Genomic DNA, 57,671 nt, shown 5'->3' on the forward strand with positions numbered 1-57,671 from the left:
AGCAGTTTTAGCACCTCTCCAAAAACGTGCGCCTTTAATATCTATTCCAATATAATTTTTGTTCTTATCTCTACGAGCTAAACCTACAGTATATTCTCCTTTACCACAGCCTAATTCTAAAACTATAGGATTGGTATTACCAAAATGTTTACTCCAATTTCCTTTATAAGAAAAAGAACTATCTACAATTTCTTCTCTAGTTGGTTGTATAACATTAGAAAAGGTTTCGTTTTCTTTAAATCTTTTTAGTTTGTTTTTGCTTCCCACAGAAGTAGTATTTTTTGTGTGGCAAAGCTAAGAAATTGAATCGCTTAAGCAATTAAACAATTGTATCTATTTCATTAATACTCTTTTCTAAGGTAAAAGAAAACTCAGAACCTACATCTTCTACGCTTTCTACATAGATTTTTTCTTCGTGTGCTTCTATAATATGTTTTACAATAGAAAGTCCAAGTCCGGAACCACCAACAGCCCTATTTCCACTTTTATCTACTCTGTAAAAGCGCTCAAATAATCTCGGAATATGTTGTTTTGCTATACCTTCACCGTTATCTGTTACACGAATAATAACTTTATTTTTAATTAAATTTTCTACACTTACTTCTGTAGTACCATTCTCATGCCCATACTTTATGGAGTTTACCAATAAGTTAGTTACTACTTGTTGTATTTTTTCTTGATCTGCGTATACTTGAATTGGTTCTGGATAATCCATATCAAAAGTTAACGTAATCTTTTTTTTAAGGGCTTTCATTTCTAAAAGATCAAAAACATTTTGAATAAGCTCTATAATATTAAAAGATGTCATTTCAAGATTTAAATCTCCAACTTCCAATTTGGTAATTAAATCTAAGTCTTTAACAATATAAATTAAACGGTCTACTCCTTTTGCTGCTCTTTGAAGGTATTTTTTTCTAATATTAGAGTCATTCATTGCACCATCTAAAAGGGTTAAAATATACCCTTGAACAGTAAATAACGGCGTTTTTAATTCGTGAGAAACATTTCCTAAAAAATCTTTTCTATACTCTTCTCTAATTTTTAGAGTGTCTATCTCTATTTTTTTGTCTTTGGCAAATTTTTCTATCTCTGCAGTTAGGGTTCGCATATCTGTAGTAATAGGATCCACAGCTAAAGAAGAAGATTCTAAAAGAGCAACATCATCATATATTTTTTTTATTCTTCTATAGATGAATTTTTCTATTCTTACTTGTAATACTATAAATGAAAATCCAAATAAAAATAGAGCAACTATTATTAAAATATAAAAATTTACTGTATTAAAATATTTTTGCAAAAAAAATAAAAAAAAGGCAGCAGTAAGGGCTATAGTAATAGAGGACCTTAATGCAAATCTATATGACCTTTTTAATTTTATTGACATTATAATACAAACTTATACCCCACTCCTTTTACAGTTTTAAAATGATCGTCTCCTATTTTTTCTCTTAACTTACGAATATGAACATCTATAGTACGGCCGCCAACAACAACCTCATTACCCCAAACTTTATCTAATATTACCTCTCTTTTAAAAACCTTACTTGGTTTAGAAGTTAGTAATGCAAGAAGTTCAAACTCTTTTCTTGGTAAAATAATTTCCTTTCCGTCATTAATTATTTTATACTCTTCTCTATTAATTACAATATTACCAACCTTTACAATATCTTCCGATGCAGCATTTTCTTCTTTTAACCTTCTTAGTAATGCTTTAACCTTACTAACTAAAACTTTTGGCTTTATTGGTTTAGTAATATAATCATCTGCACCTGCATCAAAACCTGCAACTTGGGAGTAATCTTCTCCTCTGGCGGTTAAAAAAGTAATGATTGTATTCTCTAACCCTTTTGTACCTCTAATTATTTCACAAGCTTCAATACCATCCATTTCTGGCATCATAACATCTAAAATAATTAAATGTGGCGTTTTCTTTTTAGCCATTGCTACCGCTTCAACTCCATTCTTTGCCGTATAAACTTGATAGCCTTCAGAAGACAAATTATAACTAACTATCTCTAGAATATCTGGCTCATCATCTACTAATAAAATCTTAATATCTTTTTTTTTCATCGGTCATCAAAATTGGTTAATCCGCCAAATGTAAAGATAATACTATTACACTAAATAGCTCTTAACGTTGATTTAATATAGTAACAATAAAGTAACACTAAGGCAATAAATGTTTAACATGGGGGTAACCCGACTTTTACACCCTAGAACTTTCTTTGCGCCATAATAGAACAAACTAAATTTTTTAATGAGAAAATTACTTACGTGTCTTTTAATATTTAGCGTAGCGCTACTACAGGCACAGGAAACAGGGAGTATTGTTGGTACTCTTACAGACAAAGAAGTTAATAATGAACCTTTGGCATTTGCTAATGTTCTAATTAAAGGCACTACTAAAGGTGCTACTTCAGATTTTGATGGTTTATACGAAATAGCTAATGTAGAGCCAGGAACTTATACTGTTGTATTTAGTTACTTAGGGTACGAAACTGTAGAAATTCCTAACGTAATCGTAGAGAGTGGAAAAGTAACCACTATAAATGCACCAATGAGTGCTTCTGAAGGAATGTCTTTAGATGAAGTTGTTGTAACTACAACAGCCAGAAAAGATTCTGAAGCTGCTTTATTACTAGATCAGAAGAAGGCTCTTGTTATTAAAGAAAGTATCGGTTCAGAACGTCTTTCAAAAATTGGTGTATCTAATGCATCTGCTGCAACCACAAAAATTGCAGGTGTTTCTAAAAGTGAAGGGTCAGGAGACATATACATTAGAGGTTTAGGTGACAGGTATTTATCTACCACTATGAATGGTTTGCCAATACCTTCTGATGATGTTAATAATAAAAATATTAATCTAAATTTATTTTCTACTAACATTATTGAAAATGTTGGTATTAGTAAAACCTATTCCACTTCTAGCTATGCCGACCAGACTTCTGGTAATGTAGATATTTCTTCTAAAAGTTATTCTAAAAAAGCATTATCTGTAGGTCTAAGCTCAGGATACAACACTAATGTTCTAGGTTTAGATGGTGATTTTAAAAGAAGTATTGCTACTGAAGATGTAACTTTAGGTTTTCATAAAAAACAATATGCTCTTGTAGATTTAATTACAAGACAAGGATGGGATCCTTTAAAACAAAAAAATACTGGCAATTATGATATATCTCTTTCTGGTGCTGAAAAATTTGAGATATTCGGAAAAGAATTAAAAGTATTTGTTGCTGGTTCTCACTCTAAATCATACCAATACCAAGAAGGTGTTTTTAGAAGCTACCGTTCTAATGTTTTAGATAACGAATTCACAGACGCGGAGTCATTTAGCTCTAGAACAAACACTACAGGGTATTTAAATTTAGGTTTAAAATTAAGTGATAATCATAGGCTTAAAATTAGCAGTTTAGCGGTTAATACAAGTAATGATAATGTTTATGAGCAAGGTAGAAACGGTGAGGGCTACGTTTTTGACCAGGATCCACAAGAAGATGGTGCATTTGTAAGAGACCAAAACTTTAAGCAAACTATTTTATTAGTAAATCAAATAGAAGGTGTTCATAACATTAAAGAGAACAACAAATTAACTTGGGCTGGCGGTTATAACTATGTATTAGCACAAGAGCCTAATAGAATTAGAAACGAAGCAAATATACTAGACCCAAATACAGTACAATATGCACACGTTGGAGATTTTCAACAAAGAAAATCTAGTCAAAAAATTGAGGATACTGAATACAACGCATATATTAATGATGCAATTTCTTTTGGAGCCTTAGATGAATATGACATCCATAAATTTAAACTAAACATTGGTGTAAATTTTCGTCAAAAAGACAGAGTATTTAGTTCCTTATTTGCTGGTGTTAGAGCAAGAGACTTTCAAGTACCTACAGTAGATCAATTTTCCGAAACTTTTACTGCAGATAACTTTGATAATGGCTTAGTATTAAGAGAAAGAGAAGCGGATAGATACGATGCAGATTTAAATGTTATAGCAGGTTATGCTAACTTAGACTTTCATTTTGGCGAAAAACTTTCTGGTAATGCTGGTGTAAGATTTGAGCGCGATGAAATAAATGTTCTTTGGGATGTTGCTAACTTTGTTGGAAGAGTAGGTTCTATTAAAAAGGAATACACAGAAATATATCCAAGTTTAAATTTAAAATATGCTTTAAACGAAAAAAATGCTATACGTTTTGCATCAAGTCTAACACAAACCTTACCAGAATTTAAAGAGCTAGCTCCTTTTGAATATGTATCCCCAACTGGTCGTGTTACTAGCGGTGATCCGAATTTAGAAAAATCTGATGTTTTAAATATAGACTTAAAGTATGAATTTTTCCCTAGTAGAGGTCAATTACTATCTGCTACTGGTTTTTATAAAAACATTAAAAACCCTATAAACTTAGCACAAACAAGAGGTTCTTCAGGAAACTTTCAATATGCTAACACTGGTGAAAAAGCTACCATTTATGGTTTAGAAATAGAAGCTAGATTAGGTCTTCTTAAAAACGAAGATGAAGAAAGCATTTTAGATTTTAATACAAACATTACTAAAATGTGGTTTAACCAAGATTTATCAGAGTTTTTTCAATACAAAAACAAAACAGAATCTGATTTACAAGGCGCGTCAGACTTAATATTAAATGGTTCGTTAAGCTATAATAGCAAAACCGAAAAAGAGTTTAATGCTACTTTAACAGGAAATTATTCTTCAGATAAAGTTTATGTTCTTGGTTCTCCAGAAGATTTTAACAATAGTGATGTTCTGTATAATGATGAAATAATTGAAAAAGGCTTTTTTACCCTAGATTTAGTTTTAAGCAAAATGCTAACTAAAAAACTACAACTTAAATTAGTAGGAAGAAATTTACTTAATCCAGATATACAACAAACCCAATTAATACAAGATCTTAATACAGGTGTTGAATCTGACAAAGTAGTTTTATCCTATAAAAAAGGCGCTCAATTAAACCTAAGTTTAAAATATAATTTTTAATCCCAAATAAGTTTAAGGTAAAAATTACAATCCTTATCACAAGGGTTCTAATATAAAATAAAAGGGTTAAAATACGATTAACACTAGCTTAACGTAAGCACTCATTTACCTAAACAAAGGTAACTTATGCTTAATATTTAGTTAAACACAAAGCAACAGAAATCCACTTATTTTGCACAGATAATAAGAATATTTAACCAAATTCTAAATTGAAAATTGAAATGAAAAATTTATTTGTAAAACTTTTAAGTATAACCGCAGTTTTTTCAGCTATTATACTAACGAGCTGTAGCTCTGATGATCCAGCGCCAATAGGAAAAGAAGCAACAGAAGTTATCGCTAACTTAGAAGCAGGTATTTTAAAAGGAACATTAAAAGAAGATTACACTCTTACTGCTAGTACTTCTTACAATTTAACTGGTCAATTTATTATTGACGAAGGTGCTACATTGAATATTCCTGCTGGAACAAAAATTCTTGCAGATAATGGTGGTACAGATGTTTATATCGCAACACTTATTGGTGGTACAATTAATATTAATGGATCTGAAGGAAATCCTGTTATTATGTCTTCTGCAGATGGTAACCCTGGTGACTGGGGAGGATTAACACTATGCGGTAAGGCAACTACAACTGCAGGTGCTAATGCAACTGCTGAAGTAGGAGGTTTTATATATGGTGGCACTGATGATTCTGATAGTTCTGGTATTATAAGATATTTACAAATATCAGGTACTGGAGCTCAAATTAACTCTGAGTCTCAATACAATGGTGTTTCTTTTTACGCTGTAGGTTCTGGAACTTTAGTTGATAACCTTGCTGTTATTAATGGTGATGATGATGGTGTTGAGTTTTTTGGTGGAACCGTAGAAGTTTCTAACCTATATTTAGAAAACAATAGTGACGATTCAATAGATTGGACAGAAGGATGGAGCGGATCTGTAACAAATGCTTATATATCTAATACAGTTGCTGGTTTCTCTACAGTTTTTGAAGGAGACAAAGATAACGGTAACCCAGAATTTAATAACATCACTGCTGTTTCTACTGTAGGTGGTACTGCATTACAATTCAAGAAAACTTCTGGTGGTACAATTGACGGTCTTTCTATAGTAGGATATGATGTTGATTTAGATATGAAAGATGCTGGTGATGTAACTAACGTAATTTTTGTTGATGGTTATACTCCTGTAGCAATGAATGAAGATGATGAAACTACTACAGATGTGGATGAAAGTAAATTAAAATACTCATTAAATACTACTGCTGTTCCTAATACAACTGCGGAGGACTTCCCATGGGTAAGCTCAGATATCTCTTTTGAAAGTAGCTTATTACAAGGTGCGGTTACAGGTGACGTAACTTTAGATGCTTCTGTAGCATATACATTAAACTCTTCTTACATAGTTCAAGAAGGTGGTAAATTAACTATCCCTGCAGGAACTAAAATTACTGCTAGAGATGGTGGTACTGGTGTTTACATTGCAGTTTTACAAGGTGGTACAATAGACATACAAGGTACTGAAGCTAACCCAGTTGTTATTGCTTCTGCTGCAGGTGAACCTGGAGATTGGGGCGGATTAACAATATGTGGTAATGCAATAACATCTGCTGGTGTTGATGCTACTGCTGAAATTGGTGGTTTTGTTTACGGTGGTACTGATGCTACTGACAATTCTGGATCTGTTAAAAACTTAGTACTTAAAGGAACAGGAGCTCAAATTAACTCTGAGTCTCAATACAACGGCGTTTCTTTATATGCTGTAGGTTCTGGAACAACTTTAGAAAACATTGCCGTAATTAATGGTGATGACGATGGTATCGAATTTTTCGGTGGAAGTGTTTCTGTAACTAATATCTACTTAGAAAATAACAGTGATGATGCTGTTGACTGGACAGAAGAGTGGAATGGATCTGTAACTAATGCTTACATTTCTCATACTGTTGCTGGTTTCTCTACAGTTTTTGAAGGAGATAAAAATAACGGTAACCCAACTTTTACTAACATAACTGCTATTTCTTCTGTAGATGGTACTGCTTTACAGTTCAAGAAAACTTCTGGTGGTACAATAACTGGTTTACATTTATCTGGTTATGCTGTAGATTTAGATATGAAAGATGCTGGAGCTCTAGCTAACGTTCAAATAGAAGGTGCGGATGCAGATGCTACTCTTATATCTGGTGAAACTAGTAAATACACATTAAATTCTGGTAAAGATGCTGCTGCTTTAGACATTTCTACTTGGACTTGGAAAGATGCTGGTTTATAGAATATATAAAACAAAATAAGGATATAAAAGCCTCGCAATTGCGAGGCTTTTTTTATTCTAAGAAAGTATTTAACTTAATGAAAGAAATGCTTTTCAAAGTCAGAAAAGGTGGACTTTATGTCATTTTTTGTGCATTTCATCGATCATTTTGCATTTCATCGATCTTTTAACAATATCTGCTCTTACAAAATTTATACAGGCATAAGAATTTATATATTTGTGGTACACTGTTTGTATACCATTACTTATGAAGCACTTTTACCTACTAATTTTCTTTTTATTCTTTTCTTTTAGCTATGCACAAAGCGCTAATAGCAAAGGAGAAATTAATGGGTTTAAATTATATCCTAACCCTGTTACAAACAGTAAAGTTTTTATTAGTACTTCTGAAAATGGTCCAAAGAAAATATTAATTTTTGATGTCTTTGGTTCTCAAATTCTTAAAACCACCATATTAGGAAAAGAGCTAGGGCTAAATAATATAGATGCTGGGGTTTATGTTCTACGCGTTTATGAAAAAGATAAAGTTGCTACTAGAAAACTTATTATTAAGTAACAAAGCTTATTTTACTTTCGTTGTTTTACCAACTTTATCGATGAAATACACTTCATAATTCATTGACATACAATTTATTGCAATTCACAACATTTTAGAATTTTACATAAAACTATAGTATACCTTTACAGTGTTGATCCCAAATCAATACTTATGAAAAAAATCTACTTGCTCCTACTTATAGTAGTAACCTACACTGTATCTGCACAAGAAGATAAAAATTCTTTTAATTACACTAGCAGTGAAATTGCAGAATTTAAGTTGTACCCTAATCCGGTATCTAACGGATTGGTTTATATTACTACAAAAAATAATAACGAAAAAGAGGTTATAATTTATGACGTCTTTGGTGAAATTGTTTTAACAAATAGGATTAATAATAAAAACTTAGATGTGTCTAGATTAGTTTCAGGGGTATATGTGGTTACCGTTATTGAAAACGAAAAATCTACTAGTAGAAAATTGGTGGTTAAATAAATATATTTAGACTACTTATATATAAATTACCTCTTGACATTTTTGGCTATTTTTGCAATAGCGAATGATAGACATAAAAGACATCTTTACCATAAATTCTAAAGCAGACTTTAATGCTTTAACATTACAAGTTTTTAAACATCAATTTAAAACAAATTTGGTGTACCAAGAATTTTGTAATCATTTAGGAAAAGATAGTTCCAATGTGTCCCAAATCCAAGATATTCCTTTTATTCCTATAGATTTTTTTAAATCTAAAACAATACTTTCTGGAAAAGAAAAAGCAAGTACAATATTTACGAGTAGTGGTACTACTGGATCTATTACCAGTAAACATTATGTTACAAACACCAAACTATATGAAGAAAGCTATTTAAAAGCTTTTAAACATTTTTATGGCTCTGTAAAGGATTATTGTGTTTTAGCATTATTACCTTCGTATTTAGAGCGTAAAGGCTCTTCTTTAATTTATATGGTAGACGATTTGATAAAAAAAAGTGAACACCCAAAAAGTGGCTTTTTTTTAAATAATACGGATACTTTACTAGAAACTTTAAAAACACTACAAAATACCAATACAAAAATACTTTTAATAGGGGTTTCTTTTGCTTTATTAGACTTAGTTGAAACCAACCAATTACATCTAAAAAACACTGTTGTAATGGAAACTGGTGGAATGAAAGGTAGACGCAAAGAAATGATCAGAGAAGAACTACATGAAACTTTAAAAAAAGGTTTTGGGCTTTCTAAAATTCATTCTGAATATGGTATGACGGAGCTCTTGTCTCAAGGGTATTCTAAAGGCGATGGTATTTTTAATTGCCCACCTTGGATGAAAGTACTAACCAGAGACACGGAAGATCCACTAACATTACAAGACTATGGAAAAACTGGTGGTGTTAATGTAATAGATTTAGCCAATATAAACTCTTGTTCTTTTATTGCAACTCAAGACCTTGGTAAGGTTTATGAAAATGGTAGTTTTGAAATTTTAGGGCGTTTTGACCATTCAGATATTAGAGGTTGCAATTTAATGGTGCTTTAATTATACTCCAGTATATCTCCTGGTTGACATTCTAAAACTTCACAAATAGCATTTAAAGTAGAAAACCGAACCGCTTTTGCTTTTCCGTTTTTCAAGATAGATATGTTAGCCATAGTAAGCCCAACACGCTCCGATAACTCTGTAACAGACATTTTTCGTTTCGCTAACATAACGTCCAAATTTACGATTATAGCCATCTTATACCGTTAGTTTATTTTCTTCCATTAATTGGTTTCCTTCTTTAAAAACCTCTGCTAAAATTATGCTTAATAACGCTAATAATAAAGGAGTAACTGAAATAGAAATACTAGTTAAACTACCCTCTTCAAAACCTATATAAACATAAAGATTAACAATAAATATGAGAAATAAATAAAATGCTAATCTTTTTAAATATAAAACGTTACTCTTCTTAAATGACTCAATGGATTTCAAGGATTCTATTACATTTTGAAACCTTTTAAAACACAAAAACACTAAAATTAATATGGCTATAGTTCTAAAATACAGGAAATAAAGAGAGCTAACTTTTATTTTATCTAATGTAAACACATCTTCGTCATTAAATATTTTCCCTTTAAATTTAGAATATTTATCAACGGAATAAAAAGTTGAATTTCCCGCAGTGCTTATTTTTAATTGCCCACCTTCTGCTTGTTTTATTCCAAGTATATCGAATTGAAAATCTTTATAACTATCTAGCCTCACTTGAACGTGAACAAAAAAAAATGTAACTATTATAAGAGATAACACATAAAGTCCCTTCAAAAATTTACAAAGTGCTATAACAATAGTTAGTATTCTATTTTTTTTTCATGCTTTATATTTTAAATACAAAGCAAACATAATTAAATTTTTTTCGATAAAAAATATTTAATTATCGTTTATCAATAAATATTTATTGTTATACATTCAAAGATTACTTTTTTAATTGCTCGTATTCCAATTCTGGGCCATCACAAGCGCTCCAAACACCTCTTAAAACACCGCCCTTTTTATAGTACAACAACTCTACTTTAGTACCCGTACAATTGGCAATTAATTCTACCCCATTTATATACTTAAGCTCCAAAAACTCTTCCCCGCCCAAGGAGTCTTTTACATATTTCCCAGAAGCCTCTATAGTTTGCCCATCTTGTACTCTAGATTTAATAAAAGTAGCATTAGAATTAAAAATATAGTATTCTTGCCACTCCATATCCTGCCCTGTAGTTTCTATACCTTTACCACTAGATATCATTTTTACAAGCTCCCATTTTTCAGAATTAACATCTAAAGTAGGTTCCTTTACATCATCCTTAGAGCTACAAGAAGTAGCTAATACCATTAATAAAACACAATGTAAAACTATAGCTCTCATAACTATTTTTTTTAAGATGTCAGTACCTTTATATAGTTGCTTTAATTTACAACTAACACAAAATAGTTCTTTTTACCACGTTGTAACAAAACAAACTTTTCATTAATTAAATCTACCTTTGTAATCTTAAAGTCTTCTTTTACTTTTTCTTTGTTTACAGAGATAGAGTTCTGTTTTAATTCTCTACGTGCTTCCCCATTAGACCCTAAAAATCCTGTTTTTGCAGCTAATGCACCAATCATATCTAAGCCTTGCTCTATTTCAGATGCAGAAATTTCTGCTTGTGGCACTCCTTCAAAAACATCTAAAAAAGTTTTTTCATCCAACTTTTTTAAATCCTCAGAAGTAGATTTTCCAAATAATATAGCACTTGCTTGCAACGCATTATCTAAGTCTTCTTTAGAGTGTACCGCTACCGTAATTTCTTCGGCTAATCTTTTCTGTAATAAACGCATATGTGGCGCTTCTTGGTGTTCTTTTACCAAAGCTTCTATCTCTTCTCTAGAAATAAAAGTGAATATTTTTATATATTTCTCTGCATCTGCATCCGAAGTATTTAACCAATATTGATAAAATTTATAAGGTGACGTTCTATTCGCATCTAACCAAACGTTACCACCTTCGGTTTTTCCAAACTTAGTACCGTCTGCTTTTGTAATTAATGGGCATGTTAATGCATAGCCTTTACCACCACCTATTCTTCTTATAAGTTCTGTTCCTGTAGTAATATTTCCCCATTGGTCGCTACCGCCCATTTGTAGGGTACAATTATGTTCTCTAAAAAGGTGTAAAAAATCATAGCCTTGCACCATTTGGTAGGTAAACTCTGTAAATGACATTCCTTCTTTAGCTTCGGAAGAAAGGCGCTTTTTTACAGAATCTTTTGCCATCATATAATTTACCGTAATATGTTTACCCACATCACGAATAAATTCTAGGAATGAAAAATCTTTCATCCAATCATAATTATTTACAAGAACAGCAGCATTATTAGCATCACTCTTAAAATCTAAAAAACGAGATAATTGTTCTTGTAATCCTGCTTGGTTATGACGCAATGTTTTTTCATCTAATAAATTACGTTCTGCAGATTTTCCAGAAGGATCCCCAATCATACCTGTAGCACCGCCAATTAAAGCATACGGTTTATGGCCTGCTAATTGAAAGTGTTTTAACATCATTACTCCTACTAAATGACCAATATGTAAAGAATCGGCAGTTGGATCAATTCCTACATAAGCAGATTGCATTCCAGATAATAAATGTTCTTCTGTTCCTGGCATTGCATCATGCAACATTCCACGCCATTTTAACTCTTCTACAAAATTGGTAGCCATTATAATTCTATTTTCAATAAGTAAGATGCAAATATAAAAGTTATTAATACATTCTCCCATCTACATAGCTAATCTTATTACTGCTAGATTCTAAAAAAATCTATTTCTAAAAATTATAAATAACATTATGCTAACTCTCCTTGCTTTTGCTACATTTGAAGTATGATTCTTGTTACTGGTGGTACTGGTTTAGTGGGCTCGCATCTTCTTCTGCAATTGGTACAGAACAAAGAACGTATTAGAGCAATTTATAGAGAAGGTAGTAATCTAAAACGTGTTGCTACTATTTTTTCTTATTATGTTGAAAACCCTCAAGAGTTATTTGATAAAATAGAATGGGTAAAAGCAGATTTATTAGATATACCGGCTCTAGAAGCTGCCTTTTTAGATATTGAATATGTTTACCATGCTGCTGCATTTATTTCTTTTAATCCCAAAAAATACCATCAATTAAAAAAAGTTAACGTCCTAGGTACTGCTAATATTGTAAACCTTTGTATTGCGCATAGCGTTAAAAAATTGGCATATGTTAGCACCATTGGCACCATTGGCAGAAGCCTTAAAAACCAAAAAACAACTGAAGAAAATGAATGGAAAGAAGACCATACCAATGTATATGCTTTAACAAAATACAAAGCAGAGATGGAGGTATGGCGAGCATCTCAAGAAAATGTTCCTGTTGTTATTATAAATCCTGGGGTAATTATTGGCCCTGGTTTTTGGGAAAGTGGTAGTGGAGCCTTTTTTACAACTGCAAACAAAGGTTACTCTTATTTTCCTCCTGGGGGAACAGGTTTTATATCTGTTATGGATGTTGTTAAAATTCTTGAGCAATTAATGATTCTCCCAATACAAAATGAACGCTTTATTACAGTGTCTAACAATCTAAGTTTTAAAGAAATTCTAAGTTTTATTGCCACTAATTTAGATAGAAATATCCCCAAAAAAGAACTTAAAATTTGGCAACTGCAAATTGGGCGTTATGCAGATTGGCTTATTTGTTTATTGACTAAAAAAGAAAGACGTATTACAAAAAACTCTATTTTTTCCTTAAAAAACAGAGAAATATATTCTAGTGAAAAAATATTAAAAACAATACCTCTAGAGTTTGAAGACATTAAAAAAACTATAAACTTTTGTTCTGTTCTTTATAAGAAAGAACGTTAATTATTAGTCTTTTTTAAACTATCATTTTTCTTTTTTAAGGCATCTTTTTCAACCCTCTTTAAACTATCTTTTTCTTTTTTTAGGGCTTGCAATCTTTCTTTATCAATATTAATCAAGGTATCTACTTCTTTATATATAGCCTCATACTCTAAAGGTATTGCTGCGTAATACTTATCGCTTAAAACAAATTGAGCACTATCTATCTTAAATTTATTAAAAACATAGGTTGTGGGGTCTATTTTATTAGACCTTAATAAATCTATATTCGTGTTTTTTGAAGCATTAATAATGGCCATTTCTTTAAGAATCATCACCATTTTATCTCTAGGAATAAGATTTTCCGGTTTTTCTACTAGTTTTTCATTACATGCAAAAAAAGTAACTAGTAAAATAAAAGCTCCAATTTTTTTCATGTTTACCTATTAAAAGTTAGCCTTTTTCCGTTTCGCTTATCCGAAAATTTTCCATTTTCATAAGCCAAATGTCCATTAACAAAAGTATGCGTGATTTTAGAGTTAAAAGTTTGCTCTTCAAAAGGAGACCAACCACATTTATACGCAATATTTTCTTTAGTTACTTTCCAAGCATCATTTGTATTTACAACAACTAAATCTGCAAAATAGCCTTCTTTTACAAATCCCCTTTTTTCTATTTCAAATAAAATAGCTGGGTTATGGCACATTTTCTGCGCTATTTTTTCTAAAGAAATAACACCCTCTTTATATTTTTGTAAGAGTGCAGGTAGCGCATGTTGTACCAAAGGCCCTCCGGAAGGTGCTTTTGTATACACATTCTTTTTTTCTTCTAAAGTATGTGGTGCATGATCTGTTGCAATAACATCTATACGATCATCTAAAAGTGCTTTCCACAATGCGTCTCTATCTGTAGCTTTTTTTACTGCCGGATTCCATTTTATAAAGGTTCCTTTGGTTGCATAATCCTCTTCTGAAAACCATAAATGATGCACACAAACCTCTGCAGTAATTTTTTTCTGTTCTAAAGGAATATCATTTTGAAACAAATCCATCTCCTTAGCAGTAGTTAAATGAAAAACATGAAACCTTGCTCCTGTTTTCTTAGCAAGTGCTATTGCTTTAGATGATGAAATATAGCAAGCCTCTGCACTTCTAATTTCTGGATGGCATTTAATAGGAATGTCATCTCCATACTTGGCTTTATATATAGCCATGTTTTCTCTTATAGTAGTTTCATCTTCACAATGGGCAGAAATTACCATTTGCGTACTATTAAAAATACTTTCTATTACTTGCTCATTGTCTACTAACATGTTTCCTGTAGAGGAACCTAAAAATAACTTTACACCAGAACATGCATTTTTATCTAAACGCTTTATTTCTTCTAGATTATCATTTGTACCACCAAACAAAAAAGAATAATTAGCATAAGAAACGTCTTTTGCCAATGCAAATTTAGCTTCTAATTTTTCTATAGTAGTTGTTTGCGGATTAGTATTAGGTTGCTCCATATACGTAGTAATACCACCAGCTACGGCAGCCCTACTCTCTGATGCTATATCTCCTTTATGTGTTAGTCCTGGCTCACGAAAATGTACTTGATCGTCTATTACTCCAGGGAAAACATAATTACCTTCTACATCTATAATTTTAGCAGTAGCATCACTAATATTATTTTCTATTTTTAGAATTATGTCATCCTGTATTAAAATGTCATTTTCAGAAATAGTATTTTCATTAACTATTTTTGCATTCTTAATGATAATTTTACCCATACTTAAAACTTATTTTTTTGAAAAAGACTTCTTAGTTTCATAACTAAAACACCCCAAATAGCTTCTTTTATAATTGACCCACTCATTTTAGATTTTCCTCTTACACGATCCCTAAAAACGATAGAAACTTCTTCTATACTATAATTTTGCACATAAGCTCTAAACTTCATTTCTATTTGAAAAGCGTAGCCAATAAAACGAACTGAATCTAAATTTACATTCTCTAAAACATACCTTCTATAACATACAAAACCAGCTGTAGGATCATGTACCCGCATCCCTGTCACCATTTTTACATAAAAAGAAGCTCCATAGGACAATAAAACCCTGTATAAAGGCCAGTCTACAACATTTACTCCTTTTTTATATCGTGACCCAACAGATACATCTGCGCCATTTATGCAAGCCCTATGTAATCTTATTAAGTCCGACGGTGTATGAGAAAAATCGGCATCCATTTCAAAAATATAATCATACTTTTTTTCTATAGCCCATTTAAATCCATGAATATATGCAGTACCTAATCCAGATTTCTCTTTCCTAACTTCTATAAAAAGACAATCCGGAAACTTTGTCTGTAATGCATATACCGCTTCAGAAGTACCATCTGGAGAATTATCATCTACAATTAAAACATGATAATCTTTCTTTAACTCAAAAACAGCATGAATTATAGCCTCAACATTTTCTATTTCGTTATATGTTGGGATTATTACTAAACTATCGGACATGGAATTCTTTTGAATTTTAACAAAAATAGTGTTTTAATGTCTCTAGAAAAATGAGATTTTAGTATTTATACTTTTTTTAAATAGAAACATAAGAAGTAGAATTCGTAATTTTGACTTAAATTAATTTTTAAAATGCTAAAAAAGCTTCCTAAATTACTAGTTATTTTATTAGCTAGCCTTCTTATTTTAAACTTATTACAGGCATATTTTACGGAGCTTATTTATGATGAAGCTTATTATTGGCACTATGCTCAAGATATGGCTTGGGGCTACTTTGACCACCCTCCAATGGTAGCTTTTCTTATTAAGATTAGTAGTTTTTTCTTTGATGGTGAGCTTGGGGTTCGTTTTATAAGTTGTATTCTCTCCATTGGTTCTATAATTATATTATGGCTTTTAATAGACAACCCTAAAAAAAGAGAATATATACTTCCTTTTTTTACATTTGCCTTTTCCCTAACACTATTAAACGCATATGGCTTTTTTACATTACCAGATACGCCACTTGTATTTTTTACTTGTGTTTTTCTTTTAATTTACAAACACTTTATAAAAGCTCCTAACTACTATATAGCTATACTTTTGGGGATTATAATAGCGGCATTAATGTATAGTAAATACCATGCTTTCTTAATTATTTTCTTTATAATTTTATCTAATATAAAACTAGCTTTAAACAAGTATGCATGGATTGCTGTAGGTATTGCTTTAGTATGTTACACACCACATTTTATATGGCTATATGAACACGATTTTGTTTCTATAAAATATCATTTGTATGAACGCCCAAATGGCGCTTATAACTTTGAAAAGTACACTGTAGGCTTCTTCATTAATTTAGTCGCTATATTAGGTTTTACTTTCCCATGGGTATATAAAGCACTGTATAAAACTAAAGCGACAGACCTTTTTACAAAGGCTTTACTTTACCTAACTTATGGCTTTATTATATTTTTCTTTATTTCTAGTTTTAACAGAAGAATACAAACCCAATGGGTTATAATAATATCTATACCTTTATTTATACTAGCATATAATTATATGCTAACTAATAAAAATGCTTTAAAATGGATTTATAGAACGGCTATCATAAATACCATTGTTTTAGTTATTCTAAGAATAGGTTTAATTTACAAACCACTTTTTCCTATCTATTATGAAACTCATGGAAATAAATTATGGGTTAATAACTTACATTCTCAAATAGGGGATACTCCAGTAGTTTTTGAAAATTCTTATAGAACTACACCTATGTATGCTTTTTATACTGGAAGTAACACCTTTTCTTTAAATAATATATATTATCGTCAAAACCAATACACAATTGATAAGACAGAAGAAACTGTTCAAAACAAGAAAGTACTTTATGTATCTAAATACTATAAAAAAGGAGGCATAAAATACAAGCGCATAGATGGCACCTTTATGTACGGTAATTTTATCGAAAATTTTGAATCTTATAGAAAACTTAAGTGCAGTATAAAAGAAGACATAGAAACACTTAACACTACCACAGAATATACTCTACAGGTATACAACCCATATAATAAAGAAGTACCTCTTAAAAAATTAAAATTTTCTTTAGTATACTTAGATAAATACAAAAAAGTAAAAGATTTAATTTCTATTACCCCAACTGCATTAAAAGAAAATATTTTAACTTTAAATACTAAAGACACTACCAACTTTAAGATAAAACTACCAAAATCTAAAATGGAAAAGCCAAGTTACTTTAAAATAAGTATCTCCGAAAATGATTTTACTCCTGGATTAAACGGCTCAAATATAAAATTACACTAATGGAGCCTATTTTTAGAACAACTGGAACTTTAGACTGGATTACTATTCTACTTTTTAGTAGTTTACTTTTTATTATTATAGCTAAAAGTCTATTTTATACTAGATTCTTAAATTATATAATTCTTCCTTTTAACAATAAATACATTTATATGTATAACAAAAAGGAAAAATTAATGAATTGGTTTAATGTCTTTTTTACACTATTTCAAATTATAAACTTTTCCCTTTTTATTTTTTTTGCTTGGTCTATTATTTCACAGCCACATCCCGATCACCAAATATTTGGTTATTTTGTAATACTAGGAACAGTAATATTATTTCAAATTATAAAATTTATCTTCCAAATTGGAAATGGCTTTATATTTAGTAATATTAAAACTTTTTCTGAATTAGTTTTTAAGAAAATCTCTTACTTAAATTATAGCGCAATACTTATGTTTATTGCCAATATAATCCTTTGCTATATTTTAAAAGAATCTAAAACAGTAGTATATATAACTGTAATTTTAATACTAATAATTAATGGTATTGGCTGGGTAACAGTACTAAAGAACCATCAAAAATTTATAACTAACAATTTTTTCTATTTTATTTTGTACCTTTGCGCACTCGAAATTGCACCCTTCGTGATTATGGGAAGCCTACTATAAAATAGTATAATGTATGAAAGTAAAAACGATTTTGGTATCTCAACCAGAGCCAAAAATGGAAAACTCTCCATATTCTAGACTTATTGATAAAGAAAAGGTTAAAGTTGACTTTAGACCTTTTATTCATGTAGAAGGAGTAAATGCCAAAAATGTACGTCAACAAAAAATAGATTTACACAAGTATTCTGCAATTATCCTTACAAGTAGAAACGCTGTAGATCATTTTTTTAGAATTGCCGAAGAAATGCGTTTTAAAGTACCAGACAGCATGAAATATTTTTGCCAGTCTGAAGCTGTTGCTTATTATTTACAAAAATATGTAGTCTATAGAAAACGTAAAATATATGTAGGTAAAAGAAATTTTGATGACTTAGTTACTTTATTTAAAAAGTATAAAGATGAAAAGTTTTTATTACCATCATCAGACGTTTTAAAGCCTATTGTTCCTGAAACATTAGATCAACTAGGTGTACAATGGACACGTGGTATATTCTACAAAACTGTAATTAGCGATTTATCAGATTTAAGGAATGTTTACTATGACATATTAGTCTTTTTTAGCCCATCTGGAATAGAGTCTTTATTACAAAATTTTCCTGACTTTGAGCAAAATGACACGCGTATAGCTGTTTTTGGTAATTCTACCGTAACCGCTGCAAATGGAGCTGGTTTACGTATAGATATTAAAGCGCCAACACCGGATACACCGTCTATGACTATGGCATTACAGAAATATATTAATGATGCCAATAAAAAATAAATTATTTTCCACTTTAGGAATCTATAAATAAATAAAAACCCTGAGAAAATTCTCAGGGCTTTTTACTTTTCTAGAATGCATACCGTTGCGGTCCACCCCGCCTTATTTCTTCACTTGCATAAGATTCGAACTTTTCAAAATTCTTTCTAAACGCATTAGATAATTTAAATGCAGTTTTATAATATTTCTCATCATCATTCCAAGTAGCTCTTGGGCTTAACACTTCTGTTGGAACTCCAGGGCAAAACCTTGGTTGCGCCACCCCAAAAACAGAATGTATATGGTATGTGTCATAAGAATAGGAACCTAAATCTCCATTTAGAGCAGCATGTATCATGGCGCGTGTATATTTTAATTTCATTCGTGTACCAACACCATAAGGACCTCCTGTCCAACCTGTGTTTACTAACCACACATTTACTCCTGCATCTTTCATTTTTTTACTTAACATCTCTGCATATTCTGTAGGGTGCAATGGCATGAATGGTGCTCCAAAACAAGCTGAAAAAGATGGTCGTGGTTCTACAATGCCTGCTTCTGTGCCAGCTACTTTAGCTGTATAACCTGAAATAAAATGATATGCTGCTTGGTTTGGCGTAAGTTTAGATATTGGAGGCAAAACTCCAAATGCGTCTGCTGTTAAAAAGAAAATATTTTTAGGATTATGCCCTATAGAGGGTTGTCTTATATTTTCTATGTGGTATAGTGGGTAACTAACTCTAGTATTCTGTGTAATACTAATATCGGAGAAATCTACTTCTCCTTCAGCGTCCATTATTACATTCTCTAGAATTGCTCCCTTTTTTATTGCCCCAAAAATCTCTGGTTCATTTTCTCCAGAAAGGTTAATTACTTTAGCATAGCAACCTCCTTCAAAATTAAAAACAGCATTTTCATTATTCCAACCATGCTCATCGTCTCCAATTAATTTTCTAGTAGGATCTGTAGATAATGTTGTTTTTCCTGTTCCAGATAAACCAAAGAATATTGCAGTATCTCCGTCTTTACCAACATTAGAAGAGCAATGCATTGGTAAGGTGCTCTTTTGTACAGGTAGAATAAAATTTAATGCAGAAAAAATTCCTTTTTTAATTTCTCCAGTATAGCCTGTTCCTCCAATTAAAGCTATTTTTTTTGTAAAGTTTAAAATAGCAAAATTGTGCTGTCTTGTTCCATCTACATCTGCTACCGCCATAAAACTTGGTGCATTAATAACAGTCCATTCAGGGTCAAAATTCTTAAGCTCTTCTGAGGTAGGTCTAATAAACATATTATACGCAAACATGTTAGACCAAGGGTATTCATTAATAACCCTTATATTCATTCTATAATTAATATCTGCGCAAGCATAACAATCACGTACATAAAGCTCTTTTTCATTTAAATAGGAAATAACTTTATCATGCAACTTATTAAAAGCATCTGGATCAAATGGGATGTTTATATCTCCCCACCAAATTTTATCTTTTGTAATTGCATCCCTTACAATAAAACGATCTTTTGGAGACCTTCCTGTAAACTCGCCGGTATTAATTGCCAAAGCTCCGCTAGAAGCCTCTACTCCTAATCCTTTCTCTAAAGTAATAGCGTGCAATTCATCCGCAGAAAGTTGATAGTTAAAATTATCATGATTGATTCCATATTTCTTTAACGAAATCGTTTTCGTAAATCGACTGATTTTATCCATGTAAATTTTTATTTAGGAGACAAACATATATAAATTTTACACCCTCCCCAATATAAAAGTTAATTAATTATACAAATTACTTTAAAGTTCGATAGCCTAATACTACCCATCCAAAAATTAAAATTGTCCCACCAATAGGGGTTAAAAGAGCAATAGTTTTAAAATTAAACCCTGTAAGACTATTTGTAGCTAGTAAATAAATAGAAAAAGAAAAAAAAATAATTCCTACGGTTAATAGGTAATAAATTAGCTTTTTTCTTTCTTCTTTGATCTGAGAAGTAGTAGCTAAAAATAATAACAGTAAAGCATGATACATTTGATAACGAACCCCTGTCTCAAAACTTTGTAAACTATTTGCACTTAATACTTTTTCTAAAGCATGCGCACCAAAGGCTCCTAATATAACAGCAAGAACTCCTAGTAGAATTCCTGTACTAAAAATTGTTTTGTTCATAACTTATTTTATTATTATTTTTACATTTGCAACAATTATATGTTATAATATTTGTATACCTAGACACAAAATTACAAAAACCATGTTGCGAAAAATACTTATTGTAGGTGCTGGAAAATCTACATCCTATTTAATAAACTATTTTTTAGAAAAATCCGAATCCGAAAAATTACATATTACCATTGGGGACATTAACCCTAAAACAATTTCTAAAAAATTCGTTACGCACGCTGCTTGTACTATTTTAAAGTTAGATGTTTTTAATGATAAGGAAAGGCAAAAAGCTATTAAAAATAGTACTATAGTTGTGTCCATGCTTCCTGCACGTTTTCATATACTAGTTGCTCAAGATTGCATTACCTATTCTAAACACTTAATTACTGCATCTTACATAAGTAAAGAAATAAAGTCTTTAGATAAACAAGCCAAAGAAAAAGGCCTTATTTTTATGAATGAAATTGGTTTAGATCCAGGTATAGACCATATGAGTGCTATGCAATTGTTAGACTCTATTAGGAATAAAGGTGGCAAAATATTGCTTTTTGAATCTTTTACAGGTGGTTTAGTTGCCGCTGAAAGTGATACCAACTTATGGAATTATAAATTTACTTGGAACCCTAGGAACGTTGTTCTAGCAGGACAGGGTGGTGCAGCACAATTTATTCAAGAAGGAACGTATAAATATATTCCGTATCAAAAATTATTTAGAAGAACAGAGTTTTTTAATATTCCAGGATACGGACAATTTGAAGGATATGCTAATAGAGATTCTTTAAACTATAGAGAAGCTTATGGTTTGCATGATGTTTTAACATTATACAGAGGAACACTACGTAAAGTAGGCTTTTCTAAAGCGTGGGATATCTTTGTACAATTGGGAATGACCGATGATAGTTATACCATTGAAAATTCTTTAGGCATGCGCTATAGAGAATTTGTAAATTTATTTTTACCATACTCCCCAACTGATTCTGTAGAACTAAAATTACGTCATTATTTAAATATTGATCAAGATAATATTATTTGGAGCAAGCTTATTGAATTAGACTTATTTAATCCCAACAAAAAAATAACTCTTGAAAAAGCAACTCCTGCCCAAATATTACAAGAAATATTAGAAACAAGCTGGTCTCTAAATAAAGATGATAAAGATATGATTATCATGTATCATAAAATTGGATATGAGCAAGATGGCAAAAAATATCAAATTGATGCGAATATGGTTGTAATAGGAGAAAATAGAACGTATACTGCTATGGCAAAAACTGTTGGATTACCAGCAGCTATAGCAACCCTATTAGTTTTAAATAAAAAAATAACCACTCCTGGAGTTCAAATACCGCTTACCAAAGAGGTGTATACTCCTATTTTAAAAGAATTAGAAAACTACGGAATATTATTTACAGAACAACAAGTTCCTTATGTTGGTTACAATGTATAAAACCAAAAGTTAATATGTGTTAGCTTTTCTTTACTTTTACTAGATATTTGAAACTACTTTTATGAAATCTACTGATAAAAATTTTAAAATAGATGGAATAGACAAGAAAATTCTAAGATTCTTAATGTCTGATGCAAGAAAACCTGTCTTAGAAATTGCAAGAAGCATAGGCATTTCTGGTGCTGCTATTCATCAACGTTTACGAAAATTAGAGTCCTCAGGACTTTTAGCAGGTTCTAAATTTATTATAAACCCAAAAGTAATGGGCTATACTACTATGGCTTATATTGGTATTTACTTAGATAAAGCAATGAGCAACCCTATTGCTGTAAAACAGCTAGAGAAAATTCCAGAAGTTTTAGAATGCCATTACACTACAGGAAACTGGTCTATATTAATTAAGATACTTTGTAGAGATAACGAACATTTAATGAATGTATTAAACAAAGATATACAGCAAATAGAAGGTGTCTCTAGAACAGAAACATTTATCTCATTAAATCAGCAAATAGACAGACAAATTACCATATAAAAAAAGCCTCCAAATTAGAGGCTTCTTTTATTGTATCAAGCTTTATTAATCTCTACTTGCTACTCGCATAGCAAAATATAACAAAGTTGCCAACGCTCCAATAGCCGCAACTAAATAGGTTCTGGCTGCCCATTTAAGTGCATCCTCTGCTCCAGCATATTCTTCTTGACTTACCATGTTTTTATTCTTTAACCAGGCCAACGCACGGTTACTAGCATCATACTCTACAGGAAGTGTTATAAAACTAAATAATGTTCCTATTCCATATAAGCCAACACCAACCCATGCTATAGTACCTCCAATAGCTGTAGTACTCATAAGTGCCATTCCTCCAAAAATTACCCACATAGAAAACCTAGAAGTAATATTTAAAACTGGAACTAATTTAGAGCGCATTTGTAACCAACTATAAGCTGTTGCATGTTGTACAGCATGCCCAACTTCATGTGCCGCAACTGCCGCTGCAGATGCATTACGTTGTGCATACACTCCTTCACTTAAATTAACTGTTTTATTTGCTGGGTTATAGTGATCTGTTAACATCCCTGGGGTAGAAATAACTTTTACGTCTGTAATACCGTGATCCGCAAGCATTTTTTCTGCAATTTCGGCTCCACTTAAACCATTACGTAAATATACTTGAGAATACTTTTTAAATTTACTTTTAAGACGTTTACTAACTAACATACTTATTAGACCAAACACACCGCCTATTATTAAGTAACCCATATCTATACCATACATAACTTTCTATTTTTAATTTTAAATAAATATACTAAAGAATTTTTCTTAGGAACAAATTCTTTATAAAATAGAAAGCAAAAACCCCGCCAATATTCCTGAATTAGCCAAAAAGGAAAATTGACGAGGTCTCTAAAACTAACTTAATCTTAATTTATACCATAGAGGATTGCCAACCAAAGGCCTCTATAATTTCTTTATATACTACTCCACCATTTACAATATTTAGCCCTTTTTGTAGCGCTGCATTTTTAGAACTGGCCACTTCCCAACCATCTTTTGCTAATGCTAAAACATAAGGCAAAGTAACATTGGTAAGCGCCATTGTAGAAGTATATGGCACTGCTCCTGGCATATTTGCCACAGTATAATGCACAACGTCATCTATTATATAAGTAGGGTCTTCATGCGTTGTAGGCCTTGTAGTTTCTACACACCCACCTTGATCCACTGCAACATCTACAATTACAGTTCCTGGGTGCATTTCTTTTAACATATCTCTAGTTATTAGATTTGGCGCCTTAGCTCCTTTAAGCAAAACTCCTCCAATAATTAAGTCATGTGTTTTTATATGTTTTCTTATATTAAATTCATTAGAAAATTCCGTTACAACATGTGGCGGCATTACATCATTTACATAACGTAAACGTTTCATGTCTATATCTAAAATAGTGACATGCGCTCCTAAACCTGCTGCCATTTTAGCAGCTTGTATACCTACTACACCTGCTCCAAGTACCAAAACTTTACCAGGTGCTACTCCGGGAACACCTCCTAAAAGCACTCCTTTACCCTTTACAGGTTTTTCTAAATATTTTGCTCCTTGTTGTATTGCCATTCTACCAGCAACCTCAGACATTGGTGTTAATAATGGTAAGGTACCATCTTCATCTTCTACTGTTTCATAAGCAATACAAATGGCCTTACTTTTTATCATAGCCTTAGTTAAGGCTTCACTAGATGCAAAATGAAAATAGGTAAATATAATTTGCCCCTCTTGTACCAATGTATATTCTTCCTCTATAGGTTCTTTTACTTTTACAATCATTTCACTCATAGCATAAACCTGACCTATAGTATCTAAAATAATAGCACCAACTTGTTGGTAATCTTCGTTCGTAAAACCACTTCCTATTCCAGCATTAGATTGTACATAAACTGTATGGTTAGAACGAACAAGCTCAAAAACCCCTGCTGGAGTCATTCCTACACGACTCTCATTGTTCTTAATTTCCTTTGGGACACCAACTATCATTTGTTACGATTTTAGTAATACTGAAGCAAATTTGTGATAAACTTTTGAAATAAAAAAATTTTTACAACAAAATATTTGGGGTAAAAGACAAAATATATCAAATATAAAATAACAACCCCCTAATTTTTTAGGGTTAAAAATAAAAATAATGTTATTTTACGAAATAATATTATCATTTTATAGGGGTGATGCAAAAATAAGTGAGAAATTATAATAAATGAATTGTCGAATGAGGATACTATAAAAAGGGAGCAAAAAAGTTAAAAAAAAGAAAAAACGGAGCGCTTTTTTTATGAAAAAAGAAATAGCACACTTGAAAAAGCAAAAGTACAAGTTGTTTTTATTCAATAATGAGAGTTTAAATACTCTGAAACTTGTCTTAAATTTTAGAAATTAGCTTTTTAACTAGGATTTGTGGTCTTGCCTCGAAACTTTTTACCTATTTGTATTTAAACTTTAATACAATAACAATTAGCACCAATACTAAAGTTACTGTATTTGCAATTACCATAGATATACTATTAATAAAATACCCATAAATTAACCAAAGTATTATGCCTATTAAAAAAGCAATATACATGGTTAATGATATATCTTTAGTAGCCTTTTCTCTCCAAGCTTTATAGACTTGTGGAATAAATGAAGAAGTAGTAAACATTGCTGCTATTAAACCTAATATTTCTATACTTTTCATAGCTCTATTTTACTTAATAAGAAATTTACTTTCTTGAAAAAATCTCTCCTCCTCTTAAGGAGAAGAGAAATGTTTTACCCTACTATATTCACTATCTTTCCAGGAACTACAATAACCTTCTTAGGGGTTCTTCCTTGTAATTGTTGCGTTGTTTTTTCATGAGACATTACCGCTTCTTCTATCTGGTCTTTACTCATATCTAGTGGTAACTCTAATTTAAAACGCATTTTACCATTAAAAGAAATTGGATATTCTTTGCTGCTTTCTACTAAATGAGAAGCATCAAAAGCTGGGAAAGGTGCTGTAGAGATAGACTCACTATTCCCTAATTGACTCCATAATTCTTCTGCAATATGTGGTGCATAAGGCGATACCAAAATAGCCAAAGACTCTAATACCGATTTACTAGTACACTTTTGCGTAGATAGTTCATTTACACAAATCATAAAAGTAGATACCGATGTGTTAAAAGAGAAGTTTGCAATATCCTCTTCTACTTTTTTAATGGTTTTATGCAATGTCTTGAGGTTGTCTTTGGTTGGGGCCGAGTCTGTAAACTTTGCGCCATTATCATCAAAATACAAACGCCATAATTTTTTTAAGAAACCATGTGTTCCTGTAATACCTGCTGTATTCCAAGGTTTAGATTGCTCTAATGGCCCTAAAAACATCTCATACAAACGTAAAGAATCTGCACCGTATTCTGCACAAATATCATCTGGGTTTACCACATTGTATTTAGACTTAGACATTTTTTCTACTTCATGATGGGCAAGCATTTTTCCATCATTTTCAAAGAAATATTTAGCATCTAAAAAATCTTCTCTCCACTTTTTTAATCCCTCTATATCAACTTCACTTTGACTATTTATTAGATTAACATCAATATGTATCGATCTATATTTTATGTCTTTAGAAACTAAACCATATTTTTTGAAAAATTCTTCTTTCTCTTCCCAATGCTTTGGGTTTTCTTCACTGTCTTGATGAAAGACTTTAGATGAAATATAAATATTTGGAATGTTTTTGTCTGAAACAATAGCCTCATAAACAAAAGCACTCGTCCCCGTAATCATCCCTTGATTAATGAGTTTTTTGGCAAACTCGTCTTTAGGAACAAAGCCTCTATCGAACATAAATTTTTGCCAAAAACGGCTGTATAACAAATGCCCTGTAGCGTGTTCACTACCACCAATATATAAATCTACATCTTGCCAATAATTCATAGCTTCTTTAGAGAAAATTTCATTGTCGTTCGTAGGGTCCATATACCTATTAAAGTATTGGGAGCTTCCTGCCCAACCAGGCATAGTATTCAGCTCAAGAGCCCCTCCTAGCCTCCCCAAAGGGGAGGAATTATTAAATTCCTCTTCAGAAACTACTTTTCCTTCCTCGCCATATTGCAACCAGTGCCATTCTTTGGCATTTCCTAATGGTGGCTCTCCTGTTTCGGTTGGCAAATATTTTTCTACTTCTGGTAATGCAATTGGCAAATGTTCTGGCGCTATCATCTGTGGCATACCATCTACATAATATACAGGGAATGGTTCTCCCCAATAACGCTGTCTGCTAAAAACAGCATCGCGTAGCCTGTAATTTATTTTTCCCTCACCTTGTCCCAGTTTCTCTAACTCATAAATAGCCAATTTCATGGCTTTCTTATATGGTAATCCGTTTAAGAAATCGGAATTTGCAATCACGGTTTTACTCTTATCTGCAAAAGCCTCTTCCGAAATATCTACGCCTTCAAAAATATTAGGGATTGGAATATTAAAGTGTTTTGCAAAATCATAGTCGCGCTGATCTCCACAAGGTACAGACATTACCGCTCCTGTACCGTAACCAGCTAAAACATAATCTCCTATCCAAATAGGAATAGGTTCTTTAGAAAATGGGTGTTCTGCATACGCGCCAGTAAAAGCTCCAGAAATGGTTTTTACATCGGCCATACGATCACGCTCGGATCGTTTTGCTGTCGCTTCAATATAAGCTTCTACCTCCGCTTTTTGTTCTGGTGTGGTTATTTGCAATACCAAATCATGTTCTGGAGCCAAAGTCATAAAACTAACGCCAAAAATAGTATCGGGTCTGGTTGTAAAAACTTCAATCCCCCTAGCCCCCATAGGGGGAACGCTATTTTCTAAATGCTTTTGTATCGTAGCAAGAACATTGTCAATATCTCCTATTACTTCTTCATTTTTAAAACGTATAACCTTAAAACCATTTTCATTTAATATTGCCGTTCTTTCTTCATCTTGCTCTTTTTGAGCATCATGAATAGCGCCATCTACCTCTATTACTAAGCATTTAGAAAGACATACAAAATCAACAATAAAATCTGAAATTACATGCTGTCTTCTAAACTTATCTCCTAAATTTTTTCCTTTTAAACTTTCCCATAAAACAGCCTCTGCTTGTGTTGGGTTTTTTCGCATTTCTTTGGCTCTCTCTAACAATAAATGCGAGTTATTCCCACCTGTCATATAACCCGGCTTAGTCCCTTTCCCTTTGGGGAAGGTTAGGATGGGGAATACCACAGATGCTCCTTGAGAACGACCTATCCAATTGGTTTGTGAATCTTTTAAAGGCTGTGGCCAATCTATCTTTTCTAACCCATCTAACAAACGTTGTGCATAAGCAGAAATGCGCATACTCCATTGTGTCATTTTTTTACGAACCACAGGATGTCCTCCACGCTCAGATACGCCGTTTACTATCTCATCATTAGCTAAAACCGTTCCTAATGCTGGGCACCAGTTAACTTCGGTTTCAGCCAAATAGGTTAATCTATATTGTAATAAAACTTCTTGCTTTCTTTTATCAGAAAAACTATTCCAATCTGCAGCGGAAAACGCTTCTACCTCATCATCACAAACGGCATTAACACTAGCATTTCCTTCTTTTTCAAAAACGGCAACTAAGCTAGAAATATCTTCTGCCTTATCGGTATCTTTATTATACCAAGAATTAAATATTTGAATAAAAATCCACTGCGTCCATTTATAATATTTTGGATCCGATGTTCTTACCTCACGACTCCAATCAAAAGAAAAACCAATTTGATCTAACTGCCTTCTATAAGTTTTAATATTTTCGGCTGTGGTAATTGCTGGGTGCTGCCCAGTTTGTATAGCATATTGTTCTGCTGGAAGTCCAAAAGAATCGTACCCCTGCGGATGCATTACATTAAAACCTTTATGCCTTTTGTAACGTGCATAAATATCACTAGCAATATACCCTAACGGATGCCCAACATGCAACCCTGCTCCAGAAGGATAAGGAAACATATCTAGAACATAGAATTTTTCTTTGTCCGAATTGTTTTCTGCTTTAAATGTTTGGTTTTCTGCCCAATATTTTTGCCACTTGGCTTCAATTTCATTGAAATTGTACTGCATAATAGGATTTCTTTTATTCTCGGCAAAAATAAGTTTAATAAAGGAAAGAGGAAAGCTAAAGCAAAAGCTTGTTTAAAGGCATAAATAATTTTCCTATTTTTACAACTCGGAATACCAATTATGAGCAAATCTTTTGAAAATTATCAAAAAAGAAAATTAATTTCTTCTTACTTCTCTGTAGTACTTAGCATAGCTTTAGTATTATTTTTATTAGGTATTTTAGGTCTATTGGTATTAAATACCAAAAAAATGGGAGACCATTTTAAAGAACAAATTACTATTTCGGTGTTTTTAAAAGACAGTGCTAAAGAGGTAGAAATAGACCAGATGCAAAAAAGTCTTTCTATGGCAGAATATACCAAAAAGGCTATATATGTTTCTAAAGAAGAAGCTGCAAAACAACATACTGAGGAATTAGGAGAAAACTTTCAAGACTTTTTAGGCTATAATCCTTTAAAAAATTCTATTGATGTACAATTAAATGCCGATTTTGTTTCTCCGGAACAAATTGCAACTATTGCCGAAGAAATTTCTGGTAAAGGATATGTAGACGAGGTTAGTTATGATAAACCCCTTGTTGGTTTATTAACTGAAAATATTAAAAAAATTGGTTTGTGGATTTTAATAGCAAGTGGCATTTTTACCTTTATTGCTGTTTTATTAATTAACAGCTCTATTCGTTTATCTATTTACTCTAAACGTTTTATTATAAAGACCATGCAAATGGTAGGTGCAACAAAAACATTTATAAGACGTCCATTTATTATAAATAATATAAAGCTTGGCATACTAGGTGCCGTTTTAGCATTAATAGCTCTTGGCGGAGTTCTTTTATACGTAAATGAGCATTTTAAAGAGCTTGGTCTTTTTGAAGATTCAACCATTTTAGTAGTCCTATTAGTATCTGTTTTTGTCTTAGGTGTACTTATTTCGTTTATTAGCACCTATTTTGCTACACAACGCTTCTTAAATCTTAGAACCGACGAATTATATTATTAAATTTGCCCTATGAGTAAAAAACAAAATTCTAATATAGGTAACTCGGAAAAACAAGAGTTTATTTTTCAAAAGAAAAACTACCTATTCATGTTCATAGGATTAGCCTGTATTGCCTTAGGTTTTATTTTAATGAGCGGTGGTGGCAGTGATGATCCCAATGTTTTTAGTGATGACATCTACAATTTTAGAAGAATACGTTTAGCACCAACACTTGTATTAATAGGGCTTGGTATAGAAATTTATGCTATTTTGTTAAATCCACATAAGAAAAAATAATTTGGAAACTTTAGATGCTATTATCCTTGGAATAATACAAGGTTTAACCGAATTTTTACCTGTTTCTTCTAGTGGTCATTTAGAACTTGGCAAAGCTATTTTAGGAGACAATTCTGTTCCAGAAGAAAGCTTGTTATTTACAGTAATACTCCACTTTGCAACTGCATTAAGTACTATTGTTGTCTTTAGAAAAGATATATGGGAGATTCTTAGTGGCTTATTACAGTTTAAATGGAATGAACAAACACAATTCTCTTTAAAAATTATTCTCTCTATGCTCCCTGCTGTTATTGTAGGATTACTTTTTGAAGAGCAGTTAGAAAGTTTTTTTGGAGGTAATATTCGCTTTGTTGGTTTTATGTTACTTATAACTGCTGTTTTACTTTATTTTGCTGATAAAGCTAAAGATACCGATAAAAAAGTAAGCTTTGGCAATGCTGTTATTGTAGGTATTTCGCAAGCCATTGCAATGCTTCCTGGAATTTCTAGAAGTGGGGCTACTATTTCTACATCTGTATTACTTGGCGTAGATAAAACCAAAGCTGCTCGTTTTTCTTTTTTAATGGTTATTCCTTTAATTTTTGGGAAAATTGCTAAAGATTTATTTAGTGGCGATTTAACGTTTACTGGCGAAAATAATTTTGCAATGGGTGCAGGCTTTATTGCTGCTTTTTTAGCTGGTTTAGTTGCCTGCACTTGGATGATTCAATTAGTAAAGAAAAGCAAACTTTCTTACTTTGCTATTTACTGTTTAATAGTAGGTATTATTGCTGTTGCCTACGGATATATAGGATAAACCCTAATATATAAACCTATTGAAAACTAAAGAAGATTTTTTAGAAGGACAATTATTACTGGTTGACAAACCATTAAACTGGACCTCTTTCCAAGCGGTTAACAAAATAAAATGGGGAATTCGTAAAGCTTTTAATTTAAAAAAAATTAAAGTTGGCCATGCTGGCACTCTAGATCCTTTAGCTACAGGGTTGTTAATTATTTGCACAGGTAAATTCACCAAAAAAATTACTGAAATTCAAGGACAAACTAAAGAATATACCGGTACAATAACGGTTGGTGGTACAACGCCTTCTTTTGATTTAGAAACCGAGGTAAACAAAACTTTTGCAACGGAACATATAACTCAAGAACTCATTAGCACTACCATTCCTCAATTTTTAGGAGAAATAGAACAAGTGCCTCCCGTATTTTCTGCTTTAAAGAAAGATGGAAAACGCTTGTATGAATATGCTCGAGAAGGTAAAGAAGTAGACGTTAAAAAAAGACAAATTACCATTTCTGAATTTGAAGTTACAGCTATAAATTTGCCGGAAATAGAATTTAGAATTGTTTGCAGTAAAGGAACTTACATTAGGTCTATTGCAAACGATTTTGGAAAAGCACTTAACTCGGGTGGGTATTTATCTGCCTTACGAAGAACCAAAATTGGGGATTACAACGTAAATATAGCAATAGACCCAACAACATTTGAAAAAACATTACCAAAAAGTGAAAATATATAAAACTATTTTTCTCATTTTTAAGGTCTTGTAAAATATTTTAGCAAAAAAGAGGTTATAATCCTATGCAATTAAATCGTAAACATTTATCCTTTTTAATTACTTTTTTCTCCCTGTCAATCATGGTGTTAGCTCTATACAATATACACTTAGGCAAAGAGGAAGATAAAGAGGAATATGTTGTAGAAATGGTTATGCTAGATGAGGAACTTGAAGAGCTTATTGAAGAGAAAGAAAAACTTGAAGAACAAGCTAATGTAGACCCAATAAAAAGTCATTTAGCATTTAATAAAACTGCTAAACCTAGTTATGGTAATCCTGAACCCTTAAAAACATTAGATGAAATTTTAGAAGAAAGAGAACTTACTAGCAGTAGTGATTCCCCTTCTGATAATTCTAATTCTGAATATAATGCTCGTGTAAAAGAATTAGCTAAAAAAAGAGAAGAAAAAAAACAACTTTTAGGAGAAAGAGAAGCACAAAAAGAAGAGTTTACAAACAATTTAGCGGCTCGTAAAACATCTGTTTCTTATTCTTTAGTAAATAGAAATAACTACAAATTACCCCCACCAATATACACTTGTATAGAAGGTGGCAAAGTGGTTATTAATATTCAAGTTAACGCGGTTGGCAATGTTACCGATGCTTCTTTTAATGCAAAAAGCTCTACTACAACAAATGGTTGCTTAGTAGATAATGCTATTACATATGCGTACAAAGCCAAGTTTAATTCTTCAGACAAAACTTCTCAAAAAGGAACAATAACCTATATTTTTCAAGGCAAATAAAGTTTTTTACTGTTATTCTAAGTTTTCTAACTCTAACACTATAAACTGATTTAGTTGTGGTGCAAAAGAACTAAAATTATTATCTGCTATAACAACCAAAGAGCGGTTACCGTTTTTAAAATCTGGTCCAAAAGTTATACCTTCTATATTATCTACTATACCATTTGTTAATTTACTTCTAATAGATTCAAAATCGAATAGTAATTTTTTGGTAGATGCCGTATAAACTGCTCCTTCTAAACTTGAAACACCACTTACATTTGTTGCATTAGAAATATCTACACTATAAATTTTTACGGTATTACCTCCATTTGTATAACCAGAAGAAAAAGAACGTTCTAACGCCAAAAATTTATTAGTATCAAATGCTAAAAGCTCTACAAGTCCATTAACCTCTATGTTTGTATCATTAATAGCAGGTTTAGGAACAGAATTGAGCTCATGCACAAATTCTTTTCCAAAATTACCTTCTTCATCAATATTAACAATTCTCACAGGAGTTATTGCTTCTGTTGTTGTAGGTACTGCCCCATCTTGTTTTAGTGGTAACTCTGTAGCCGTCCAATATCCCCTGGCATTAGCATCTAAAGAAAGTGCTTCAAAAACACCATTATTTCTAGGGCCTATATTCTCTTCCGAAGAAACTTTGAACTTATTAGACAAAGTAAAAGAGCGTATATAATCTCCACTCAAAGAAGATTCTCTTATAAAAGGATTAATACCATTATTTATACCCCCTTCACTACTCCAAACTATTGTATTATTTTTAGTAATACGTATAGATTCTGGATCTGCAACACCACTCTCTAATGGTTGTCCATTTTCTTCTTTAAACTCAACAACATCAGTTAAATTTAAAATATTAAATCCTTCTAAATCATAATCTATTTCAGCAGTATAAAATCTAACAGGTGCCTTAGAATCATCACAAATAAAATACCATTTTCCATTATGATAATCTATTCCTGAGAGTCCGCCTACTAAAGTATTCTTAAAAAATTCTTTCTCTGGAAATATGTATTCATCAATAAAATTTATTGAAGTTTCTTTAGGCTCTAATTTTGGTTTTTCTACTTTTCCACTAGAAGAGCTACAAGCAAGAAAAATAAGAAAGAAAGCACTAAATACTATAGATAATAATCTCATAACATATTAAATAAATACTATTCAAATATCATAATTTATAGTATTAACTGCCAATACTAAATAATTATTTATCTTAAACATAACCATAAATCTCCATAAAAAGGAATAATCACTTTTACAGCATATTTTTTTATAATTAAACACCAAGCAGCTTTACTAAATCTTGGATTGTATTTTGCCCTTTATCTTTATTATACCAAACCTGTAAATCTTGTTTAAACTCTGGAGTTAAAGTTCCGTGTTCTTTTTTATAATCCTCTACCATTTTGGCGGCTATCGTAGGTCTAGAACCCCATTCTCCAAGAACTTCTAAAGTATCATTATCTATCATTATTAATTTAGGAATAGAGAGTGTTCCATTTACCAAAAACCTATTCATTAATTCTAGATTCTGATCTCTTTGTATAATTTGTAAATTTATATTCGGGTTTAATATTGCCAACTTATTCATTATTGGCATTGTTTGGGCAGCATCTCCACACCAACTTTCTGTTAAAACTAACCAAGTAACTTTTTTAGAATAAGCTTTTACTTTTTCTATTACAGCTTCATTTACTTTTATAGTTTTATCTAAACGTTTCATACGCCTATTATTTAAAACAGTATAATTAGTTAATGCTTCTGTTTGCAGAGTCCCTGTAGATTTTTCTTCCTCTGCCAAAGATGTTACTAAAGCTCTATATTCTTCATAAGAAATAGCTATATCTAAGGCTTCTTTAATTAAAGTTGTCGTTTCTTTTTCTATTGTATTATTGCCTAATGTTCCCATTCAAAATAATTTTATCTTCAAATTTACTTTAGTCCGCTTTTAGAAAAGCTAATATTGATCATATTGGTAGGATAAATTTTATAAAACTTACATATCTTTAGTTTTTAGAAAATAAACTATGAAAAAACATAAGTGTGGTTGGTGTTTAGGAGATGACCTTTATGAACAATACCATGACCAAGAATGGGGTGTTCCTGAGAAAGAAGATGATGCGTTGTTTGAATTTTTAGTGTTAGAAACGTTCCAAGCAGGTTTAAGTTGGATTACCGTCTTAAAAAAACGAGAAAATTTTAGGAAAGCTTTTGACAATTTTGAGTATCAAAAAATTGCAAAATATGAGCAACCAAAAATAGACGCCTTATTACAAGATGCTGGAATAATTAGAAATAAATTAAAAGTTAATGCTACCGTTACCAATGCAAAAGCTTTTATGAAAGTACAAGAAGAATTTGGTAGTTTTAGCAAGTATATTTGGGATTATGTAGACCATAAACCAATAAAAAATAAGGTTATTAATTACAAAGAAGCCCCTGCTAACACCCCACTTTCTGATACTATTAGTAAAGATTTAAAAAAAAGAGGTTTTAAATTTGTAGGCAGTACTGTAGTTTATGCTTTTATGCAAGCAACAGGTATGGTAAATGATCATGAAATAAATTGTTTTAGGTATAATGAAGTATAAATTCCTATTAGTAATAGTCTTTTTTAGCACTTTTAAAATACAGGCGCAGTTAAAGTATGAAAGAGAATTTAGAATTAAAAAATCTCAATTTCCTAGCAGTGCTTTGCAATTAATTGAAGAAAAACTAACTGGAACAAAAAAAATTAAATATTATAAAGAAATAGATAAATCAGTAGCCATATATAACGTTAAATTTAAAAAAGAACGCTTATGGTATAGTCTAGAATTTACTAAAGAAGGAATCCTTAAGGATATTGAGGTGAAAATTAGCACTATTGATATTCCCGAAGAAAGTTATGAACGTATTCTTCTATTTTTAAAACAAACTTTTACTTCCTATAAAATAAAAGAAATACAACAACAATATGTGGTACTTAACAATGAGAAAGAAATATTAAAAGTTGCTTTTCAAAACTTAATTACTCCCGATATTAATTACAATTTATTGGTAAAAGGAAAAAAAGAAACGCGCGGTAAAAAAGAATATAAAACACTCTATAATTTCGAAGGAAAAAATATATCCATTAAAGAAACCTTACCACCAAACTACGACCACACTTTATACTAAATCTAAGTAGGTTACTTTTCTTTTAGGATAGATATAAAGTCATCTCTTGGTATTTCTCTTGCTCCTAAGCTTTCTAAATGTGGTGTGTACATTTGGCAATCTATAAGTTTGTATTCTTTTTTTTCTAGTTCTTGTGCCATTTTTATAAATGCAAATTTAGAAGCATTACTACGTGTACTAAACATGCTTTCTCCACAAAAAACAGTTCCTAAATCTATACCATACAAACCACCAACAAGCTCTTTATTTTCCCAAACTTCATAAGAAACTGCCTTACCTAATTCGTGCAGTTTTACATAAGCATTTATCATTTCAGTAGTTATCCAAGTACCTTCTTGCCCTTCTCTTTTTGCAGTGGCACAATTAATTAAAACATCTCTAAAACTTTGGTTTTTTGTTACAGAAAAAGAGTTCTCCTTTAGAACCTTACGCATACTTTTAGAAATTTTAACTTCCTCAGGAATAAGAACCATTCTAGGGTTTGGGCTCCACCAAAGAATTTGTGACCCCTCATTAAACCAAGGAAAAATTCCGGACCCATACGCTAAAAGTAAGCGTTCTGGGGACAAATCTCCACCAATTGCTAATAACCCATCTTCATGAGCATTTATAACAGGAGGGAAAAACAATTCTTGATTTAAAAAATATAAAGACACGTTACTCTTATTTTCTGCATTAAAATTATACGAAAAAGCCTTCCCAAATTTAACTAGGAAGGCTTTAATATTATTTACATATCTTTAATTAAAAAGGTAAATCGTCGTGATCTTCTTCATTTAAATTATCTGCAGGTTCAAAAGCATCCATTGGAGGTACAGGAGGAATATTAGCATTTGGAGCTTCAGACTGTAAACTTTCTATTCTCCAACCTTGTATAGAGTTAAAATACTTAACTTCTCCTTGTGGGTTTGTCCACTCTCTACCCCTTAAATTAATACTTACTTTTACATCTTGTCCTACACTATGTTTATTAAGTAAATCGCACTTATCCTGCACAAACTCAATCATTATACTTTGCGGATATTGCTCATCTGTGGTAACTACTAATTCTCTTTTTCTAAACCCGTTGTTTCCAAAAGTTTGTTCTTGGTTAATTAGCTTAATTTTTCCTTGTACTTCCATATTCTCTTAGTTTACTGTACTTACTTTTTTCTTTTAAAAGTGATTGTTATTTTTCTATCTCTAAATTAAGTTTATTTTTAAAAAATCTTAATTATATAGAATTACAAATGTATGAAAATTGTAATCTATTTAAAACTCTAGATTACTACCTAAAAGCAATATTATTGCATTTTAATGTATCTTTATTACCAGAAATCATGTTCCATGAATTTTAATTCTCGTAAAAAAACGTATAACCTCGTTTTATTAGCAGTAGCTTTTGGTATTGTAAGTCTTATTTTATGGAATACTAATAGTTTTTTTAAAAAGTTTAAAGAGGAAGAGCGCTTAAAAATGGAGATTTGGGCAACTGCACAATCTGAGCTTTTACAATCTTCAGAAAACATGGATTTGGGAAACCTTACTATAAAAGTTCTTCAAAACAATTCTTCCTCACCCATGATTTTAGAAAATAAAGACGGATCTATTAGGGTAAATAATATGCCCCATAAAAAAATAGAAGATAGCTTATATATTAGAGAAAAAATACTTCAATTTCAGAATGAAAACACCCCTATTTCTATAGATCAACAAGGAGAACATTTAGCAACTTTATATTATGGTAATTCTGATGTTTTGAATAAACTTAAATATTATCCTGTTGCATTACTCTTAATAATAATTCTTTTTGGAGCCGTTATATTTTTCTTTTTTAAGACCAATAAAGCGTCGGAACAAAATAAATTATGGGCAGGGATGGCAAAAGAAACTGCGCACCAAATTGGAACACCACTTTCTTCTTTATTAGGCTGGAATGAGTTACTTAAAATGGAAAATATTAACCAAGATATTACTCAAGAAATAGAAAAAGATATTGCCAGACTAGAAACTATTACAGAACGTTTTTCTAAAATTGGCTCTTTACCTACCCTTAAAGAAGCAGATATTGTAAAGGAAACTCGAGAAGCATATGAATATCTTAGAAGAAGAAGCTCTAAACTTATTCATTTTTCTTTTGTTCCTAAAGTAGAAACTTTACCTGTGCTTATAAATAGTTCTTTATACAATTGGACTATAGAAAATTTAGTAAAAAATGGCATAGACGCTATGAAGGGCAAAGGGAGTATTGCAATTGAAATAGTCCAAAACGGTAAATATGTAAATATTTTAATTGCCGATACTGGAACTGGAATTGCTAAAAATAATTTTCAAACTATCTTTAATCCTGGAGTTACTTCTAAAAAAAGAGGATGGGGATTAGGCCTTTCTTTAGTAAAAAGAATAGTTGAAGAATACCATAATGGAAAAATTAAAGTACTTTCGTCTGGTAAAGAGGGTACCATAATGCAAATATCCTTAAAAGTAAAAAGTACGTAATGGCTGAAATAAAATTAGTAGTTATAAAAGAAGCCGATATAACTAATAACTGCCCAGAATGTTTTAATCAAGATTTAAGACTTTCTTTTTATCAAAAACACAGTTATGGAAAGTTTGTGCACAAAACAACTAATGTGGTTACACATAAGCTTACTTGTAACACCTGTAAATCTGATATTTATCCTGTAAACTGGACAGATGATATTGAGCGTATTTTTGAATATTACCAGAAAATGGCAATTCCAGAAAAAAAATCTGTAAAATATACTACTCTATTTTACATTTTATTATTGTTCATTTTTACTCTAATAGGTGTTGGCATATATTTATTTATTTCGGGAATTATTAAATTTTAGCACGTATTTTAGTCGCAACAGCTTCAAACTCTTCTGTAGTTAACTTTACTTTATTTTGAAAAGTAGCTTCTTTCATTTCATTAAGAGGAATAAGATGTACATGGGCATGAGGAACTTCCAAGCCTATAACTGTTATACCAACACGTTTACAATCTAATGCAGCTTCTATTGCCTTACCTACCTTCCTAGAAAAAGCCATTAAACCCATATACGTTTCTTCATCTAAATCCATTATTTTATCTACCTCTTTCTTTGGGATACATAATGTATGGCCTTTTGCATTTGGATTAATATCTAAAAAAGCAAAAAAGTTTTCGTCTTCTGCAATTTTAAAACAAGGAATTTCTTTATTAATAATTTTGGTGAAAATGGTTGGCATATTGTTAATTTTTAGCTTTTTCAAAGGTACAAAAGTAGCCTTAGAGAGATGTAATTTGAGGTGAAAATAAATAGTAGAAAGAAAATTCTTTAAAATTTGTTTACAATTAATTTACATTAGAGAAACATTTTAGTAACTTTGTGATTCACATATTCATTAACCTAAAAAGAGAAAATGTCGAAAAAAAGTAAAAAAAAGGCTAGTAAAAAAGTTGATAAAAAGAAACTTAAGAAAAAATTAGCTAAAAAAATTGCTACTAAAAAAGCAAAGAAAACTGCAAAGAAAAAGAAAGCTAAAAAAGCCTTAAAAAAGAAAGTTGCCGCTAAAAAGGCAGCAAAGAAAAAAGCGAAGAAAGCAAAATTAAAAGTGGTTAAAAAAATTAGAAAAGCTAGTTAATTTTACCCCTTTTTGTAATTATAAAAATTACGTTGAAAACAAAAACCCGGAAATATCCGGGTTTTTTTATGTCTAAAAAATAAAGTATTAAGCTCTAGTAATCTCTAATATATCAAATTTTAAGGTGCCATTAGGAACTGTAATTTCTGCAACATCTCCTACTTCTTTTCCTAACAAACCTTTACCAATAGGAGAACTAACCGATATTTTACCTGTTTTTAAATCGGCTTCACTTTCTGCTACAAGTGTGTATTTCATTTCCATGCCATTGGTTTGGTTCTTTAATTTTACGGTAGATAAAACTAAAACCTTAGAAGTGTCAAGCTGAGATTCATCAATTAACCTTGCATTTGCTACAATTGCTTCCATTTTAGAAATTTTCATTTCTAATAAGCCTTGCGCCTCTTTTGCAGCATCATATTCCGCATTTTCAGATAAATCTCCTTTATCTCTTGCTTCTGCAATTGCTTGCGATGCTTTTGGTCTTTCTATATCTCTTAATTGGTTTAACTCGTCTTTTAAGTTTTTTAACCCTTCTGCTGTATAATAGGATACGTTACTCATTACTCTAAATTTAATAAATCAGAAAATCCTCTACTTATACCACATTATAAGGGTTTTTTAGCGAGGATTTAACGCAAATATACATATTTTTTGCTCATTTTTGTAAAACATATCTTAACCTTATCTTAATTATGAAATATATCTTTTCCTTTTTTATACTTAGTATTTTATTTTCTTGCAGTTCTGATAGAGGTATTAGAAATCCATATTTACAAGATATAGGTTTTCGTATTGATATTAACTTAAACTTACCACAGTATAGTGACTTAACTAATGTTGGTAATGCAGTCCCTGTTAATATAAATGGCGTGGGAACAAAAGGGGTTTTTGTAATAAATACTGGCTTTGATCAATATAGAGCTTTTGAAGCTAGTTGCCCTAATCATGCTCCCAATGAATGTTCTAAAATGGTTATAGATGGACAAGTAGCTACCTGTTCTTGTGAAGAATATACCTATAACTTATTTACTGGGCAATTATCTAATAGTCCAAATGACGGTGGGCGTTATTATAATATGCTAGAATACAGAGCTACTGGCAGCGGTAATATTGTTGTTATATCTAACTAAACTTATATATTCCCTAATATTTTATCCATAACCCAACTACAATGTAATCCAGTATTCCCCAAAGACGGATGCTCTTTATTTTCTAATAGATGTTTCTGAATGTTTTTTACATGAAATTCCTGCACATGTTTAGGGTTTTCAATAAATAATTTTTCTGTCTCTTGTGCTGTAGTTAATTGTATTTCTTCTTCTTTAAATACTGAAAAAACTATTTTCCCTTTACTTCCTATAATTTCAACTTTGTCTTCTCTGGAAAAACTTCCAAAATTCCAGCTTCCTTCTCCTGTAACTCCACTTTCATGAACCCAAGAAGCTGTTATAGCGTCTTTTGCTGAATATAATTTTTGTTGATTTATTGCTACCCCTTTTACCTCTTTAAAATCTCCTAATAAAAAAGAAAAAAGATCTAGTCCATGACTTGCCAAATCATCAAAATAACCTCCTGGAGCAATGATAGCGTCTGTGCGCCAATTATAAACTCCACTCATATCTATGTCTGACGGGGTTTTGCTTAAGAACCAGCGAATATGACGAATATCCCCAATTTGGTTACTATCTATCCATTCTTTTACTTTTAAAAAACGTGGCAAAGACCTTCTGTAATATGCAATAAAAAGGGGGATGTTTTTATTCTTAAAAGCGTTATAAATAGCTAAACTATCTTTATAAGAAGGTGCCATTGGTTTTTCTATACAGCATGCTTTGCCAGCAGCAGCAACTTTTAAACCATAAAACTTATGCGTATCTGGTGGTGTTGCTATATAAATAGCATCTACTTCCTTATCTAAAATTAAATCTTCTGCATTGGTGTAAAATTTAGCAACATTATGCCTTTTCGCATAGTCTTCAGCCTTTTTGGCGTCTCTTCTCATTACGGCAACAAGCTCAAAACCATTCGTATTTTGGTATGGTGGCCCACTTTTTATTTCGGTCACTGCACCACAACCAATAATTCCCCATCTAATTTTATTTTTCATGCTAAATTTCTATAAATGCTCCCTAACAAAAATAAAAAAAGGGAGTTTTTCTTTTAAAAAAATCTCCCTTTTAATAAATAAGCACTTAATGTTTAAAAGTTAATGGTTGCTCCTAATAAAAAATTAGTTCCTGCTTGAGGGTAATAACCAGCACCCTCTATTGTTGTTGTTACCCCTGGGTTAGACCAGGTATCGTCAAACGTAAAAAAATATCCATTTGAAATATATTTTTCATTAAATATATTATTTACCAATCCAGATAAAACAATACTCTTTATAAATGAATTTGTATTAATCTCATACTGTACATTAAAATCAAACTGCGAATAGCTATCTAATTTAGACCCTTCTGCATCTATATTCCCCATATATTGCTCCCCAACAAATTTACCTAACAAGGCTAATTGTATATTATCTTTTGGCATATAGGCAAAAGCACCACCTGCAACTACACTTGGAGAAAAAGATATTTCTGTGTCACCTAAATTCTGTACCACACCATCTCTTTGAAAGAGAAAATCTTTATTTTTATTCTGACTTAGTGTAATATTTGGTCTTATAGCAAAATGTTCTCCTAAACTAATATTAGCATCTATCTCTAATCCTAACCTATAACTATCTCCAACGTTTGCTCTTAAAGGTGCTCCAACATCATTAAGTTCTCCTGTAAGCACTAATTGATCTTTATACTTCATGTAATAAACATTCGTATTTAGTTGTACGCTAGGTGAAACATAACGCCACCCTAACTCTAAATCTCCTAGACGTTCTGGTTTTGGGTTTCCATTCTCATAATCATTTCTATTTGGTTCTCTATTTGCGATGGCATAAGAAAGATAAAAGTTATTATTCTTATTTAAATCAAAAGTTACTCCTGCCTTAGGATTAAAAAATGTAAAGGTATCATCTACAATTCCAGTGTCCTCTCCATTTGCTTTATAACCAACAGTACGTAATTGTAAATCTCCGTACACACTCCATTGCTGGTTTAATTTATAATTTGCTTTTGTGTAAACATTAAAGTCTGTTTTTACAGAGTTATCATCATAATAACGATCTCCATAATTTAAATTATTAGCAAATTCTGCCCAAATAACTTCACCAAAATGATCTCCTAAATATTTATTCCATGCATATCCAAATATTACATCTATTTTATCGCTATTATAATTTGCAGAAAATGTTGTTCCATAAAAATGGTTATCTAACCAACGTCTTCTAATAATATCGGTAGTATTTACATCTTCTCCATCAACATTGATAGGAGTTATCCCATAGGTTTCAAAATCTTCATCTACTTTATATTGCTCAAAATATCCTCTTCCTCTTGTATAATGAAAAGCTAAATTAGTATTCCATTCTGAATTTGGTTTATGATTCCAAAGTAATTGCGCATGATTTTGCTTGTAATTATCTACCTCATTCTCATAGGTGTAGTAGTTATATCTACGGTCTGAGTTTCTTAAATTTTCTGCTTCTTCGTCTGAAAGTCCATTATTAACAATAAATTCTTCTACTCCAGCAGCATCATTATTAATTCTTGCTAATGGTGTTCCATACCAAGCTTGATAGGTTACTTCATGTCCGCCAAATAATAATGCTTTAAATAAATTTTTATCACTCTTATAGGTTCCTTGCAAAAAATAAGAGTCTAAATCTGACGATGCTCTATCTATATAACCATCCGAAGTAATTCTAGATAAACGACCTGCAATTTCTACATGATCATTTAATAATCCAGTACTAAATTTTACCGAATTTTTTAACGTATTAAAACTACCTATAGAAGATGCTATTTGTGCAAAAGCTTCTTCAGAAAAACCATCGGTAAGGACATTTAAACTTGCTCCAAATGCTCCTGCCCCATTTGTTGATGTACCAACACCACGTTGTAATTGTAAGCTTTGTGTAGAAGATGAAAAATCTGGCATATTTACCCAAAAAGTACCTTGAGATTCAGGGTCATTATATGGTATACCGTTAATAGTTACATTAACTCTTGTTGCATCACTACCACGTACTCTAATACCTGTATAGCCAATACCAGCTCCCGCATCTGATGTTGTTACTACAGATGGTAAAAAGTTCATTAAAATAGGAATGTCTTGTCCTAAATTTCTAGGTGCAATCTCTTCTTTAGTTAAATTAGAAAAGGTTACTGGAGATTCTTTTGTTACTCTTATTGCAGATACAAAAACCTCGTCTAAGACTACTTTATTTCCTTCTAAGGAATCTATTTGTTGCTCTTGAGCAAAAATGCTCCCGGTTAAGATAAAAACTGTAATTGTTATGAAAATAGATTTCATTCGTACTACTTTAGCTACGAATAAAAGGGGCAATTATTCTAATTGTTATTTTGATTTTTTGGCCTATTATTGGCCTTAAGAAAAAAATTCAACGTATCCCTTAACAGCATTACCCGCCCAGGTTCATTGGGTATAATCTCAGCCTACTTTTGTAAGCACCCCTTTGAGATGCAGCAAATGTAATACTGCTTTTCATTTTATCATAATAAAAAGTTAAAAAAAGCTTAAAACAAAAAAAAGGAGCTGCCGAAGCAACCCCTAACAACCAACCAAAAATAAGTATAACTTTTATTTGCAACTAACTCAAAAACCCTTTACGCATTAAATTACTTACTTATCAAGAAATACGACTTTAAAAAAGGGGGAACTTTGCTTAAAAATTAAATTTAATTGATCATATCCTTATAGCTCATGGTTAGTGTTTCTAAAAAGGACTCTTTGTATATCTTCATTGTTCTCTACAACAACTGTTTTTATATTTTTTTCTTTACTCTCTATAGAATGTAATTCTGTACTAGCAAATAACCAAACTAGAATAGTTATTATTCCTAAAATTAAAGATGTCATAATATGCTTCATTTTTTATTTATGTTATTTAAACCTTAATCATTCTCCCAACAAATTGCTGCAATTACACAAAGAGAAACTATAAAAGTTACACATCCGACTATTGCAAAAACTGTAGAAATCATTTTATTTAGTATTTAAAAAAGGTTATTATTATTTGCCTTACATATAGTAAGACACAGGTGTTTTTAAAAAGTCACATTTTTAAGCAAAAAAAAAGCTGCAAATGCAGCTTTTTCTTTTTTTTAAGTGATAATTTTATACCTGATGTGATGGCTTTAAAAGGTCATTTACCGTTTTTACAGGATTAAAGGTTTCTAACGGAACCTCAACAAATATAGTGTTCCAGAAGGCCATTGCCCCATTCCACAAGCCAGGTAATTCTAATGCTTTTAATTCTCTTCCTTCCTTTGTTTTTCCTGTGATAAAACCTTGTTTAATATCTACAAAATTTAATAAATTATATTTTTCACCTTTATAATTTTTAACTCCACAAACTAAATCTACAGGATTAAAGTGTGTTGCATTCTTTACTATTGCTGCTTGGTTTTCTATAGACATATCTATTTGCGCAGATTCTATTATTTGCAAAGATGTTCTTCCAGAAGAATCCTTAACCCAGAATGGTCCTCCTCCAGGTTCCCCCTCATTTTTTACCATTCCGCAAACGCGTATAGGCCTATTTAATTTATCTTTTAAAACGCTTACTTTTTCTTGAATAGTATAAGAATTAAAATTCTCTATAAATCTTACGTTTAACCTGTCTTCTAAAAAAATTTTAATTTTTTGTAATTCTTCTTCAGATGCAGAGCTATTCTCTAAAAATTCTATAAACTTAAATGCTTTTTGTTGTACTTGAAGTAAAACTCCTGCTAATATTTTTTTGCTATTAGCAAGTATTTCCATTTGTTTAGGAACTACAACATTATCAATATTTTTTATGAAAATTACATCTGCATCTTGTTCATTTAAATTTTCTATTAAAGCTCCGTGCCCTCCAGGTCTAAATAATATAGAACCGTCAGAATTTCTAAATGGCTTATTATCCATATCTACTGCAATAGTATCTGTAGCACTTTTTTGGAAAGAATATGATATATTATATTCCATACCAGTTTTCTTAATTACTCTATCCTTTATAGCGGCATATTCCTTTAAAAACATTTCTTTATGTTGTTCGGAAATAGTAAAATGTAAGTTGGCCTTTGCTCCAGATTTAGCATAAACAGCGCTTTCTAATAAATGTTCTTCAAAAGGAGTTGCGGTATACTCTATATAATCATGAAATGGAAGAAGTCCTTTAGGGAAAAAACCATAGTTTAACCCTTCTTCTGAAAGTAGTTTCTCTACAAACAAGAAAATCACTTCATTTTCGTCTGATGTTTTACTGGCAATTAATTCTTTTACCTTATTATAAAACGGAAAAGCTTCAATCTTATTTACAAAAGCTTCCATACTTTTATCATTAGTCCTGGCTAAATATTCATGAAAAGTTTCTTGTTTATAATTATAAGAATCTAAAAAATTAAAAAGAGCTTTAAACATTCTTGATGCAGCTCCAGATGCAGGAACAAACTTTAATATAGAAATATTTTCTGGAAAAGAATTGTAGTATTTAATTAACATTTTTTCATCATTATCAGAGAATTTATATATTCCTTCTCCAACAATAGCAGCTTTTTCCAAGTTAACAAATGGTATGCCTTCTGAAAAAGTTTCTATTTGATTTCTAACTTTTTCTGCAGATATTCCTTTTTTCTCTAATTGAACTTTATCATTAACAGTTAGTTGCATCATTTTTTTAATAATTTATCTATGTGATTAATTGCGGTTGTAAGGCGTTCTTTTTTATTTCCTTTTAAGGTAATAAAATTCTTGTTATATTTTTCTAGAGTTTCTTTAAAATATAAAAACATTTTTTCTCTCTCATTTGGCTTATCTCTAAGATCATCTTTTTCCCAAGGAATGTCTATATATGTTAATAAATATAAATCATAGGAATTTTCAAGAGCATATTTTTCCAAAATAGGGTCACAGTAACCTACATAATAAGCTTCGGAATATACTTTTGTTTCTAATAAGTCTGTATCACAAATTAACAAATTCGTAGCTTTTTTAGAAAGCGAATTTTCTAACTTTATTTGCCCTTCTGCAATTGGAAGCAAATCTGATGGTTCACAGGTTTTTTTTTCTTTATCCCATTTAGCCTGTAAATACTCTCTTGCATATTCTGCAACCCAAGTGGTATTGTAATACTTAGCCAATTGCTCTGATAATGTTGTTTTTCCTGTTGATTCTGGTCCAAACAAAACTACTTTTACAATATTTGTGGGCTCTTGCTTATACTTTTCTTCCATGCTTTATATCCATAAACAGCAATTATAGTAAATAATAAATATTGTATTGCTGTAAAAACTAATCCCTTATATAAATATAATGGGACTGAAATAACATCTCCAATAATCCAAAAAATCCAATTGGCTAGCTTTTTCTTTGCCATTAACCACATTCCCACAAAAAATATTGCTGTAGTAAAACTATCTACATATGCCGTCCAACTATCAAATTTATTAAATACAAAATACACTAAACTTACAAATAGGATAGTACCAATAAACATAATTATACTGTACTTCTTATCTAAGTTTGTCATTTTAGTTATAGGCGTATACCTATCCTTATCTACTTTTCTTGTCCAAAAGTACCAGCCATAAATACTCATTATAAAATAGAAAGCATTTATTAGCATATCTCCTAAAAGACCAAAAACTAATAAAATATATACAAAAATAGCCGTGCTTATAATTCCTGTTGGAAAAACTAGTATATTTTCTTTCTTAGAATACCATACACTTAAAAACCCAAAAAAAACACCTACAAACTCTAATACTATTAAATAGGTTGCGGTGCCTTGATATTGAGCAAAAATCCAATCAAAAATGAGGCTCATATTCGCTACGATCCGTTTTTACTATTTTCATAAACAACAACCCTTTGTCCATCATTTCAAAAGCTTCTTTTATATCTATAAAAAGAACTTTCATTACTTTATCATAGTCTCCATAGACCTGAGTACTCAATGGATTTTCTAACACAGTTAAACCTGAGCTTCTTATTTTTTTTATAAAATTAATTATATGCTTTTCAAAATCGTCCTGTAAAGGTGAAAAAGTTAATTCAATAGATATATTCATAGTAATAATTAAAGTAAATTATTCTTTTATAGCGTAAACACATGTAAAATTTTCAAACTCTAAGAAGTTTATTTTATAATACGTATGCTGCCTATTATAAATAATTTCGCCTGTAGTTTTTCCATCTGTCATATCAAAATCGTTTACAATAATATCTTTTAAAAAACTAAGCCCTTCTTGCTCATAAATTTTATACAAAGATTCTTTACAACCCCAAACTATAGTAAGTTTTCTAATTAATGCTGCTGTATTTGCTATAGTTCTATATTCTTTTATTGGCGTAAATTTATACGCTATTCTTAGTATTTTCTCTCGTTGTCTTTCTATGTCTATACCAACATGATCTGTAGCACTAATTATAATTCCTGTGAAATGATTTGAATGTGTTACGGAAATTTTTTTTCCATCCTTTAAATAGGGTTTTCCAATTTCATCGTAATACATATCGGCATCCTCATAACCAGCTAAAGCCATTAAATGCCGTATACTTAAAAACCCTTTTCTATGCAATTCAGATTTCATTCTTTTAAGTCTATCTAAACTACTCTTAGTTAAACTAATATTTTCAGAAAGTTCCTCTTCCGTTTCTTCAATTTTCCAAATGTAAATTGCGGTAGATGTATTTACCTCTAATGTCTTATAAAGTGGCATTCTTTTATTTAAGTTATTTGTACCTTTGTATTTGGTAAAAGGTCTATTATTAGCCTTAATAACGAAAGTAAAAAATAAAAAACAATATGAGCACCAAAACTACTTCTTATGTGCCTTATAAGGTAAAAGATATTTCCCTAGCTGATTGGGGTAGAAAAGAAATTAATCTTGCAGAAGCAGAAATGCCTGGTTTAATGGCTCTCCGTGAAGAATATAAAGGTAAGCAGCCTTTAAAAGGAGCAAGAATTGCTGGTTGTTTACATATGACTATACAAACTGCTGTACTTATAGAAACTTTAGTTGCCTTAGGAGCAGACGTTACTTGGAGTTCTTGTAACATATTTTCTACACAAGATCAAGCAGCTGCAGCAATTGCTGCAGCTGGAATTCCTGTATATGCTTGGAAAGGCATGACAGAGGAAGAGTTTGAATGGTGTATAGAACAAACTTTATTTTTTGGTGAGGATAAAAAACCTTTAAATCTTATTTTAGATGATGGTGGCGATTTAACGAATATGGTTTTAGACCAATTTCCAGAACTAGCAGCTGGTATTAACGGTTTAAGTGAAGAAACTACTACTGGTGTTCACCGTTTATATGAAAGAATGAAAAACGGCACATTACCAATGCCTGCTATTAATATTAATGACTCCGTTACTAAATCTAAATTCGATAATAAATATGGTTGTCGTGAAAGTGCTGTTGATGCTATAAGAAGAGCTACGGATCTTATGCTTGCTGGTAAGCGTGTAGTTGTTTGTGGTTATGGCGATGTTGGGAAAGGTTCTGCTGCTTCTTTTAAAGGTGCTGGTGCTATAGTTACAGTAACAGAAATTGACCCAATTTGTGCTTTACAAGCTGCAATGGATGGTTTTGAGGTAAAACGTTTAGAAACTGTTGTTGGTAACGCAGATATTATTATTACTACTACAGGTAATAAAGACATAGTTCAAGGAAAACATTTTGAAGCTATGAAAGACAAAACTGTTGTTTGTAATATTGGTCATTTTGATAATGAAATTGATATGGCTTGGTTAAATGAAAACTATGGTGCTACCAAAGTAGAAATTAAACCCCAAGTTGATAAATATACTATTAATGGAAAAGATATTATTTTACTTGCCGAAGGGCGTTTAGTAAACCTTGGTTGTGCTACTGGACACCCAAGTTTTGTAATGAGTAACTCTTTTACCAACCAAACTCTTGCACAATTAGAGCTATGGACAAATAGAGATGCTTATAAAAATGAAGTATATATGTTACCTAAGCATTTAGATGAGAAGGTTGCTAAACTTCACTTAGCAAAAATTGGTGTAGAACTTACAGAATTAAGAGAAGACCAAGCAGAATATATTGGTGTAACTGTAAAAGGACCTTTTAAACCTGAATATTACAGGTACTAAAAAGCTTCTCTTCTTAATAAACATAACAATAGCCCTTATTAAAATTTAATAAGGGCTTTTTATATACCTATTGAGTAAACTTCAGGTATAAAAAACCCTATCAATAAAATTGAGAGGGTTTTTTACTTTATTATTATAGGTTTATTAAGCCTCAAAAGGCTCAATGGAAACATAAGATTTTCCTCCTACTTTTTTCTGGAACTTAACAATACCATCTACACGTGCGTGTAATGTATGGTCTTTACCTAAGTATACATTTTCACCTGGATTATGTACTGTTCCTCTTTGTCTTACGATAATGTTTCCGGCAATTGCTGCTTGCCCGCCAAAAATCTTAACACCTAAACGTTTCGATTCTGACTCTCTACCGTTTTTAGAACTACCTACACCTTTTTTATGTGCCATTTTGTTACGGTTTTATATTGTTACTACTTATGCTGGTTTCCCACCATCTAATTCGTCTTGCCATTTTTTTAACTCATCCCATTTGCCTTCAGCTGCTAATTTAGCTTGAGCTGGCCAAGTATCTGTTACGTGATTTCCACGAACGTCTGCAATAACTTCAGAAATTTTCTCTGCTTTTGTTTTTGCTAAATCAGCAAAAGTTGCAATTCCTGCAGCGGTTAAAGTTTCAGCGATTTTTGGACCAATACCTTCAATCTTCTTTAAATCATCTGCTTTAGCACTTGCTGCCTTCTTTGGAGCTGCTTTTTTAGCCGCTACTTTAGGAGCTGCTTCTTTTTTAGGAGCGGCCTCTTTCTTTGGAGCTGCTTTTTTAGCGCCAGAAGACACTATGCTCTCAATTACTATTTCAGTTAAAGACTGGCGGTGACCATTCTTTTTTCTATAACCTTTACGTCTTTTCTTGTGAAAAACGATTACTTTATCACCTCTTAGGTGCTTAATGACTTTAGCCTCAACAGCGGCTCCGTCTATAGCTGGGGCGCCAATAGTAACGTTCTTACCGTCATCTAAAAGAAGTACATTGTCAAAAGTTACCTTTTTTCCTTCTTCCGTTTGTAAACGGTGAACATACACTTTTTGGTCTTTTGCAACTTTAAATTGCTGCCCTGCCATCTCTACAATTGCGTACATAGCGTGTATTAATTTAATATTAAAACCTATTTATTTTTTAAATAGGCGGGTGCAAATATACTTCTAATTATATAATTTACAAGGTTTTTAGCGCTTTTTTTACTTAAATTTTAATACTCTTTAATGGGGTGCTTTTTTTTATTTACTAGCCAAACTCCAAAAAGAATTATTACACCTCCTACTATTTGATATAAATTTATTGTTTCGCCATCTAAAATACCCCATAAAATTGCCACCAAAGGGATTATATAAGTTACAGATGCCGAAAATACAGGGCTAGATATATGAATTAATTTATTAAAAAGAATATTTGCTACTGCAGTTCCCAAAATAGCTAAAACAAGTAGGTAAACCAATGCCTTTTGTATTTCTATACTTTTATAATTTACTTCTAAAATTCCGCCATATCCTAACATAATAATCGCAGGTATAATTACTACTCCAAAGCTACCAGTAGTAACCTGCAATGGTGTTAAATGCGCTAAGTGTCTCTTAATAATATTTATATTAAAAGCATACCCCAAGGCAGATAAAAAGATGAAAATAGAATACCAATAATTTTGATTAGGACTAAACTCCATACCAACAACTATTAAAGCTATTGTTCCTAAAAGACCAATAAACACGCCTGAAATTTGTCTTTTATTTATAGCCAAACCAAATAACCATACCCCTACCAAAGTAGTTGCTAACGGAACTATAGAGTTCAAAATAGAGGTTATTCCACTGTCAATTTCTGTTTGGGCAATAGCGAAAAAAAAGGGTGGAAAAAAGGAACTTAAAAAACCTGCTATAGAAATCCATTTCCAATCTTTTAAGCTTATATTTTTTAAACTTTTTATTCCAAATACAAATAAAAATAGAGAGGCAAAAATAATTCGTAGACCCCCTACTTGCAAAGAACTAAACCCTACTAGACCCTTTTTTATTAAAATAAAAGAAGACCCCCATATAAAGGATAATAGTGCTAGATAAAGCCATTTCTTATTAAAATTATTCACTCAAAAATATTTCCAACAAATTTGACTCAATTTTTAATATTACTTAATATAAAACCCTATTTTTTTTATCAAAAATTGTGTCCTACTTTTACAAAAATTAAATTTTTAAGATTTTATATTGAAACTTTATTTTTCCTATTTTCTTATATTACTTTATTTACTTGCTATGACAAGGCCTGTCTTGCCTTTGTTAGAATATATTTCTAATAAAGATTATATAGCAGAGGTTCTTTGCATCAATAAAGAAAAAACAGAACTTAATTGCCAAGGAAAATGTTATTTAATGCAACAATTAAAAGCGCAAGAAAAAAATAAAACACCTAATGTTCCTGAAGTTTCCTTGGAAGAATACCCAATAGGTTTTGTTTATTTAACAAAACTTGAATTGCCCTACAGAGAAAACTTATTTTCTAAAATTTATATAAAACATACCGAAAATTACCACTTTCTCTTTTACAAAAGCTCATTAAAACCCCCTATTTATTTAAGTTAAAATAAATACATTCTAGGTTTTACAATTCTATTTTAAAAATTTGAGTGAGAGCAAAACAGCTATCACTTAAACTTTAACAATCTCACAAATGAAAAAAATTAGTACATTATTGCTTGTTTTAGCAATAAGCTCATTAACATATGCTCAAAATACATATAAAGGAAAAGTATTAGGCGAAAATAATGAAGCGTTACATGGAGCAACAATAATCTCCACAACAAAAAAAGGAACATCAACAAAAAAAGGAACATCAACAAATAAAAAAGGAGATTTTTCAATTACATTAAAAGACAACTCCGAGGTTACTGTTAGCTATATTGGATATAAAGATGCTTCTATAATTCTTACTTCTGAATTAAATGTAGTACAACTTCAAACATCAGAAGAATCACTAGAAGAAGTTGTAATATCTGCCAGCAGAGAACAACAAAAAAGAAAGGAAGTACCAGCAGCTATTTCGGTTATTAGTGCTCAGAATATAAAAGAAACAAAACCCTTTGGTATTGAGCAAATTGTTAACCAAGTTCCTGGGGTTTTTATGGCTACCTCTAAGGCATCTAGTAACGAGGTTCACTTTATGTCTGTTCGCTCTCCTATTTCTACAAAATCTTTATTCTTATATGTAGAAGACGGCCTTCCTATTAGACCAACAGCTGTGTTTAATCACAATGCCTTATTAGAAATGAATAACACTTCTTTTGAAAGGGTTGAAGTTTTAAAAGGACCAGCATCAAGCATATACGGAAGCGAATCTATCGGTGGTAGTTTTAACTTTTTAACCAAAAATCCTAAACCCGGATTACATGGCAGTATTGGCTTCCAAGCCAATGATATGGGCGTTAAAAAATACGAAGCTGAAATATCTAACCATAACTCCAAAAATTTTGGCTTTTATGTTGGTACACACTATATTTTTAGAGAAAATGGACCAATTGAACATAGTGATTATGAAAAGTTTGCGATTACTTTTAAAACTATTAATGATTTTTCTGAAACTCTAAAATGGACAAATGCCATTACTTTAGTAGACTTTAGGACAGATATGACGGGCTCTTTAAGTGAATCTGATTATCTGGGCGGTAATTATGAAAGTGACCAAACTTTTACAGAAAGGGTTGCTCTTGCTTTTAGATATAGAAGCACTTTGGATAAATATTGGAATGATAACAACAAAACATCATTCAACTTTATTTACAGAGACAATAGAATGGACCAAATACCATCTTACAGGGTGCGACAGTTTAGAAACAATGGCCAATTAACTGGGCAAGGTTCTGGAGAAACAAACTCTAATCAATTTGTTAGTTATGTTGGATTAATACAACATAAATTAGATTTTAATTTTCTTAATTCTTCATTAATCGTTGGCGGTTTTGCAGATTTATCTCCTCAAGACTATGTAGCCGAAAACATAAGTATTACGGTAGACCCAACTACAGGGCAAAACCTTAGCTACTCCAAAAATTCTAACGATTATATTTTAAACTACGAAGCAGATATTTTAAACTATGCTGGTTATTTTCAATATGAAATTTCACCTATTGAAGCTTTAAAAATCACTGCTGCTTTACGTTACGACAAATTTACGTACGATTATGATAACCGTATAGACGGACAAGCTGGAGCTCAGGACACAAAATCGGAATACAATAACATTTCTCCTAAATTAGGTGCAAACTATAATTTTTCTAACTCTGGAGGTATTTACGCAAACTATTCTAATGGTTTTACTCCGCCCCAAACTTCTGATTTATACAGAAACAGCCTTGTAGATATTGGAGGAGAAATTTTTGATTTAAAACCAAGCGATTATAACAACTATGAAGTTGGTGGTTATTTTAAAAATGATACTTGGAAGTTAGATGCAGCTTTGTATGTATTAAAAGGAAAAAATACATTAATAACACTTAGAGACCCTAATGATCTTTTCTACAATGCCAATGCAGGAAAAACACGTTCCATGGGAATAGAATATGGAATAACATTTAATGCCACAAAAGAAATTGCATTAAGCCATAATGGTAGCTATGCCAACCATAAATATATTAGCTTTTTTGAAAGGGGAACAGATTATTCTAACACACCTATGGAGACTGCACCAAATCTATTAGGCATGTCTACAATAACTTACAAACCATCATTCTTTAAAAACTTTAAAATAGCTACCGAACATGAATTAGTTGGCAAATACAATACTAGTTTTGAAGGTCAAATTAATAATCAAGACGGAACTTTTAGTACTGCCACCTATAATGGACACAACATTATTAACCTAAAAGCAACGTATGGTTACAAAAACTTTGAAATCTGGGCGCATGCCCTAAACATCTTTGATGATTTATACTCTGTTAGAGCTTCTTACAATAGATTTAGAGGTGAGAACAGTTATATAATTGGAAATCCAAGAGCTTTCCACGGAGGAATAAAATACTCCTTTTAATTTATCTATGGGGTGTTAAAATTAACACCCCATTTTTTAAAATGAAAAAAATGAAAAAAAATGATTTATTAAATAAATGGCTTTGGAAATGGCATGTAATTGCAGGATTAATTTCTGCTCCTTTCGTTATAATACTAGCTATTACTGGTTTTATATATTTACTAAAAGCAGATTATGAAATCCCAAGACAAAAACATATTAAACAGGTAGAAGTAAAAGGCTCATCAATAAATTTTCAGGAACAATTAGAGATTGCAAATAAAAAAGCAATAAAAAAACCAAACGCTATGGTTATTCCACAATACAAAAACCAAGCAACAGAATTTGTGTCTGGTAAATTTGGAAGAAAAACCACACTTTATGTTAACCCATACCAAGGAAATGTTTCGGGTGAAATTGTACCTAAAAACACTTTAATGTATAAAATAAGAAAAATACATGGCGAGTTATTATTAGGTAAATGGGGCACTAAAATTGTAGAACTCATTGCCAGTTGGATGGTTGTTCTTATTATTACTGGTCTTTATGTTTGGTGGCCTTCTAGAGATTGGAGCTTAAAAGGTTTTTTTATTCCTAGAATTAACCAAGGGAAGCAAATTCTCTTTAGAGATTTACATGTAATTTTTAGCTTCTGGATATCTGGACTTTTACTACTTACTTTAGCCGGTGGTTTTCCATGGACTGATGTTTTTGGTGCTAATTTTAAATGGCTACAAGAAGTAACTAATACCGGATACCCTGCAACATGGCAAGGGCGTGGCTTTAAATCTAGCGTTACTGGAGCAGCTCCGCTTAGCCTTGATGCTATGGTAATTAAAGCAAAAGCATTACAATTAGAAGGCAAAGTATCAATAGAACTTCCTCAAGGTAAAGAAGGAGTCTATAGTGTATCCAATGAATTATTTTCTAATTTAAGCGCACAAAAAAAATTACATTTTGACCAGTATAGCGGAAAACTAATTCACGAAAACACTTGGAAAGATGTTGGTATTCTTATGCGAGGAAGAATGTGGGTAATGGCTTTTCATCAAGGTCAATTTGGGGCTTGGAACTGGTGGTTAATGTTATTTACTGCGTTTGCTTTATGCATGGCAAGCATTTCAGCTATTATATCTTATATTAAGCGTAAAAGAAAAGGCAGTTGGAGTATTCCTAAAGTGCCTAAAAAATTTAATGTTGGTTATGGCATTATTACAGTATTAATCATATTATCTATAGTATTCCCCTTATTTGGTATTAGTCTAATTTTAATTTCTATTGTAGAATTTTTTAGAAAAAGAAAAGTAGCTTTAAGCTTATCATAAAAAATGAATTTTAAAATTTCTATGAATGCTTTACAATTCATAAAGAAAGGAATAAAGCTGTTTTGTATCTTTGAAACAGCTTTATTATGTTATACAAAATAACTATCCTAACCATGAAAAAATATATACTTGTTCTAATTGCAATTGCAACGTACACTCTTACCTCTTGTAAAGAAGAAAAAAAGGGTCCTGCCCAACCAACTCAAATGCAGCAAGTAATGGCCATTCATGATGAAGTTATGCCTAAAATGGGTGAACTAGGAAAACTAGTTAGTACTTTAAAACCTATGATAGATTCTACCAAAACAGGTATGCAATATGAAAAGGCTATGATAGACTTGCAAAATGCCAATAAATCTATGATGGATTGGATGCAAGGTTTTGGTTCTAAATTTGATTCTGACGAAATTCTTAATGGAAAAGAGTTAAGTGCCGAAAAACAAAATTTATTAAATACAGAAGAAACTCAAATTAAAGAAGTTGCCAATAAGATAAACACTAGTATAGCTAATGCCGAAGCTATGTTAAAAAAATAGACGCTCTAATTTTTCCACTTTAAACTTTCCATTATCTTTCCAATATCCTCCTTTAAATAAGCAGCAGCAGGATAAATAGAATCATAATTTGGTTTGGTATAAAAATAAAGAGATCCGGTTAGAAAATGTTTTGTACTATCTGTTACAAAAAATTGCGATTGTGATGCTGCATTACCAACAACCTCAAACAAAACACCATGTACCTTTTTTTCTAGATTACTAAATACTTGCGGATGAATACCATCTGCCTTTACTGCATGCTCATAACTAAGTCTTTCTGCATCAGTAATTAATTTACTTAAATTATTATCTACTTTTTTATAGCTAATAAAAATTGCCCCTTTCATATCAGGATAAGAAATAACAAAAGAATTATCTTTCTTTTTATCTATAAAGGCATTATCATTATAAAGAAATTCAAAATTACTAGTCTCCACCTTTTTATCATTACCTAAAACATACTCCAAACGCAATTGCGCTTTAGGCTTAGGCAGAGGTTCTTTTTCTTGACAGCTTACCAAACAAATTAGTACTATTAATATACTAAAGCTATATTTAAGAATCATGTGGTAGGGTTACTTTTATTTGTTTTAATCTTTTCTTATCTAAACTTTCTACAACAAATTTATAGTCCTTAAATTTTACTAATTCTCCTTTTTTAGGAAAATTACCTGCTATTTCTAAAACAAAACCTGCTATAGTTTCTGATTCTCCTTTTTCTTCTTCAAAGAAGTCTTCATCTTCAAGTTTTATAACTCTATAAAAATCTTTTAAAGCTGTTTTACCATCAAAAACATAATTATACTCATCTAACTTAGAATAAATTAAATCTTCATCATCAAACTCATCACTAATATCCCCAACAATTTCTTCTATTATATCTTCTAATGTAACTATACCAGAAGTTCCCCCATACTCATCTACCACAACTGCTAAATGATTTTTCTTTTCTTGAAACTCCAATAACAAATCGTCTAATTTTTTATTTTCAGGAACAAAAAAAGGATCTCGCATTAAGGATAACCAATTAAAAGTTTTACGGTCTAAATATGGTAATAAGTCTTTTACATATAGTACCCCCAACACATTATCCATGTTTTCCGAAAA

General features: G+C 31.3%; 62 protein-coding genes (2 of these 62 cut by a window edge). 27 read left to right on the forward strand and 35 right to left on the reverse strand.

The window, feature by feature from the left end; all coding sequences use genetic code 11:
• The 3 genes in view from trmB to Q0945_RS09700 are tightly spaced (at most 52 nt apart) and all read right to left on the reverse strand, a layout consistent with a single transcriptional unit that may run on beyond the window.
• Positions 1–267, reverse strand: partial view of a tRNA (guanosine(46)-N7)-methyltransferase TrmB gene (trmB, locus tag Q0945_RS09690; RefSeq protein WP_298487309.1) — the 5' portion only. Its footprint begins 405 nt before the window's first position; 267 of the gene's 672 nt are visible here — the first part of the coding sequence; the start codon lies at positions 265–267; its stop codon lies off the left edge, out of view.
• 52 nt (positions 268–319) lie between these two features.
• Entirely contained in the window at positions 320–1,384 is a 1,065-nt protein-coding gene (locus tag Q0945_RS09695) for an ATP-binding protein (protein WP_299434010.1), read from the reverse strand.
• The gene (locus Q0945_RS09700; RefSeq protein ID WP_299434011.1) at positions 1,384–2,070 is read right to left on the reverse strand and encodes a response regulator transcription factor; all 687 of its coding nucleotides are present in this window, start codon (positions 2,068–2,070) and stop codon (positions 1,384–1,386) included. Before Q0945_RS09700 ends, Q0945_RS09695 begins: the two co-directional genes overlap by 1 nt.
• Positions 2,071–2,257: 187 nt before the next feature.
• Between Q0945_RS09700 and Q0945_RS09705 the strand changes: the two genes are divergently transcribed.
• The 5 genes from Q0945_RS09705 to Q0945_RS09725 all read left to right on the forward strand — a co-directional run bounded on the left by Q0945_RS09705 (position 2,258) and on the right by Q0945_RS09725 (position 9,353).
• Positions 2,258–5,005, forward strand: a complete 2,748-nt coding sequence (locus tag Q0945_RS09705) for a TonB-dependent receptor (protein ID WP_299434012.1) — start codon at positions 2,258–2,260, stop codon at positions 5,003–5,005.
• A gap of 221 nt (positions 5,006–5,226) precedes the next feature.
• A complete protein-coding gene (locus Q0945_RS09710) occupies positions 5,227–7,275 on the forward strand; it encodes a hypothetical protein (protein ID WP_299434013.1) in 2,049 nt (682 codons plus the stop codon).
• A 247-nt stretch (positions 7,276–7,522) separates the two neighbouring features.
• Entirely contained in the window at positions 7,523–7,831 is a 309-nt protein-coding gene (locus Q0945_RS09715) for a T9SS type A sorting domain-containing protein (RefSeq protein ID WP_298489135.1), read from the forward strand.
• 153 nt (positions 7,832–7,984) lie between these two features.
• Positions 7,985–8,308 (forward strand): T9SS type A sorting domain-containing protein, encoded by a 324-nt coding sequence (locus Q0945_RS09720; protein WP_299434014.1) that lies wholly within the window; start codon positions 7,985–7,987, stop codon positions 8,306–8,308.
• Positions 8,309–8,372: 64 nt separating this feature from the next.
• Entirely contained in the window at positions 8,373–9,353 is a 981-nt protein-coding gene (locus Q0945_RS09725) for an acyl transferase (protein WP_299434015.1), read from the forward strand.
• On the opposite strand, the gene Q0945_RS09730 is transcribed toward Q0945_RS09725, so the two are convergent.
• The 4 genes from Q0945_RS09730 to tyrS all read right to left on the reverse strand — a co-directional run bounded on the left by Q0945_RS09730 (position 9,350) and on the right by tyrS (position 12,050).
• Entirely contained in the window at positions 9,350–9,550 is a 201-nt protein-coding gene (locus tag Q0945_RS09730) for a helix-turn-helix transcriptional regulator (protein ID WP_299434016.1), read from the reverse strand. The genes Q0945_RS09725 and Q0945_RS09730 overlap by 4 nt on opposite strands.
• Before the next feature lies 1 nt (position 9,551).
• The gene (locus Q0945_RS09735) at positions 9,552–10,061 is read right to left on the reverse strand and encodes a DUF2975 domain-containing protein (RefSeq protein ID WP_299434017.1); all 510 of its coding nucleotides are present in this window, start codon (positions 10,059–10,061) and stop codon (positions 9,552–9,554) included.
• Positions 10,062–10,272: 211 nt separating this feature from the next.
• Positions 10,273–10,713 (reverse strand): hypothetical protein, encoded by a 441-nt coding sequence (locus Q0945_RS09740; protein ID WP_299434018.1) that lies wholly within the window; start codon positions 10,711–10,713, stop codon positions 10,273–10,275.
• 41 nt (positions 10,714–10,754) lie between these two features.
• Positions 10,755–12,050 (reverse strand): tyrosine--tRNA ligase, encoded by a 1,296-nt coding sequence (gene tyrS / locus Q0945_RS09745; RefSeq protein WP_299434020.1) that lies wholly within the window; start codon positions 12,048–12,050, stop codon positions 10,755–10,757.
• Between the two features lie 162 nt (positions 12,051–12,212).
• On the opposite strand from tyrS, the gene Q0945_RS09750 reads away from it, so the two are divergent.
• Positions 12,213–13,217 (forward strand): SDR family oxidoreductase, encoded by a 1,005-nt coding sequence (locus Q0945_RS09750; protein ID WP_299434022.1) that lies wholly within the window; start codon positions 12,213–12,215, stop codon positions 13,215–13,217.
• Here the strand turns inward: Q0945_RS09750 and Q0945_RS09755 are convergent.
• From Q0945_RS09755 to Q0945_RS09765, 3 genes are read right to left on the reverse strand one after another with little or no spacing between them, the layout of a single operon-like run.
• Entirely contained in the window at positions 13,214–13,630 is a 417-nt protein-coding gene (locus Q0945_RS09755; RefSeq protein WP_299434024.1) for a DUF4296 domain-containing protein, read from the reverse strand. The genes Q0945_RS09750 and Q0945_RS09755 overlap by 4 nt on opposite strands.
• Positions 13,631–13,632: 2 nt before the next feature.
• On the reverse strand, positions 13,633–14,967 hold the full coding sequence (locus tag Q0945_RS09760) for a dihydroorotase (protein WP_299434026.1): 1,335 nt from the start codon (positions 14,965–14,967) through the stop codon (positions 13,633–13,635).
• A 2-nt stretch (positions 14,968–14,969) separates the two neighbouring features.
• Positions 14,970–15,698, reverse strand: a complete 729-nt coding sequence (locus tag Q0945_RS09765) for a polyprenol monophosphomannose synthase (RefSeq protein ID WP_299434028.1) — start codon at positions 15,696–15,698, stop codon at positions 14,970–14,972.
• Positions 15,699–15,830: 132 nt separating this feature from the next.
• Here Q0945_RS09765 and Q0945_RS09770 point away from each other — a divergent pair, with 132 nt between their 5' ends.
• Genes Q0945_RS09770 through Q0945_RS09780 form a run of 3 tightly spaced genes read left to right on the forward strand, consistent with a single transcriptional unit; the run spans position 15,831 to position 18,908 of the window.
• The gene (locus Q0945_RS09770; RefSeq protein ID WP_299434030.1) at positions 15,831–17,498 is read left to right on the forward strand and encodes a glycosyltransferase family 39 protein; all 1,668 of its coding nucleotides are present in this window, start codon (positions 15,831–15,833) and stop codon (positions 17,496–17,498) included.
• Entirely contained in the window at positions 17,498–18,148 is a 651-nt protein-coding gene (locus tag Q0945_RS09775) for a DUF4271 domain-containing protein (RefSeq protein WP_299434032.1), read from the forward strand. Before Q0945_RS09770 ends, Q0945_RS09775 begins: the two co-directional genes overlap by 1 nt.
• A 13-nt stretch (positions 18,149–18,161) precedes the next feature.
• Positions 18,162–18,908 carry a uroporphyrinogen-III synthase gene (locus Q0945_RS09780; protein WP_299434034.1) on the forward strand — a complete coding sequence of 249 codons (747 nt, stop codon included), beginning with the start codon at positions 18,162–18,164 and terminating at the stop codon, positions 18,906–18,908.
• Positions 18,909–18,978: 70 nt separating this feature from the next.
• On the opposite strand, the gene pckA is transcribed toward Q0945_RS09780, so the two are convergent.
• Positions 18,979–20,595, reverse strand: a complete 1,617-nt coding sequence (gene pckA / locus Q0945_RS09785; RefSeq protein ID WP_299434036.1) for a phosphoenolpyruvate carboxykinase (ATP) — start codon at positions 20,593–20,595, stop codon at positions 18,979–18,981.
• A gap of 76 nt (positions 20,596–20,671) precedes the next feature.
• A complete protein-coding gene (locus tag Q0945_RS09790) occupies positions 20,672–21,049 on the reverse strand; it encodes a DUF423 domain-containing protein (protein ID WP_299434038.1) in 378 nt (125 codons plus the stop codon).
• Positions 21,050–21,131: 82 nt separating this feature from the next.
• Between Q0945_RS09790 and Q0945_RS09795 the strand changes: the two genes are divergently transcribed.
• Together Q0945_RS09795 and Q0945_RS09800 are read left to right on the forward strand one after the other, a co-directional pair.
• A complete protein-coding gene (locus tag Q0945_RS09795) occupies positions 21,132–22,490 on the forward strand; it encodes a saccharopine dehydrogenase C-terminal domain-containing protein (RefSeq protein WP_299434040.1) in 1,359 nt (452 codons plus the stop codon).
• 61 nt (positions 22,491–22,551) lie between these two features.
• Complete coding sequence (locus Q0945_RS09800; RefSeq protein WP_299434042.1) at positions 22,552–23,022, forward strand: Lrp/AsnC ligand binding domain-containing protein; 471 nt, start codon at positions 22,552–22,554, stop codon at positions 23,020–23,022.
• 45 nt (positions 23,023–23,067) lie between these two features.
• Here the strand turns inward: Q0945_RS09800 and Q0945_RS09805 are convergent, their stop codons facing one another.
• From Q0945_RS09805 to Q0945_RS09820, 4 genes are all read right to left on the reverse strand, one after another.
• Positions 23,068–23,766, reverse strand: coding sequence for a zinc metallopeptidase (locus tag Q0945_RS09805; RefSeq protein ID WP_299434044.1), 699 nt, complete (start codon positions 23,764–23,766; stop codon positions 23,068–23,070).
• Between the two features lie 151 nt (positions 23,767–23,917).
• On the reverse strand, positions 23,918–25,018 hold the full coding sequence (ald, locus tag Q0945_RS09810; RefSeq protein WP_299434046.1) for an alanine dehydrogenase: 1,101 nt from the start codon (positions 25,016–25,018) through the stop codon (positions 23,918–23,920).
• 439 nt (positions 25,019–25,457) lie between these two features.
• Entirely contained in the window at positions 25,458–25,712 is a 255-nt protein-coding gene (locus Q0945_RS09815) for a SemiSWEET transporter (protein ID WP_299434048.1), read from the reverse strand.
• 74 nt (positions 25,713–25,786) lie between these two features.
• Positions 25,787–29,110, reverse strand: a complete 3,324-nt coding sequence (locus Q0945_RS09820; protein WP_299434050.1) for a DUF559 domain-containing protein — start codon at positions 29,108–29,110, stop codon at positions 25,787–25,789.
• Between the two features lie 120 nt (positions 29,111–29,230).
• Between Q0945_RS09820 and Q0945_RS09825 the strand changes: the two genes are divergently transcribed.
• The 5 genes from Q0945_RS09825 (at position 29,231) to Q0945_RS09845 (ending at position 32,690) form a co-directional block, all read left to right on the forward strand.
• On the forward strand, positions 29,231–30,109 hold the full coding sequence (locus Q0945_RS09825) for a permease-like cell division protein FtsX (protein WP_299434052.1): 879 nt from the start codon (positions 29,231–29,233) through the stop codon (positions 30,107–30,109).
• A gap of 9 nt (positions 30,110–30,118) precedes the next feature.
• Positions 30,119–30,385, forward strand: a complete 267-nt coding sequence (locus Q0945_RS09830; protein ID WP_298489179.1) for a DUF3098 domain-containing protein — start codon at positions 30,119–30,121, stop codon at positions 30,383–30,385.
• Position 30,386: 1 nt separating this feature from the next.
• A complete protein-coding gene (locus Q0945_RS09835; protein WP_299434054.1) occupies positions 30,387–31,181 on the forward strand; it encodes an undecaprenyl-diphosphate phosphatase in 795 nt (264 codons plus the stop codon).
• Between the two features lie 19 nt (positions 31,182–31,200).
• A complete protein-coding gene (gene truB, locus Q0945_RS09840) occupies positions 31,201–31,905 on the forward strand; it encodes a tRNA pseudouridine(55) synthase TruB (RefSeq protein ID WP_299434056.1) in 705 nt (234 codons plus the stop codon).
• 62 nt (positions 31,906–31,967) lie between these two features.
• On the forward strand, positions 31,968–32,690 hold the full coding sequence (locus tag Q0945_RS09845) for a hypothetical protein (RefSeq protein ID WP_299434058.1): 723 nt from the start codon (positions 31,968–31,970) through the stop codon (positions 32,688–32,690).
• Between the two features lie 12 nt (positions 32,691–32,702).
• On the opposite strand, the gene Q0945_RS09850 is transcribed toward Q0945_RS09845, so the two are convergent.
• Positions 32,703–33,836: an esterase-like activity of phytase family protein gene (locus Q0945_RS09850; RefSeq protein WP_299434060.1), complete on the reverse strand. Its 1,134-nt coding sequence runs from the start codon at positions 33,834–33,836 to the stop codon at positions 32,703–32,705.
• A gap of 136 nt (positions 33,837–33,972) precedes the next feature.
• Positions 33,973–34,605, reverse strand: coding sequence for a thioredoxin family protein (locus tag Q0945_RS09855; protein WP_299434062.1), 633 nt, complete (start codon positions 34,603–34,605; stop codon positions 33,973–33,975).
• A gap of 118 nt (positions 34,606–34,723) precedes the next feature.
• Here Q0945_RS09855 and Q0945_RS09860 point away from each other — a divergent pair, with 118 nt between their 5' ends.
• Positions 34,724–35,287: a DNA-3-methyladenine glycosylase I gene (locus Q0945_RS09860; protein ID WP_299434064.1), complete on the forward strand. Its 564-nt coding sequence runs from the start codon at positions 34,724–34,726 to the stop codon at positions 35,285–35,287.
• Positions 35,277–35,855, forward strand: coding sequence for a hypothetical protein (locus Q0945_RS09865; RefSeq protein ID WP_299434066.1), 579 nt, complete (start codon positions 35,277–35,279; stop codon positions 35,853–35,855). The genes Q0945_RS09860 and Q0945_RS09865 overlap by 11 nt, the downstream gene beginning before the upstream one ends.
• A gap of 11 nt (positions 35,856–35,866) precedes the next feature.
• Here Q0945_RS09865 and aat read toward each other — a convergent pair whose 3' ends face one another.
• Both aat and Q0945_RS09875 read right to left on the reverse strand, forming a co-directional pair.
• On the reverse strand, positions 35,867–36,511 hold the full coding sequence (gene aat / locus Q0945_RS09870; protein ID WP_299434068.1) for a leucyl/phenylalanyl-tRNA--protein transferase: 645 nt from the start codon (positions 36,509–36,511) through the stop codon (positions 35,867–35,869).
• Between the two features lie 88 nt (positions 36,512–36,599).
• Entirely contained in the window at positions 36,600–36,977 is a 378-nt protein-coding gene (locus Q0945_RS09875; RefSeq protein ID WP_299434070.1) for a DUF3127 domain-containing protein, read from the reverse strand.
• Between the two features lie 204 nt (positions 36,978–37,181).
• Between Q0945_RS09875 and Q0945_RS09880 the strand changes: the two genes are divergently transcribed.
• Positions 37,182–38,333, forward strand: coding sequence for a HAMP domain-containing sensor histidine kinase (locus Q0945_RS09880; RefSeq protein ID WP_299434072.1), 1,152 nt, complete (start codon positions 37,182–37,184; stop codon positions 38,331–38,333).
• Entirely contained in the window at positions 38,333–38,689 is a 357-nt protein-coding gene (locus tag Q0945_RS09885; RefSeq protein ID WP_299434074.1) for a hypothetical protein, read from the forward strand. The genes Q0945_RS09880 and Q0945_RS09885 overlap by 1 nt, the downstream gene beginning before the upstream one ends.
• Here Q0945_RS09885 and Q0945_RS09890 read toward each other — a convergent pair.
• Positions 38,679–39,068 (reverse strand): HIT family protein, encoded by a 390-nt coding sequence (locus Q0945_RS09890; RefSeq protein WP_299434075.1) that lies wholly within the window; start codon positions 39,066–39,068, stop codon positions 38,679–38,681. The two genes, Q0945_RS09885 and Q0945_RS09890, sit on opposite strands and share 11 nt — an antisense overlap.
• Before the next feature lie 174 nt (positions 39,069–39,242).
• Here Q0945_RS09890 and Q0945_RS09895 point away from each other — a divergent pair, with 174 nt between their 5' ends.
• Positions 39,243–39,464: a hypothetical protein gene (locus Q0945_RS09895; RefSeq protein ID WP_299434076.1), complete on the forward strand. Its 222-nt coding sequence runs from the start codon at positions 39,243–39,245 to the stop codon at positions 39,462–39,464.
• Positions 39,465–39,551: 87 nt separating this feature from the next.
• On the opposite strand, the gene greA is transcribed toward Q0945_RS09895, so the two are convergent.
• On the reverse strand, positions 39,552–40,028 hold the full coding sequence (gene greA, locus Q0945_RS09900; RefSeq protein ID WP_299434078.1) for a transcription elongation factor GreA: 477 nt from the start codon (positions 40,026–40,028) through the stop codon (positions 39,552–39,554).
• Between the two features lie 131 nt (positions 40,029–40,159).
• Between greA and Q0945_RS09905 the strand changes: the two genes are divergently transcribed.
• Complete coding sequence (locus Q0945_RS09905) at positions 40,160–40,597, forward strand: hypothetical protein (protein ID WP_299434080.1); 438 nt, start codon at positions 40,160–40,162, stop codon at positions 40,595–40,597.
• Positions 40,598–40,599: 2 nt separating this feature from the next.
• On the opposite strand, the gene Q0945_RS09910 is transcribed toward Q0945_RS09905, so the two are convergent.
• The 8 genes from Q0945_RS09910 to Q0945_RS09945 all read right to left on the reverse strand — a co-directional run bounded on the left by Q0945_RS09910 (position 40,600) and on the right by Q0945_RS09945 (position 48,292).
• Positions 40,600–41,574, reverse strand: a complete 975-nt coding sequence (locus tag Q0945_RS09910) for a Gfo/Idh/MocA family oxidoreductase (protein WP_299434082.1) — start codon at positions 41,572–41,574, stop codon at positions 40,600–40,602.
• 92 nt (positions 41,575–41,666) lie between these two features.
• Positions 41,667–43,880 (reverse strand): TonB-dependent receptor, encoded by a 2,214-nt coding sequence (locus Q0945_RS09915; RefSeq protein ID WP_299434083.1) that lies wholly within the window; start codon positions 43,878–43,880, stop codon positions 41,667–41,669.
• Between the two features lie 402 nt (positions 43,881–44,282).
• Positions 44,283–44,459 (reverse strand): hypothetical protein, encoded by a 177-nt coding sequence (locus Q0945_RS09920; RefSeq protein ID WP_298489211.1) that lies wholly within the window; start codon positions 44,457–44,459, stop codon positions 44,283–44,285.
• Between the two features lie 246 nt (positions 44,460–44,705).
• The gene (locus tag Q0945_RS09925) at positions 44,706–46,244 is read right to left on the reverse strand and encodes a DUF4301 family protein (protein ID WP_299434086.1); all 1,539 of its coding nucleotides are present in this window, start codon (positions 46,242–46,244) and stop codon (positions 44,706–44,708) included.
• Positions 46,241–46,804, reverse strand: a complete 564-nt coding sequence (locus tag Q0945_RS09930; RefSeq protein WP_299434088.1) for an ATP-binding protein — start codon at positions 46,802–46,804, stop codon at positions 46,241–46,243. Before Q0945_RS09930 ends, Q0945_RS09925 begins: the two co-directional genes overlap by 4 nt.
• A complete protein-coding gene (gene pnuC / locus Q0945_RS09935) occupies positions 46,765–47,397 on the reverse strand; it encodes a nicotinamide riboside transporter PnuC (RefSeq protein WP_299434090.1) in 633 nt (210 codons plus the stop codon). The genes Q0945_RS09930 and pnuC overlap by 40 nt, the downstream gene beginning before the upstream one ends.
• The gene (locus tag Q0945_RS09940) at positions 47,381–47,641 is read right to left on the reverse strand and encodes a hypothetical protein (RefSeq protein WP_299434092.1); all 261 of its coding nucleotides are present in this window, start codon (positions 47,639–47,641) and stop codon (positions 47,381–47,383) included. Before Q0945_RS09940 ends, pnuC begins: the two co-directional genes overlap by 17 nt.
• Before the next feature lie 18 nt (positions 47,642–47,659).
• Positions 47,660–48,292, reverse strand: a complete 633-nt coding sequence (locus Q0945_RS09945) for a 4'-phosphopantetheinyl transferase family protein (protein ID WP_299434094.1) — start codon at positions 48,290–48,292, stop codon at positions 47,660–47,662.
• Positions 48,293–48,378: 86 nt separating this feature from the next.
• On the opposite strand from Q0945_RS09945, the gene ahcY reads away from it, so the two are divergent.
• Positions 48,379–49,695 carry an adenosylhomocysteinase gene (gene ahcY / locus Q0945_RS09950; RefSeq protein WP_299434096.1) on the forward strand — a complete coding sequence of 439 codons (1,317 nt, stop codon included), beginning with the start codon at positions 48,379–48,381 and terminating at the stop codon, positions 49,693–49,695.
• A gap of 144 nt (positions 49,696–49,839) precedes the next feature.
• On the opposite strand, the gene rpmA is transcribed toward ahcY, so the two are convergent.
• The 3 genes from rpmA to Q0945_RS09965 form a co-directional block, all read right to left on the reverse strand.
• Entirely contained in the window at positions 49,840–50,100 is a 261-nt protein-coding gene (gene rpmA / locus Q0945_RS09955) for a 50S ribosomal protein L27 (RefSeq protein WP_121064831.1), read from the reverse strand.
• 27 nt (positions 50,101–50,127) lie between these two features.
• Positions 50,128–50,790 carry a 50S ribosomal protein L21 gene (gene rplU / locus Q0945_RS09960; RefSeq protein ID WP_299434098.1) on the reverse strand — a complete coding sequence of 221 codons (663 nt, stop codon included), beginning with the start codon at positions 50,788–50,790 and terminating at the stop codon, positions 50,128–50,130.
• 110 nt (positions 50,791–50,900) lie between these two features.
• The gene (locus Q0945_RS09965) at positions 50,901–51,791 is read right to left on the reverse strand and encodes an EamA family transporter (protein ID WP_299434100.1); all 891 of its coding nucleotides are present in this window, start codon (positions 51,789–51,791) and stop codon (positions 50,901–50,903) included.
• 166 nt (positions 51,792–51,957) lie between these two features.
• On the opposite strand from Q0945_RS09965, the gene Q0945_RS09970 reads away from it, so the two are divergent.
• The 4 genes from Q0945_RS09970 to Q0945_RS09985 all read left to right on the forward strand — a co-directional run bounded on the left by Q0945_RS09970 (position 51,958) and on the right by Q0945_RS09985 (position 56,564).
• Positions 51,958–52,284 carry a hypothetical protein gene (locus Q0945_RS09970; protein WP_299434102.1) on the forward strand — a complete coding sequence of 109 codons (327 nt, stop codon included), beginning with the start codon at positions 51,958–51,960 and terminating at the stop codon, positions 52,282–52,284.
• Between the two features lie 88 nt (positions 52,285–52,372).
• Positions 52,373–54,724, forward strand: a complete 2,352-nt coding sequence (locus Q0945_RS09975) for a TonB-dependent receptor (protein WP_299434104.1) — start codon at positions 52,373–52,375, stop codon at positions 54,722–54,724.
• A gap of 50 nt (positions 54,725–54,774) precedes the next feature.
• The gene (locus Q0945_RS09980; RefSeq protein ID WP_299434106.1) at positions 54,775–56,028 is read left to right on the forward strand and encodes a PepSY domain-containing protein; all 1,254 of its coding nucleotides are present in this window, start codon (positions 54,775–54,777) and stop codon (positions 56,026–56,028) included.
• Positions 56,029–56,141: 113 nt separating this feature from the next.
• The gene (locus Q0945_RS09985; protein ID WP_299434108.1) at positions 56,142–56,564 is read left to right on the forward strand and encodes a hypothetical protein; all 423 of its coding nucleotides are present in this window, start codon (positions 56,142–56,144) and stop codon (positions 56,562–56,564) included.
• A gap of 5 nt (positions 56,565–56,569) precedes the next feature.
• On the opposite strand, the gene gldD is transcribed toward Q0945_RS09985, so the two are convergent.
• Together gldD and Q0945_RS09995 are read right to left on the reverse strand one after the other, a co-directional pair.
• Positions 56,570–57,130: a gliding motility lipoprotein GldD gene (gene gldD, locus Q0945_RS09990; protein WP_299434110.1), complete on the reverse strand. Its 561-nt coding sequence runs from the start codon at positions 57,128–57,130 to the stop codon at positions 56,570–56,572.
• Positions 57,120–57,671, reverse strand: partial view of a gliding motility-associated protein GldE gene (locus tag Q0945_RS09995; protein ID WP_299434112.1) — the 3' end only. Its footprint extends 777 nt past the window's final position; 552 of the gene's 1,329 nt are visible here — the last part of the coding sequence; its start codon lies beyond the right edge, outside the window — the gene reads right to left on this strand; its stop codon occupies positions 57,120–57,122. Before Q0945_RS09995 ends, gldD begins: the two co-directional genes overlap by 11 nt.

This window comes from uncultured Maribacter sp. (assembly GCF_947500405.1).
GTDB lineage: Bacteria > Bacteroidota > Bacteroidia > Flavobacteriales > Flavobacteriaceae > Maribacter_B.

Excerpts from the sequence above, each read along its gene's own strand:
- Q0945_RS09695 (WP_299434010.1), bottom strand. The coding sequence starts at position 1,384 with ATGTCAATAAAATTAAAAAGGTCATATAGATTTGCATTAAGGTCCTCT.
- Q0945_RS09700 (WP_299434011.1), bottom strand. The coding sequence starts at position 2,070 with ATGAAAAAAAAAGATATTAAGATTTTATTAGTAGATGATGAGCCAGAT.
- Q0945_RS09705 (WP_299434012.1), top strand. The coding sequence starts at position 2,258 with ATGAGAAAATTACTTACGTGTCTTTTAATATTTAGCGTAGCGCTACTA.
- Q0945_RS09710 (WP_299434013.1), top strand. The coding sequence starts at position 5,227 with ATGAAAAATTTATTTGTAAAACTTTTAAGTATAACCGCAGTTTTTTCA.
- Q0945_RS09715 (WP_298489135.1), top strand. The coding sequence starts at position 7,523 with ATGAAGCACTTTTACCTACTAATTTTCTTTTTATTCTTTTCTTTTAGC.
- Q0945_RS09720 (WP_299434014.1), top strand. The coding sequence starts at position 7,985 with ATGAAAAAAATCTACTTGCTCCTACTTATAGTAGTAACCTACACTGTA.
- Q0945_RS09725 (WP_299434015.1), top strand. The coding sequence starts at position 8,373 with ATGATAGACATAAAAGACATCTTTACCATAAATTCTAAAGCAGACTTT.
- Q0945_RS09730 (WP_299434016.1), bottom strand. The coding sequence starts at position 9,550 with ATGGCTATAATCGTAAATTTGGACGTTATGTTAGCGAAACGAAAAATG.
- Q0945_RS09740 (WP_299434018.1), bottom strand. The coding sequence starts at position 10,713 with ATGAGAGCTATAGTTTTACATTGTGTTTTATTAATGGTATTAGCTACT.
- tyrS (WP_299434020.1), bottom strand. The coding sequence starts at position 12,050 with ATGGCTACCAATTTTGTAGAAGAGTTAAAATGGCGTGGAATGTTGCAT.
- Q0945_RS09750 (WP_299434022.1), top strand. The coding sequence starts at position 12,213 with ATGATTCTTGTTACTGGTGGTACTGGTTTAGTGGGCTCGCATCTTCTT.
- Q0945_RS09755 (WP_299434024.1), bottom strand. The coding sequence starts at position 13,630 with ATGAAAAAAATTGGAGCTTTTATTTTACTAGTTACTTTTTTTGCATGT.
- Q0945_RS09760 (WP_299434026.1), bottom strand. The coding sequence starts at position 14,967 with ATGGGTAAAATTATCATTAAGAATGCAAAAATAGTTAATGAAAATACT.
- Q0945_RS09765 (WP_299434028.1), bottom strand. The coding sequence starts at position 15,698 with ATGTCCGATAGTTTAGTAATAATCCCAACATATAACGAAATAGAAAAT.
- Q0945_RS09770 (WP_299434030.1), top strand. The coding sequence starts at position 15,831 with ATGCTAAAAAAGCTTCCTAAATTACTAGTTATTTTATTAGCTAGCCTT.
- Q0945_RS09775 (WP_299434032.1), top strand. The coding sequence starts at position 17,498 with ATGGAGCCTATTTTTAGAACAACTGGAACTTTAGACTGGATTACTATT.
- Q0945_RS09780 (WP_299434034.1), top strand. The coding sequence starts at position 18,162 with ATGAAAGTAAAAACGATTTTGGTATCTCAACCAGAGCCAAAAATGGAA.
- pckA (WP_299434036.1), bottom strand. The coding sequence starts at position 20,595 with ATGGATAAAATCAGTCGATTTACGAAAACGATTTCGTTAAAGAAATAT.
- Q0945_RS09790 (WP_299434038.1), bottom strand. The coding sequence starts at position 21,049 with ATGAACAAAACAATTTTTAGTACAGGAATTCTACTAGGAGTTCTTGCT.
- Q0945_RS09795 (WP_299434040.1), top strand. The coding sequence starts at position 21,132 with ATGTTGCGAAAAATACTTATTGTAGGTGCTGGAAAATCTACATCCTAT.
- Q0945_RS09800 (WP_299434042.1), top strand. The coding sequence starts at position 22,552 with ATGAAATCTACTGATAAAAATTTTAAAATAGATGGAATAGACAAGAAA.
- Q0945_RS09805 (WP_299434044.1), bottom strand. The coding sequence starts at position 23,766 with ATGTATGGTATAGATATGGGTTACTTAATAATAGGCGGTGTGTTTGGT.
- ald (WP_299434046.1), bottom strand. The coding sequence starts at position 25,018 with ATGATAGTTGGTGTCCCAAAGGAAATTAAGAACAATGAGAGTCGTGTA.
- Q0945_RS09815 (WP_299434048.1), bottom strand. The coding sequence starts at position 25,712 with ATGAAAAGTATAGAAATATTAGGTTTAATAGCAGCAATGTTTACTACT.
- Q0945_RS09820 (WP_299434050.1), bottom strand. The coding sequence starts at position 29,110 with ATGCAGTACAATTTCAATGAAATTGAAGCCAAGTGGCAAAAATATTGG.
- Q0945_RS09825 (WP_299434052.1), top strand. The coding sequence starts at position 29,231 with ATGAGCAAATCTTTTGAAAATTATCAAAAAAGAAAATTAATTTCTTCT.
- Q0945_RS09830 (WP_298489179.1), top strand. The coding sequence starts at position 30,119 with ATGAGTAAAAAACAAAATTCTAATATAGGTAACTCGGAAAAACAAGAG.
- Q0945_RS09845 (WP_299434058.1), top strand. The coding sequence starts at position 31,968 with ATGCAATTAAATCGTAAACATTTATCCTTTTTAATTACTTTTTTCTCC.
- Q0945_RS09850 (WP_299434060.1), bottom strand. The coding sequence starts at position 33,836 with ATGAGATTATTATCTATAGTATTTAGTGCTTTCTTTCTTATTTTTCTT.
- Q0945_RS09855 (WP_299434062.1), bottom strand. The coding sequence starts at position 34,605 with ATGGGAACATTAGGCAATAATACAATAGAAAAAGAAACGACAACTTTA.
- Q0945_RS09860 (WP_299434064.1), top strand. The coding sequence starts at position 34,724 with ATGAAAAAACATAAGTGTGGTTGGTGTTTAGGAGATGACCTTTATGAA.
- Q0945_RS09865 (WP_299434066.1), top strand. The coding sequence starts at position 35,277 with ATGAAGTATAAATTCCTATTAGTAATAGTCTTTTTTAGCACTTTTAAA.
- Q0945_RS09875 (WP_299434070.1), bottom strand. The coding sequence starts at position 36,977 with ATGGAAGTACAAGGAAAAATTAAGCTAATTAACCAAGAACAAACTTTT.
- Q0945_RS09880 (WP_299434072.1), top strand. The coding sequence starts at position 37,182 with ATGAATTTTAATTCTCGTAAAAAAACGTATAACCTCGTTTTATTAGCA.
- Q0945_RS09885 (WP_299434074.1), top strand. The coding sequence starts at position 38,333 with ATGGCTGAAATAAAATTAGTAGTTATAAAAGAAGCCGATATAACTAAT.
- Q0945_RS09890 (WP_299434075.1), bottom strand. The coding sequence starts at position 39,068 with ATGCCAACCATTTTCACCAAAATTATTAATAAAGAAATTCCTTGTTTT.
- Q0945_RS09895 (WP_299434076.1), top strand. The coding sequence starts at position 39,243 with ATGTCGAAAAAAAGTAAAAAAAAGGCTAGTAAAAAAGTTGATAAAAAG.
- greA (WP_299434078.1), bottom strand. The coding sequence starts at position 40,028 with ATGAGTAACGTATCCTATTATACAGCAGAAGGGTTAAAAAACTTAAAA.
- Q0945_RS09905 (WP_299434080.1), top strand. The coding sequence starts at position 40,160 with ATGAAATATATCTTTTCCTTTTTTATACTTAGTATTTTATTTTCTTGC.
- Q0945_RS09910 (WP_299434082.1), bottom strand. The coding sequence starts at position 41,574 with ATGAAAAATAAAATTAGATGGGGAATTATTGGTTGTGGTGCAGTGACC.
- Q0945_RS09915 (WP_299434083.1), bottom strand. The coding sequence starts at position 43,880 with ATGAAATCTATTTTCATAACAATTACAGTTTTTATCTTAACCGGGAGC.
- Q0945_RS09920 (WP_298489211.1), bottom strand. The coding sequence starts at position 44,459 with ATGAAGCATATTATGACATCTTTAATTTTAGGAATAATAACTATTCTA.
- Q0945_RS09925 (WP_299434086.1), bottom strand. The coding sequence starts at position 46,244 with ATGATGCAACTAACTGTTAATGATAAAGTTCAATTAGAGAAAAAAGGA.
- Q0945_RS09930 (WP_299434088.1), bottom strand. The coding sequence starts at position 46,804 with ATGGAAGAAAAGTATAAGCAAGAGCCCACAAATATTGTAAAAGTAGTT.
- pnuC (WP_299434090.1), bottom strand. The coding sequence starts at position 47,397 with ATGAGCCTCATTTTTGATTGGATTTTTGCTCAATATCAAGGCACCGCA.
- Q0945_RS09940 (WP_299434092.1), bottom strand. The coding sequence starts at position 47,641 with ATGAATATATCTATTGAATTAACTTTTTCACCTTTACAGGACGATTTT.
- Q0945_RS09945 (WP_299434094.1), bottom strand. The coding sequence starts at position 48,292 with ATGCCACTTTATAAGACATTAGAGGTAAATACATCTACCGCAATTTAC.
- ahcY (WP_299434096.1), top strand. The coding sequence starts at position 48,379 with ATGAGCACCAAAACTACTTCTTATGTGCCTTATAAGGTAAAAGATATT.
- rpmA (WP_121064831.1), bottom strand. The coding sequence starts at position 50,100 with ATGGCACATAAAAAAGGTGTAGGTAGTTCTAAAAACGGTAGAGAGTCA.
- rplU (WP_299434098.1), bottom strand. The coding sequence starts at position 50,790 with ATGTACGCAATTGTAGAGATGGCAGGGCAGCAATTTAAAGTTGCAAAA.
- Q0945_RS09970 (WP_299434102.1), top strand. The coding sequence starts at position 51,958 with ATGACAAGGCCTGTCTTGCCTTTGTTAGAATATATTTCTAATAAAGAT.
- Q0945_RS09975 (WP_299434104.1), top strand. The coding sequence starts at position 52,373 with ATGAAAAAAATTAGTACATTATTGCTTGTTTTAGCAATAAGCTCATTA.
- Q0945_RS09980 (WP_299434106.1), top strand. The coding sequence starts at position 54,775 with ATGAAAAAAAATGATTTATTAAATAAATGGCTTTGGAAATGGCATGTA.
- Q0945_RS09985 (WP_299434108.1), top strand. The coding sequence starts at position 56,142 with ATGAAAAAATATATACTTGTTCTAATTGCAATTGCAACGTACACTCTT.
- gldD (WP_299434110.1), bottom strand. The coding sequence starts at position 57,130 with ATGATTCTTAAATATAGCTTTAGTATATTAATAGTACTAATTTGTTTG.